General features: G+C 61.1%; 50 protein-coding genes, 1 tRNA gene and 3 pseudogenes (1 of these 54 running past the window's edge). 29 read left to right on the top strand and 25 right to left on the bottom strand.

The features are described from left to right. The 7 genes in view from JL39_RS23155 to JL39_RS23125 are tightly spaced (at most 18 nt apart) and all read left to right on the top strand, a layout consistent with a single transcriptional unit that may run on beyond the window. Positions 1 to 591 carry the final stretch of an ABC transporter substrate-binding protein gene (locus tag JL39_RS23155; RefSeq protein WP_081952963.1) on the top strand. Its footprint begins 1,017 nt before the window's first position, so 591 of the gene's 1,608 nt are visible here — the last part of the coding sequence; its start codon lies beyond the left edge, outside the window; it ends in the stop codon at positions 589 to 591. After that, positions 591 to 1,760, top strand: coding sequence for an acetylornithine deacetylase (argE, locus tag JL39_RS23150; protein WP_037156392.1), 1,170 nt, complete (start codon positions 591 to 593; stop codon positions 1,758 to 1,760). Before JL39_RS23155 ends, argE begins: the two co-directional genes overlap by 1 nt. A 9-nt stretch (positions 1,761 to 1,769) precedes the next feature. Next, the gene (locus tag JL39_RS23145) at positions 1,770 to 2,741 is read left to right on the top strand and encodes an ABC transporter permease (protein ID WP_037156390.1); all 972 of its coding nucleotides are present in this window, start codon (positions 1,770 to 1,772) and stop codon (positions 2,739 to 2,741) included. Then, a complete protein-coding gene (locus JL39_RS23140; RefSeq protein WP_037156388.1) occupies positions 2,738 to 3,682 on the top strand; it encodes an ABC transporter permease in 945 nt (314 codons plus the stop codon). Before JL39_RS23145 ends, JL39_RS23140 begins: the two co-directional genes overlap by 4 nt. Beyond that, positions 3,679 to 4,659 carry an ABC transporter ATP-binding protein gene (locus JL39_RS23135; protein WP_037156386.1) on the top strand — a complete coding sequence of 327 codons (981 nt, stop codon included), beginning with the start codon at positions 3,679 to 3,681 and terminating at the stop codon, positions 4,657 to 4,659. The genes JL39_RS23140 and JL39_RS23135 overlap by 4 nt, the downstream gene beginning before the upstream one ends. Then, entirely contained in the window at positions 4,656 to 5,663 is a 1,008-nt protein-coding gene (locus JL39_RS23130) for an ABC transporter ATP-binding protein (RefSeq protein WP_037156383.1), read from the top strand. The genes JL39_RS23135 and JL39_RS23130 overlap by 4 nt, the downstream gene beginning before the upstream one ends. A gap of 18 nt (positions 5,664 to 5,681) precedes the next feature. Next, positions 5,682 to 7,088, top strand: a complete 1,407-nt coding sequence (locus tag JL39_RS23125) for a M20 family metallopeptidase (protein ID WP_037156381.1) — start codon at positions 5,682 to 5,684, stop codon at positions 7,086 to 7,088. Here JL39_RS23125 and JL39_RS23120 read toward each other — a convergent pair. The 4 genes from JL39_RS23120 to JL39_RS23110 all read right to left on the bottom strand — a co-directional run bounded on the left by JL39_RS23120 (position 7,085) and on the right by JL39_RS23110 (position 9,142). Then, entirely contained in the window at positions 7,085 to 7,828 is a 744-nt protein-coding gene (locus tag JL39_RS23120; protein WP_037156379.1) for a GGDEF domain-containing protein, read from the bottom strand. The two genes, JL39_RS23125 and JL39_RS23120, sit on opposite strands and share 4 nt — an antisense overlap. Before the next feature lie 167 nt (positions 7,829 to 7,995). Next, positions 7,996 to 8,202, bottom strand: coding sequence for a hypothetical protein (locus JL39_RS31785; RefSeq protein WP_152601244.1), 207 nt, complete (start codon positions 8,200 to 8,202; stop codon positions 7,996 to 7,998). Positions 8,203 to 8,298: 96 nt separating this feature from the next. After that, the gene (locus JL39_RS31995) at positions 8,299 to 8,469 is read right to left on the bottom strand and encodes a hypothetical protein (RefSeq protein ID WP_161784793.1); all 171 of its coding nucleotides are present in this window, start codon (positions 8,467 to 8,469) and stop codon (positions 8,299 to 8,301) included. 163 nt (positions 8,470 to 8,632) lie between these two features. Continuing rightward, complete coding sequence (locus JL39_RS23110; RefSeq protein WP_052183107.1) at positions 8,633 to 9,142, bottom strand: MarR family transcriptional regulator; 510 nt, start codon at positions 9,140 to 9,142, stop codon at positions 8,633 to 8,635. A 233-nt stretch (positions 9,143 to 9,375) separates the two neighbouring features. Between JL39_RS23110 and JL39_RS23105 the strand changes: the two genes are divergently transcribed. Further along, on the top strand, positions 9,376 to 11,322 hold the full coding sequence (locus JL39_RS23105) for an FAD-binding monooxygenase (RefSeq protein ID WP_037156375.1): 1,947 nt from the start codon (positions 9,376 to 9,378) through the stop codon (positions 11,320 to 11,322). A gap of 82 nt (positions 11,323 to 11,404) precedes the next feature. Here the strand turns inward: JL39_RS23105 and JL39_RS23100 are convergent, their stop codons facing one another. Together JL39_RS23100 and JL39_RS23095 are read right to left on the bottom strand one after the other, a co-directional pair. Beyond that, positions 11,405 to 12,268, bottom strand: a complete 864-nt coding sequence (locus tag JL39_RS23100; RefSeq protein ID WP_320443043.1) for a DUF1109 domain-containing protein — start codon at positions 12,266 to 12,268, stop codon at positions 11,405 to 11,407. Further along, positions 12,237 to 12,734, bottom strand: a complete 498-nt coding sequence (locus tag JL39_RS23095) for a hypothetical protein (protein ID WP_037156371.1) — start codon at positions 12,732 to 12,734, stop codon at positions 12,237 to 12,239. The genes JL39_RS23100 and JL39_RS23095 overlap by 32 nt, the downstream gene beginning before the upstream one ends. A gap of 250 nt (positions 12,735 to 12,984) precedes the next feature. Between JL39_RS23095 and JL39_RS23085 the strand changes: the two genes are divergently transcribed. From JL39_RS23085 to JL39_RS23050, 8 genes are all read left to right on the top strand, one after another. Continuing rightward, positions 12,985 to 14,313, top strand: coding sequence for a hypothetical protein (locus JL39_RS23085; protein ID WP_037156367.1), 1,329 nt, complete (start codon positions 12,985 to 12,987; stop codon positions 14,311 to 14,313). A 29-nt stretch (positions 14,314 to 14,342) separates the two neighbouring features. Next, a complete protein-coding gene (locus JL39_RS23080) occupies positions 14,343 to 14,825 on the top strand; it encodes a hypothetical protein (RefSeq protein WP_037156365.1) in 483 nt (160 codons plus the stop codon). 47 nt (positions 14,826 to 14,872) lie between these two features. Continuing rightward, positions 14,873 to 15,676, top strand: coding sequence for a dienelactone hydrolase family protein (locus JL39_RS23075; RefSeq protein WP_081952962.1), 804 nt, complete (start codon positions 14,873 to 14,875; stop codon positions 15,674 to 15,676). A 65-nt stretch (positions 15,677 to 15,741) separates the two neighbouring features. Next, a complete protein-coding gene (locus tag JL39_RS23070) occupies positions 15,742 to 17,379 on the top strand; it encodes a thiamine pyrophosphate-binding protein (RefSeq protein WP_037156363.1) in 1,638 nt (545 codons plus the stop codon). Continuing rightward, complete coding sequence (locus tag JL39_RS23065) at positions 17,363 to 18,505, top strand: OpgC domain-containing protein (protein ID WP_037156362.1); 1,143 nt, start codon at positions 17,363 to 17,365, stop codon at positions 18,503 to 18,505. Before JL39_RS23070 ends, JL39_RS23065 begins: the two co-directional genes overlap by 17 nt. A 305-nt stretch (positions 18,506 to 18,810) precedes the next feature. Further along, complete coding sequence (gene selD / locus JL39_RS23060) at positions 18,811 to 19,860, top strand: selenide, water dikinase SelD (protein WP_037157210.1); 1,050 nt, start codon at positions 18,811 to 18,813, stop codon at positions 19,858 to 19,860. Between the two features lie 65 nt (positions 19,861 to 19,925). Continuing rightward, positions 19,926 to 20,270, top strand: a complete 345-nt coding sequence (locus JL39_RS23055) for a hypothetical protein (protein WP_052183106.1) — start codon at positions 19,926 to 19,928, stop codon at positions 20,268 to 20,270. A gap of 112 nt (positions 20,271 to 20,382) precedes the next feature. Beyond that, positions 20,383 to 21,453: a transglutaminase family protein gene (locus JL39_RS23050; RefSeq protein ID WP_052183075.1), complete on the top strand. Its 1,071-nt coding sequence runs from the start codon at positions 20,383 to 20,385 to the stop codon at positions 21,451 to 21,453. Between the two features lie 46 nt (positions 21,454 to 21,499). Here JL39_RS23050 and JL39_RS23045 read toward each other — a convergent pair whose 3' ends face one another. From JL39_RS23045 to fdnG, 9 genes and pseudogenes are all read right to left on the bottom strand, one after another. Further along, positions 21,500 to 21,883, bottom strand: a complete 384-nt coding sequence (locus tag JL39_RS23045) for a hypothetical protein (RefSeq protein WP_037156361.1) — start codon at positions 21,881 to 21,883, stop codon at positions 21,500 to 21,502. Positions 21,884 to 21,897: 14 nt separating this feature from the next. Further along, positions 21,898 to 21,993, bottom strand: a tRNA-Sec gene (locus JL39_RS31780). 66 nt (positions 21,994 to 22,059) lie between these two features. Further along, positions 22,060 to 23,934, bottom strand: a pseudogene (selB, locus tag JL39_RS23040) (selenocysteine-specific translation elongation factor); the annotation flags it as partial. Beyond that, complete coding sequence (locus JL39_RS23035; protein WP_037156357.1) at positions 23,931 to 24,725, bottom strand: tetratricopeptide repeat protein; 795 nt, start codon at positions 24,723 to 24,725, stop codon at positions 23,931 to 23,933. The gene JL39_RS23035 and the pseudogene selB, both read right to left, overlap by 4 nt. Beyond that, positions 24,712 to 26,112 carry an L-seryl-tRNA(Sec) selenium transferase gene (selA, locus tag JL39_RS23030; RefSeq protein WP_037156355.1) on the bottom strand — a complete coding sequence of 467 codons (1,401 nt, stop codon included), beginning with the start codon at positions 26,110 to 26,112 and terminating at the stop codon, positions 24,712 to 24,714. The genes JL39_RS23035 and selA overlap by 14 nt, the downstream gene beginning before the upstream one ends. Before the next feature lie 4 nt (positions 26,113 to 26,116). Then, positions 26,117 to 27,037, bottom strand: coding sequence for a formate dehydrogenase accessory protein FdhE (fdhE, locus tag JL39_RS23025; RefSeq protein WP_037156354.1), 921 nt, complete (start codon positions 27,035 to 27,037; stop codon positions 26,117 to 26,119). A 90-nt stretch (positions 27,038 to 27,127) separates the two neighbouring features. Further along, a complete protein-coding gene (locus JL39_RS23020; RefSeq protein ID WP_037156353.1) occupies positions 27,128 to 27,814 on the bottom strand; it encodes a formate dehydrogenase subunit gamma in 687 nt (228 codons plus the stop codon). Continuing rightward, on the bottom strand, positions 27,814 to 28,785 hold the full coding sequence (gene fdxH, locus JL39_RS23015) for a formate dehydrogenase subunit beta (RefSeq protein WP_152601243.1): 972 nt from the start codon (positions 28,783 to 28,785) through the stop codon (positions 27,814 to 27,816). Before fdxH ends, JL39_RS23020 begins: the two co-directional genes overlap by 1 nt. Then, a pseudogene (fdnG, locus tag JL39_RS23010) lies at positions 28,782 to 31,870 on the bottom strand (formate dehydrogenase-N subunit alpha). The gene fdxH and the pseudogene fdnG overlap by 4 nt, the downstream one beginning before the upstream one ends. 535 nt (positions 31,871 to 32,405) lie before the next feature. Here fdnG and JL39_RS22995 point away from each other — a divergent pair. From JL39_RS22995 to JL39_RS22980, 4 genes are all read left to right on the top strand, one after another. Next, complete coding sequence (locus tag JL39_RS22995) at positions 32,406 to 33,077, top strand: response regulator transcription factor (RefSeq protein WP_037156347.1); 672 nt, start codon at positions 32,406 to 32,408, stop codon at positions 33,075 to 33,077. After that, a complete protein-coding gene (locus tag JL39_RS22990; protein WP_037156345.1) occupies positions 33,077 to 34,414 on the top strand; it encodes a HAMP domain-containing sensor histidine kinase in 1,338 nt (445 codons plus the stop codon). Before JL39_RS22995 ends, JL39_RS22990 begins: the two co-directional genes overlap by 1 nt. A gap of 149 nt (positions 34,415 to 34,563) precedes the next feature. Then, the gene (locus JL39_RS22985; protein ID WP_152601242.1) at positions 34,564 to 35,361 is read left to right on the top strand and encodes a DUF3313 domain-containing protein; all 798 of its coding nucleotides are present in this window, start codon (positions 34,564 to 34,566) and stop codon (positions 35,359 to 35,361) included. After that, positions 35,322 to 35,672: a hypothetical protein gene (locus JL39_RS22980; protein ID WP_037156341.1), complete on the top strand. Its 351-nt coding sequence runs from the start codon at positions 35,322 to 35,324 to the stop codon at positions 35,670 to 35,672. Before JL39_RS22985 ends, JL39_RS22980 begins: the two co-directional genes overlap by 40 nt. Here JL39_RS22980 and JL39_RS22975 read toward each other — a convergent pair. Continuing rightward, the gene (locus tag JL39_RS22975) at positions 35,669 to 36,295 is read right to left on the bottom strand and encodes a TetR/AcrR family transcriptional regulator (protein ID WP_081952960.1); all 627 of its coding nucleotides are present in this window, start codon (positions 36,293 to 36,295) and stop codon (positions 35,669 to 35,671) included. The two genes, JL39_RS22980 and JL39_RS22975, sit on opposite strands and share 4 nt — an antisense overlap. A 398-nt stretch (positions 36,296 to 36,693) precedes the next feature. Between JL39_RS22975 and JL39_RS22970 the strand changes: the two genes are divergently transcribed. From JL39_RS22970 to JL39_RS22950, 5 genes are read left to right on the top strand one after another with little or no spacing between them, the layout of a single operon-like run. Continuing rightward, a complete protein-coding gene (locus JL39_RS22970) occupies positions 36,694 to 37,815 on the top strand; it encodes a thiolase family protein (RefSeq protein WP_037156339.1) in 1,122 nt (373 codons plus the stop codon). Positions 37,816 to 37,817: 2 nt separating this feature from the next. Further along, positions 37,818 to 40,115 carry a 3-hydroxyacyl-CoA dehydrogenase/enoyl-CoA hydratase family protein gene (locus JL39_RS22965; RefSeq protein ID WP_037156337.1) on the top strand — a complete coding sequence of 766 codons (2,298 nt, stop codon included), beginning with the start codon at positions 37,818 to 37,820 and terminating at the stop codon, positions 40,113 to 40,115. A gap of 24 nt (positions 40,116 to 40,139) precedes the next feature. Next, positions 40,140 to 41,903, top strand: a complete 1,764-nt coding sequence (locus JL39_RS22960; protein ID WP_037156335.1) for an acyl-CoA dehydrogenase C-terminal domain-containing protein — start codon at positions 40,140 to 40,142, stop codon at positions 41,901 to 41,903. Between the two features lie 28 nt (positions 41,904 to 41,931). Continuing rightward, on the top strand, positions 41,932 to 43,581 hold the full coding sequence (locus tag JL39_RS22955) for a long-chain-fatty-acid--CoA ligase (RefSeq protein WP_037156334.1): 1,650 nt from the start codon (positions 41,932 to 41,934) through the stop codon (positions 43,579 to 43,581). Between the two features lie 13 nt (positions 43,582 to 43,594). Beyond that, the gene (locus JL39_RS22950; RefSeq protein WP_037156332.1) at positions 43,595 to 44,050 is read left to right on the top strand and encodes a MaoC family dehydratase; all 456 of its coding nucleotides are present in this window, start codon (positions 43,595 to 43,597) and stop codon (positions 44,048 to 44,050) included. Positions 44,051 to 44,062: 12 nt separating this feature from the next. Here the strand turns inward: JL39_RS22950 and JL39_RS22945 are convergent, their stop codons facing one another. Beyond that, complete coding sequence (locus JL39_RS22945) at positions 44,063 to 44,956, bottom strand: LysR family transcriptional regulator (protein WP_037156331.1); 894 nt, start codon at positions 44,954 to 44,956, stop codon at positions 44,063 to 44,065. Positions 44,957 to 45,057: 101 nt separating this feature from the next. Here JL39_RS22945 and JL39_RS22940 point away from each other — a divergent pair, with 101 nt between their 5' ends. Both JL39_RS22940 and JL39_RS22935 read left to right on the top strand, forming a co-directional pair. Then, positions 45,058 to 45,798, top strand: coding sequence for an SDR family oxidoreductase (locus JL39_RS22940; protein ID WP_037156330.1), 741 nt, complete (start codon positions 45,058 to 45,060; stop codon positions 45,796 to 45,798). Between the two features lie 24 nt (positions 45,799 to 45,822). After that, positions 45,823 to 46,041, top strand: coding sequence for a 4-oxalocrotonate tautomerase family protein (locus JL39_RS22935; RefSeq protein ID WP_037156329.1), 219 nt, complete (start codon positions 45,823 to 45,825; stop codon positions 46,039 to 46,041). A gap of 119 nt (positions 46,042 to 46,160) precedes the next feature. Here JL39_RS22935 and ugpC read toward each other — a convergent pair whose 3' ends face one another. The 6 genes from ugpC to JL39_RS22905 are packed head-to-tail and all read right to left on the bottom strand — an operon-like array spanning position 46,161 to position 53,849. Beyond that, positions 46,161 to 47,270, bottom strand: coding sequence for a sn-glycerol-3-phosphate ABC transporter ATP-binding protein UgpC (ugpC, locus tag JL39_RS22930; RefSeq protein WP_037156328.1), 1,110 nt, complete (start codon positions 47,268 to 47,270; stop codon positions 46,161 to 46,163). Continuing rightward, positions 47,267 to 48,760: a sulfatase-like hydrolase/transferase gene (locus JL39_RS22925; RefSeq protein WP_200883998.1), complete on the bottom strand. Its 1,494-nt coding sequence runs from the start codon at positions 48,758 to 48,760 to the stop codon at positions 47,267 to 47,269. The genes ugpC and JL39_RS22925 overlap by 4 nt, the downstream gene beginning before the upstream one ends. 53 nt (positions 48,761 to 48,813) lie before the next feature. Further along, positions 48,814 to 50,106 carry an extracellular solute-binding protein gene (locus tag JL39_RS22920; protein WP_037156326.1) on the bottom strand — a complete coding sequence of 431 codons (1,293 nt, stop codon included), beginning with the start codon at positions 50,104 to 50,106 and terminating at the stop codon, positions 48,814 to 48,816. Between the two features lie 53 nt (positions 50,107 to 50,159). Further along, positions 50,160 to 51,020 (bottom strand): carbohydrate ABC transporter permease, encoded by an 861-nt coding sequence (locus JL39_RS22915; RefSeq protein WP_052183074.1) that lies wholly within the window; start codon positions 51,018 to 51,020, stop codon positions 50,160 to 50,162. 5 nt (positions 51,021 to 51,025) lie between these two features. Then, a complete protein-coding gene (locus JL39_RS22910) occupies positions 51,026 to 51,973 on the bottom strand; it encodes a sugar ABC transporter permease (protein ID WP_037156324.1) in 948 nt (315 codons plus the stop codon). A 28-nt stretch (positions 51,974 to 52,001) separates the two neighbouring features. Then, the gene (locus JL39_RS22905) at positions 52,002 to 53,849 is read right to left on the bottom strand and encodes a sugar-binding domain-containing protein (protein ID WP_200883997.1); all 1,848 of its coding nucleotides are present in this window, start codon (positions 53,847 to 53,849) and stop codon (positions 52,002 to 52,004) included. Between the two features lie 134 nt (positions 53,850 to 53,983). Here JL39_RS22905 and JL39_RS22900 point away from each other — a divergent pair, with 134 nt between their 5' ends. After that, complete coding sequence (locus JL39_RS22900) at positions 53,984 to 55,024, top strand: LacI family DNA-binding transcriptional regulator (protein ID WP_152601241.1); 1,041 nt, start codon at positions 53,984 to 53,986, stop codon at positions 55,022 to 55,024. A 459-nt stretch (positions 55,025 to 55,483) separates the two neighbouring features. Here JL39_RS22900 and JL39_RS22895 read toward each other — a convergent pair whose 3' ends face one another. Next, the gene (locus JL39_RS22895; RefSeq protein WP_037156321.1) at positions 55,484 to 56,491 is read right to left on the bottom strand and encodes a zinc-dependent alcohol dehydrogenase family protein; all 1,008 of its coding nucleotides are present in this window, start codon (positions 56,489 to 56,491) and stop codon (positions 55,484 to 55,486) included. Between the two features lie 102 nt (positions 56,492 to 56,593). Between JL39_RS22895 and JL39_RS22890 the strand changes: the two genes are divergently transcribed. Further along, positions 56,594 to 57,457: a LysR family transcriptional regulator gene (locus JL39_RS22890; RefSeq protein WP_037157195.1), complete on the top strand. Its 864-nt coding sequence runs from the start codon at positions 56,594 to 56,596 to the stop codon at positions 57,455 to 57,457. 24 nt (positions 57,458 to 57,481) lie between these two features. On the opposite strand, the pseudogene JL39_RS32310 reads toward JL39_RS22890, so the two are convergent. Further along, positions 57,482 to 57,671 (bottom strand): annotated as a pseudogene (locus tag JL39_RS32310) (hypothetical protein); the annotation flags it as partial.

The following is a 57,671-nucleotide window of genomic DNA, read 5'->3' as shown; positions in this document are numbered from 1 at the left end:
ATCAACGGCTTCGATCCGGAACTCGGTGCACCGGTCAAGCCGGATGTCGACAAGGCCAAGGAACTGATGAAGGAAGCCGGCTACGAGAACGGCTTTTCCGTCACGCTCGACTGCACCAACGACCGCTTTATGAACGACGAAGCGACCTGCCTAGCGGTCGCCGCCTCCCTCGCCCGCATCAACATCAAGGTGGAACCTCGCGCCCAGGCCACCAGCCGCTGGGCGACCCAAGTGAACCCGCCGGAATACAATACCAGCCTTGCAATGCTGGGCTATTCGCCGGCGACCTATGACGCCCATATCTTCCTGACCTCGATTGCCGCCACCCGTGATTCGAAGAGCGGCCTCGGCGCCTTCAATATCGGCGGTTATTCCAATCCCGAGGTCGACAAGCTGATCGCCGCCATTGGTAAGGAAACCGACCAGGAGAAGCGCACCGATCTCATCCAGCAGGCTTTCAAGCTCATCAAGGCCGATGTCGGCTTCATTCCGCTTCACCAGCTCAACATTCTCTGGGGCGTGAAGGACAATGTCACCGTTGTGCAGCCAGCCGACCTCGCCTATCCGCTGCGCTATTTCACGGTGAAGTAATGACGATTGCCCCCGGCATCACGAAACAGGACATCACGAAACAGCTTGCAAGTCTCGTGTCCTTTCCGACGGTCAGCGCCGTCTCCAATCTCGACCTGATCAAATACGTGGAAGACCAGGCCGCCCCCTTCGGAGGACGCGTCCGGCGCTTTCCGAATGCCGAAGGCAACAAGGCGAACGTCCTTATTTCGATTGGCCCCGAAGCGCCTGGCGGCATCATCTTCAGCGGCCATACCGACGTCGTGCCGACAGAAGGTCAGGCATGGTCCGGCGATCCCTGGACGCTGAGGGAAGCGAACGGCCGGCTGATCGGCCGCGGCGCGACCGATATGAAGGGCTTCCTGGCCTGCTGTCTCGCTGCGGCACCTGGCATGGCCCAAAAGAAACTCAAGAAGCCTATCCATCTCGCCTTCTCCTATGACGAGGAAGTCGGCTGCACCGGTGTTGGCTCGATGGCCGAATGGGTGGGGCAAAGCGACTTGAAGCCGCGGCTCGCCGTCATCGGCGAAGCGACCAGCATGGACATGATCGCCGCGCACAAGGGCGGCCTGATTGGCTGGTGCCGCGTCAAGGGCAAGCCCGGTCACTCCTCCCAGCCGGACCGCTACGTCAACGCCGTCATGGCAGCCGGCGACATGATCGCCGAGATCAACCGCATCCGCGAGGACATGCGCAACGGCCCGCAGTTCGAGGGCCTCGATCCACCCTATTCGACGATTTCCGTCAACGTCATCAAGGGGGGCCTGCACGGCAATATTGTCGCCGAGAACTGCGATTTTTTCTGGGAGATGCGCATCATCCCCGGCGAGAGCGAAATGGCGGTGTTCGAGCGCATGCAGCGTTTCGCGGTAGAAAAGCTGAATCCCGCCATGCAGGCTATCGACCCAGCCTCCGGTGTCTTCTTCGATGTGCAGGCACGCATTCCCGGCCTGAAGCCGAACGACGATCCGATACTCGACGCAGAGCTCCTGAAGCTTCTCGGACGCTCGGAGCCGCGCTATGTTTCCTACGGCACGGAAGCGGGCATTTTCCAGATCGCCGGTGTTCCGTCGGTCGTCATTGGCCCGGGCGATATCGCCGATGCTCATCAGCCGGACGAGTCGATTGCGATTTCCGAGATGGAGAAATGCATCGCCTTTCTTGACCAGCTTGGTGACACTTGCTGCTGAGGATTTGAAGTGCTGAACTACGCCGCATCCCGGATCGTGCAGACGGTCATCGTTCTACTCGTGATCAGCTTCATCGCCTTCCTGCTGGTCGCCAATATCGGCGACCCGCTGGCGGCACTCCTCTCGGCCGATGCGACCGTGACGGAGCGGATGGAACTGATCGCCAGGCTCGGCCTCGACCAGCCGATCGGCACGCGCTTCGTGCATTTTCTTGGCAACCTGCTGCAGGGCGATTTCGGCCTCTCCTACCGGACTCAGGACCCGGTGGCGAAACTTATCATCGAGCGCATGCCGGCGACGATAGAACTCGCTTTCGTCAGCCTGCTCATCACCATCCTCGTTGGCGTGCCAGCCGGCATCTATTGCGGCGTGCATCCGAACTCGCTGTTCGGCCGCTTCATCATGCTGATCTCGACGGCCGGCATCACGCTTCCGAACTTCGTCGTCGGCCTGCTGCTGATCGCCGTCTTTTCCGTGCAAATGGGTCTGTTGCCGTCATTTGGGCGCGGCACGGTCGTCGATCTCGGCTTCTGGACAACGGGCCTGCTCTCCGTTTCCGGCTGGCGAGCGATCATCCTGCCGGCAGCGACGCTTTCCACCTTCCAAGTCGCGTTTATCATCCGAATGCTGCGCACCCAGCTCATGGAAGTCGGCCAAAGCGAGCATATCCGCTTCGCCCGCGCCCGCGGTCTGTCGGAAGCGCGCATCTGGTATGTCTACGCCATCAAGAACACGCTTCTGCCGGTCATCACCATGCTTGGCCTGCAGCTTGGCAACATCATCGCCTTTTCGGTGGTGACGGAAAACGTCTTCGCCTGGCCGGGCCTCGGTTCGCTCTTCCTGCAATCGATCCAGGCGGCGGATATTCCGGTCATCGCCATCTATCTGATCTTCGTCGGCCTGGTCTTCATGGTCATCAATCTGGTCGTAGAACTGCTCTACCCGCTGATCGATGCCCGCGTGTTGAGGAGGCAATCATGACCCCTGTCGTCAACACCCCTTCGGTTCCGACAGTCCGCCGCAGCCGCCTGTCGAAACTTCTGCGCGCCATGCGCAAGGCACCCGGGCCGACCTCCTGCGCCCTCGTCATCTTCGCGCTGCTCGTCTATGCCTTCATGACGCCGCTGGTATCGCAGAATCCCTTCGAATTCGCCGGCATGTCGGTGATGGACAGCTTCATTCCGCCCATGTGGATGGTAGACGGTATGCCGGATTTCCCACTCGGCACTGACGACCAGGGTCGCAACCTCCTGACCGCCATGGCCTATGGCATGCGGACTTCGATCATCGTCGGCTTCCTGTCCGTCATCATCGGTCTCGTGCTTGGCGGCAGTCTCGGCCTGATAGCCGGCTTCGTCGGTGGCAAGGTGGATGCTTTCATCATGCGCTTCGCCGACGTTCAGCTCGCCTATCCAGCCTTGCTGCTCGCGATGATCATCGACGGGGCAGCTCGCGCCGCGCTTGGACAGGAGCGGAGCGTCATGACGGCGATCGCCATCGTCGTGCTCTCGATCGGCATCGCCTTCTGGGTCCAGTATGCGCGCACGATCCGTTCATCCGTGATGATCGAACGAGACCAGGATTATGTCTCGGCCGCCCGCATCACCGGCCGCAGCAGCCTGTCGATCATCATCCTGCACATCCTGCCGAACGTCATGGCACCGGTTCTGGTCATCGCAACCATCAATCTTGGCATCGCCATCATCACCGAGGCAACGCTCTCCTTCCTCGGCATCGGAATCCCGGTCACCTCGCCGTCTCTCGGCACGCTGATCCGCAATGGCAACAATTTTCTGCAATCCGGCGAATGGTGGATCTCCGTCTGGCCCTGCCTCGTGCTCGTCGCCTTCGTCGTGTCGGTCAACATCCTCGGCGACCACCTGCGTGACGTTTATAATCCGCGACTAAGGGGACGCTCGTGACGACACCGCTTCTCGACGTCCGCGACCTGACGGTCACCATCAACCGCGACGGCCGTCTGATCACAGCGCTCGACAAGGTCTCCTTCTCCGTGGATCCGGGAGAGGTGCTCGGCATCGTCGGCGAATCCGGTGCCGGCAAATCGATAACGGGGGCTGCGATCATCGACCTTCTCGTGCCGCCCCTGAAACGCACCGGCGGCACCATTACGCTTGCCGGGGAGCGTCTCGACCAGTTGTCACCGAAGGCGATGCGTCGCGTGCGCGGCGGCAGGATCGGCTTCATCTTCCAGGACCCTATGACCAGCCTCAACCCGGTCATCACTATCGGCCGGCAGCTCTGCGATACAATCGAGGCGCATCTGAAGATCGGCGGCGATCGGGCGAAGAAAAAGGCGCTCGAATGGATCGAACGAGTCGGCCTGCCGAACCCTGACACGCAATTCAAGCGTTATCCGCACCAGCTTTCCGGCGGCATGCGGCAACGTATTGTCATTGCGCTGGCACTTTGCGCCAATCCGGCGCTCGTGATCGCCGACGAACCGACGACCGCGCTTGATGTATCGGTCCAGGCCCATATCCTGCAGTTGATGCGCGACCTGCATCGCGAAAGCAAGACGAGCATGATGCTGATCACCCATGACCTCGGCGTCATCGCCAAGATGGCCGACCGCGTCGCTGTGCTTTACGCCGGCCGCGTTGCCGAGATCAGCCCTGTCGGCGAACTCTTCAACGCGCCGAAACACCCCTATACCCACGGACTGATCCGCGCGACGCCGATGCCATCGGCCAATGGCGAGGTGCGGCTCGATCAGATTCCCGGCGCCATGCCGGGGCTCGGCGCGGTTCCGCCCGGCTGCGCCTTCAATCCGCGTTGTTTCAAGGCCGAAGGCGATTGTCGCGCGACCATTCCGCCGCTCTATCATGAGGAAAGCTCCGCCTTTTCCTGTTTCCATCCGCTGGAAAGGGTGACCGCATGAGCGCTTCCGGTTTCCTCATCCTCAACCACGTCAGCAAGGTCTATCGCCGCAACCAGAGCCTTATCGAGCGCCTGAAGAAGAACGAGACCGGCGGCACCAAGGCCGTCAGCGACGTCAGCCTCACCGTCCGCCATGGCGAAACCATGGGCCTGGTCGGCGAAAGCGGCTGCGGCAAGTCCACGCTGGCCCGCCTCGTCTCCGGCCTCATGGAGCCGACCTCCGGCGAGATCGCCTTCCGCAGGGATGCAGCCGGCAAGACGCCGCGCCTCCAGATGATCTTTCAGGACCCCTATTCGTCACTGAACGGCCGCTGGACGATCGAGGATATCATCGCCGAACCGATCCGCGTCCATAAGCTGCGCCGGGGCCGGGCGGCGATCCGCGCCCGCGTCGACGAATTGCTCGTTCAGGTCGGCCTGTCGCCGGCGGATGCCGAAAAATACCCTCAGGAATTTTCCGGCGGACAGCGGCAGCGCATCTGCATCGCCCGCGCGCTTGCCGGCGAACCGGAATTCCTGATCCTCGACGAGCCGACCTCGGCGCTAGACGTGTCAGTCCAGGCGCAGATTCTCAACCTTTTGCGCGACCTGCAGAAGAACTTGGCACTCACCAGCCTGTTCATCACCCACAACCTCTCGGTCGTGCGGATCATGGCCGATAGGATCGGCGTCATGTATCTCGGTGAACTGGTGGAGGAGGCACCGTCGGAAGAGCTGTTCCTCAGGCCTCGCCATCCCTATACGCGCCTCTTGATCGATGCCGCCCCGGATATGGATACCGGCGACCGCACGCTACATCCGATTGCTGGCGAACTGCCCAACCCGGCCTTTCCGCCCTCCGGATGCCGTTTTCACACGCGTTGTCCCTTCACGAAGGATATCTGTCGCAGCACGGCGCCGCCGAAGAAAACGACCGGAGCCGACAGCATGTTCCGCTGCCATTTCGATCTCGATCTGCCGAACGGGCAGGCGATCCTGCCGATCGCCAAAGCCAGAACCGCCTGAAATCCCGAGGATGCCCCAATGACGACTGCCCCTTCCCGCCAGGCGACGATCGACAAGGCTGTGGGTTATCTCGACGACGGCTCCTTCGAAGCGGCGCTCCGCAAGCGCGTCGCGATCCCGTCGGCAAGTCGTGTCGCGGCCAACAGGCTGGACCTTTGGCGCTATGTAACTGGGGACATGCAGCCATTCTTCGAACGCCTCGGCTTCGCGACGAAGATCTACCAGAACGACCTGGCTCCAGGCCCCTTCCTGATCGCCGAGCGGGTTGAGAACCCCAACTACACCACCATCCTGCAATACGGCCATGGCGACGTTGTCGCCGGTTTGGATGGTCAGTGGGAGGAAGGTCTATCCCCCTTCGAGATGGCGAAAAAAAACGGCGCCTGGTATGGCCGCGGCACGGCCGATAACAAGGGTCAGCACACGGTTAACCTCGCCGCGATCGAGGCTCTGCTGGCAGTCAAAGGCTCGCTTGGCTTCAATCTCAAATATCTGATTGAGATGGGAGAAGAGTCCGGTTCGCTCGGTCTGGAAGAGATGTGCGCTGCCCACAAGGACGAGCTCAAGGCCGACGTCTTCATCGCTTCCGATGGTCCTCGCCTGGCACTGGAACGGCCGACGATCTTTCTCGGCGCCCGCGGCGGCATGTCCTTTCATCTGGAGATCAATGCGCGCGAAAGCTTTCAGCATTCTGGCAACTGGGGCGGCATACTCTCCAATCCCGGCATAGAACTCTGCCATGCGATTACGGCGCTGGTGGGTCGGACGGGTAGGATCAAGGTCCGCGAGATGACACCTGGGAACATCCCGGAAAACGTCCGCGCGGCGCTGAAGGATTGCAAGATCACCCCGGCCGCCGACGATCCGCCGATCGAGCCGTGGTGGGGCGAGCCGGGCCTCACGCCGGAGGAAAAAGTCTTCGCCTGGAGTTCCTTCGAGGTCATGGAGATGGAATGCGGCAACCTCGCCCAGCCGCTTTACGCCATCCCGCCCAAAGCCCGCGCCCGCGTGCAGCTCCGCTTTCCGGTCGGCGTCGATCCGGATGAGGTCGTTCCGGCCGTTCGCAAGGCTTTGATCGATGCCGGTTACGACCGCGTCGTCGTCAAGGATCCCACCGACGCGATCTTCCTCGCCAGCCGCCTCGATCCCGACCATCCCTGGGTCAGACGTATCGTCGCCTCGATCGAGAAGACGTTGGGCGCTCCGCCGGCCATCCTGCCCAATCTCGGCGGTTCACTGCCGAACAACATCTTCTCCGATTTGCTCGGCCTGCCGACCATCTGGATTCCGCATTCCTATCCCGGCTGCCTGCAACATGCTCCAAACGAGCACCTGCCGGTCAGCATCGTTCGCGAGGGGCTTGCCATGATGGCCGGTCTTTATTGGGATATCGGTGAAACAGCCGCTGACCGGCAGGCCGGTTAGATTGACAAAACGACCCGGTTTCGGCCGCTCGTTTTCGCCTTGTAGAGATTTGCGTCCGCAGCCTTGAGGCATTCCTGAGGATCAAAGCCAGGAACGCAATAAAATGCTCCGATGCTCGCCGATACGGAGATAATTGATCCGGAGGCTGAACGAAAATCCATGCAGTCGATCAATCCGCGAATTTCCTCACATCTTCGCAACATCGCTTCAGCCGTCAAATCACTCTGAAAAAGCGCAAACTCCTCTCCTCCAAGGCGGCCTGCAATGTCGAATTCTCCTTGATAGGCCGCAAGTATTTGTCCTGTCCGACGGAGAGCTTCGTCGCCCGTTGCATGTCCATGCCCATCATTGATCGACTTGAAATAATCGAGATCCAGGAACAGTAGGCCACCAGCCACGCCTTTGCGGCTGAAGGTTTCCAATTCTTCAAGGAATGCATTTCTGTTGAGAAGCCCGGTTAACCCATCCCGGCGTGATTGTAGGCGAAGCTCTTCATATGCGATCGCCAGCTTCTGGAGTGCCTCCGAGGCTGCCACTTCTGCGCGCCGAAGTTTTTCAGCCTGTCGGAAATGCACGGCCGAAGCTGGAATGGAGATAACCAGCGGGCAAACGATGGTCATTATGAGACCGGCTCCGGCCACCTCTCCACCGAGCATCGGAACGATGCTGAATGAGAGAATGAGGGAGGCAAGCAGCGACAGCAGACCGGTCAGCAATGACTTGGCGAGGACGATGCGCATCGAAAGAGCCGCGAGGAATGAATATCGGGGCCTCTCTTAAGCTTGCTGACTTTAACATAGGCTGAACCAATCCCGAAACATCCTAGGTTTTGACATGTCTTTAGGCGTCCTGAAGCGTCAGATAAGCGGTCGGCCAATGACAATATGGCTCGCCATGTGCCCAAACATCATTCGTCGCCCTGCCTGACGAATCCTTTTAGGATCTTGACGGACTCGCGATAAGTCATCAGTCGATGCAACGTTGCCGCTGACGGGTGGTCAGCAGTATACTCAACATCGGCAAGTTCGGGAAAGCGCCGCTCCAGGTCGTGGATCAGCGACTTATAAATCATGATCTGTTCGTGAGTGAATTGAGCATCAGGTGCACGAGACATTCTTTTGGTCCTTTTCTTACGGGACCTTACTTGCACGGCATCTAAATTGCTTTGAGGGAAATCAACGCTCGAAGCGCCGTACCGGCACATCCGACATCATAGGCGTGTCAGGATTTCGCCCGAAAGGACGACCTGAAAGTTTCCATCCGAAAGCGGTTCCACCAGATAGCCATCGGAGGTGTAGTAAACGAAGCGGGTGACGGTGCCAGTTTCTCTGCTCTCCCGATGCCCATCGCCGCGGCTCCGGATGGCCTTGAATACTGACACAGAGTTTCCCCTTTCATCCAGGCAATCGATACGCGCGCGCTCTTCACCGGACATTCTTACCGCCCCATCCATGACGTTCTGCAACAATATGAACGGCGAGCAAGGCAGGCAAGGGATTTGGTCGCAGGTTCGAGTGCACGCCAAACATCAAGGGCTAGGCTCACTACCCATCCCGATCGCTTTCCATCCTGCCAGCGGTCTTCGCAGCATCCGCCGAAGCCTCCCGGAACGGCGCCCGGCTGAGTTCGTTACCGGCAGCGATCGCCTTGCGTAAAAGCCGCAGGAGTTCCTCCGACTCGTCTGCATTCAGGCCTCGCAGCATCATGCGCTGCGCCGCCTCAACCGCCGGCATGATACCGGAAAGCGTTTCCCGCCCCGCCTCCGTGATCTCCAGTTCGCGCGCACGCCTGTCCCTTTTGCTCGCACGGCGCTCGATGAAGCCCTTCTGCACCAGTCGATCCACGACGCCGGTAATGGTCGTCCGGTCGTAGGCTATCAACCCGGCGAGCGTCACCTGATCAATGCCCGGATTCGCGCTGATCGCAGCCAGCGCCGCGTATTGAACGGGTGTCAGGTCATAGCCGGCGGCCTCTGCTTCCGCATGGAAGACGGCAACGGCAATCTGCTGGAACCGGCGGGCCAAGTGCCCCGGCATGTCATTGTTGTCTTTCACCGATCTCTCCATGACCGATCCTCGCCTTGACAGCATACATATAATCAGCATACTGATTAATTATCGCGACGACCCAGGCTCGTCGTTCTCACATCGTCGCAACAACTTAAACCACGAGGCGGTTCAACCGTCGATACTGGCAGCCAGCAAACCGAAGCCTATGGCAGCCGCGGGGTACGGTTGCAGCCAGGATGAGACGGATACCCAGCAAGACACGCGGAGGAGATACATCCATGCAATTTCACCTCAACGGGTTCCGGACCGGAGATCCGGCAATTTCGGAGCCATCCGGCCAGCACACGACGTCATCCGGTTCGGATCCGCTTCCCGAAGAAGTCGATGTTCTGGTTATCGGCTGTGGGCCGGCCGGATTGACGCTCGCCGCCCAACTGGCAGCCTTTCCCGACATCAAGACCTGCATCGTCGATCAGAAATCCGGTCCCCTGCAACTCGGGCAAGCCGACGGCATTGCCTGCCGCACTCTGGAAATGTTCGAGGCCTTCGGCTTTGCCGAGCGCGTGCTGAAGGAAGCCTATTGGGTCAACGAGACGTCATTCTGGAAACCGGACGATGCCGAACGGGAAAAGATCGTTCGCCACGGCAGGATTCAGGACGTCGAGGACGGTCTCTCCGAGTTTCCCCATGTGATCCTGAATCAGGCGCGTGTGCATGATTTCTATCTGGATGTCATGCGCAGATCGCCGAGCCGGCTGGAGCCGCACTACGCGCGGCGCCTCCTCGACCTTCAGATTGATCCGCCGTCAGCCTCCCGCGATCAGCCTCCCGGCCATCCCGTGACGGCCAGGCTCGAGCGACTCGATCCTTCGCACGAAGGGCGGGTGGAGACCATCAGGGCCCGCTACGTGGTCGGCTGTGACGGCGCGCGCAGCGTCGTCAGGAAGTCACTCGGGCGGGAACTCAAGGGCGATTCGGCCAATCAGGCCTGGGGGGTCATGGATGTGCTGGCCGTCACAGACTTTCCCGATATTCGCCTCAAGGCGCTGATCCAATCCGCCAATGAAGGCAGCATCGTGCTCATTCCGCGGGAAGGCGGCTATCTGGTCCGCATCTACGTCGAGCTCGACAAACTCAACGAAAACGAACGGGTGGCCAATCGAAACATCACCGTCGACCACCTGATTGCCGCAGCACAGCGGATTCTAAAGCCCTATACGCTCGAGGTGCAGGAAGTCGCGTGGTGGTCCGTCTATGAGATAGGCCAGCGGCTCTGCGACAAGTTCGATGACGTGCCGGAAGGGGAAATCGAGACGCGTCTGCCTCATGTGTTCATCGCCGGCGACGCCTGCCATACCCACAGTCCCAAGGCAGGCCAGGGTATGAACGTCTCCATGCAGGACGCGCTCAATCTGGGCTGGAAGCTTGCAGCCGTCCTTCAGGGTCGCTGCTCGCCCGAACTTCTGCACAGCTACTCGGCGGAACGACAGGCTATCGCCAAAGAACTGATCGATTTCGACCGCGAATGGGCCAAGATGTTGAGTGCCCCCCTGAAATCCTCACCGGATGGTGAAGGCGTCGATCCGGCGGAGGTCCAGGAATACTTCGTCAGGCACGGACGTTATACGGCGGGAACGGCGACCCATTACCGCCCGTCCATCCTCACGGGCGAATCGACCCATCAATATCTGGCGAAGGGGTTTACGATCGGCACACGCTTTCATTCCGCGCCGGTCATTCGCCTCGCGGATGCCAAGCCGGTTCAGCTCGGCCACGCCGCGAAGGCGGACGGCCGCTGGCGCCTCTATGCTTTCGCCGGCACCGGAGATCCCATTGCCGCCGGCTCCGGCATTTGGTCCCTATGCGAGTTCCTCGCCGACGCGCACGAATCCCCCGTCGGGAAATATACGCCGGCTGGCGCGGATATCGATGCCGTTATCGATGTCCGCGCGGTCTTTCAGCAGGGCCATCGCGAACTCGCCGTGGAGGCCATGCATTCCCTTCTCCTTCCGGCAAAGGGGCGCCTGGGGCTTCGCGATTACGAGAAGATGTTCTGCCCTGACCTGAAAAGCGGCAATGACATCTTCGACATGCGCGGTATCGATCGGGAACAGGGATGTTTGCTAGTTGTGCGGCCGGACCAATACGTCGCGCATGTTCTCCCTCTCGGCGCGCATATCGAACTTGCCGCCTTCTTCGACGGCTTCATGATGCAGAAGAACTGAACGAAGTCTCAATGGGAGTGCCTACACCGACGTACGAAATGGTTCCGAGATCGGCAGAACCAACGGCACCAACGGCCCTCTCCTACCAGCGAAGCCAGCGCCGCCCTGAAATATAACCTAAGGAGGTCATGATAGCGATTGCTATCATATACCAACTCCCCACAAACAGGGGGCTGTCATCAGGACAATGCCAGGCATAAATGGCAGCCCCGATCCCTCCCGCTGCCAAACCCGCGACTGCTCCGGCGAGACCTGGGTTTTCCGGGGCGCCATGCTTCAACGCCCAAAAGAATGCCATGAAGGGTGCCAGCGACAGAAGCGGGATGAAGATCAGGCAGACGTTTGGATAACGTCCGATCATGCTCGCCTTCCAGGCATCCATGGGCAGAACGAACAGTTCGACAAGGATACCGGCCACAAGCAGGATAAGTGGCAGGAAAAATGCAAGCACGTGCGCCTTGATGTCAACGCCAGGTCTGCCGATCCTGAAGACCAGGTTGCACCCGACTATCGCAAGGATCAACGTCAAGGCGATCTTGAAATCGACGCGGCTCGTTTGAAGCGCCTCCACCATATTCGCGCGAATCCCGACGGTCGAGACGAGAACAATCGCGGACACCGAAGCTCCGATCACCAGCGCCGCCATCAACGCTCGCCCAAGGCGAACGCGGACTGGAGCATCCTGCGCCAGGAGATTGATCAAATCATCGGTATTCAATCCATTCACTCCACTCTGCCTCGTTATCAACGAACGACTTGATGCGCTCACAGCGGTCAAGATCCGCACCAGCTTCTTCTCACAACGCCGCAGCCAATCAGCAACAATGTAGCCAATCAGCGCCACAAGAGCCATGGCCCGATTGGGCGCGCGGATATCGTCATTCGATATATCCCTCTGCAGAACAATGCTCCGGCTATTGCTGGCAATGCTGAAGTGCAATTTCAAGCCTGAGACGTCTGATCATCTGCTGATACTCTTCGAGCCGACGCGTTGCCTGCCGCGCTTCGGCAGAGCCTGCCGGCCAAACCTGCCAGAGGATCAGCTCGAACCGCAGGTCCCTGGCCGGACTGGGTCGAAACCGCCCCCATAGCTGAATGATGCGGCTTCCGCGATGACACCGCAAAACGGCAGCCCCTTGGAAATCCTCCACGGGATCGAGGGCATGGGAAGGATTGAGGAGTAAAGCCTTTCCGCCATCCGCTCCAAGAAGGACAAGTTTTCTCGCGGAATGACCGTCACCGGTGCCGGCAGGATCGCGCAGCCGCGCCTCCAAGGTCGTTCCGACGGGCAGCAGGATGGACAGTTCCGGCGTGATCATCTCATCCCATACCACGTCGTGCCCGCCGGAACGATGTTGCGTGTCGTCAACTCGGCGAAACGGAAAGTGCTCATCATTCTTCCTGACATCCATCCGATCGGCTCCTGTTGTTGATGCATGCGGCCGGGAAGTCCGTTGAGCCTAGTTCGCCCAGGATAACCGCTTCGTTACATCCGCCTTCAAATTTTCCCTGGAGGGCCCGGCCGCGATCGCCCCAGCAGAAAAATCATCGCCTGATGTAACGAACTCGGTGGCCAACCCGTAAAGGCCGTTATCGGTGCCAATCCGACAGCCGTTGCTTCCGGAAATCTTCCCGTCCGCCGGCTTCCCCAAGGAGTCTGACATGAATCGCGATGCCTATGATCTGATCACCAGCAGCGACAGCGCCGAAGCCCGGCGAGCTTTCGAGCAAGCTGTCTATGGTCTTGCAACGCACCGTCCGAGTACGGGCGCATCGCTGCAGGCAACGCTTGCCGCCGATCCCGATCATGTTGCCGCACACGCGCTTACCGGTTTTGCAAACCTCATCCTTGCTCGCTCGGAACTGGCCGCCAGCGCCGAAGCAGCGCTCGCCGAGGCCCGAGCAGCACTGACGAGGAAGAACGGTGGAACGGCAGACGAACAGGTACTTGTGAAGGCCTTGGCTGCAGCTAGCGGGGGCTCATTTTCCGGCGCCATCGACACGCTTGATCGCGGCTTTGCCGACCGCCCGGCGACTTTTCTTCCTTTCAAGCTCTCACACGCCCTTCGCTTCATGCTCGGTGATGCCGCTGGAATGCTGACGGCGAGTTCACGAGCGGTAGATGGCCTTGATTCAGCAAGCCTTTCCGCCGGTTTCGTATTCGGCTGTTATGCCTTTTCACTGGAAGAAACCGGTCGCTATGAGGAGGCCATGAAAGCGGGACAGAAAGCGGTGGTCTTGCAGCCGGATGATTCCTGGGGCCTGCATGCGGTTTCGCATGTCTTCGAGATGCGCGGACAGACCCGGGAGGGCGTCGATTGGCTCGAGAACAGTCGAAGCGCCTGGTCACGTTGCAACAATTTCTCCTTTCACATGGCCTGGCATCTCGCTTTGCTGCACCTCGAACGCGGCGACCATGAGCGTGTCCTTCAGCTCTACGACGATGAAGTGCGTCCCCAGCAGACGGATGATTTCAGGGATATGGCAAATGCTGTCTCGCTCCTGTGGCGATTGAACCAGATGGGTGTCCATGTGGGATCGCGCTGGCATGACCTCGCCGGCATCGCCCGGGCAAGGCGGCGGGACACGACCCTCATCTTCGCAGCTCTCCACAATCTCGCGGCACTGGTCGCGATCGGAGATCGGGCTGGCGCAGCCGAACTCGTCACGGAGATAGAGGAGAAAGCCATGGGTATCGGCGACCAGGCACGGGTCGCAGCCGAAATCGGCGTTCCGATGGCACGCATGCTTGCGGGACTCGGCGCCCCGGCGGACAGGCAGATGCTCGATCGGGTGATTGTCAATCTGCCAAAGATCGGCGGCAGCAACGCACAACGCGATTTCTTCGTCCTCGCGCTTGCAAAGGCGGTCGGCAGCCGTGGCGACAACGCAGGCATCTCCCGAATCCGTCATATGCGCAGGCATCTGAAAGCGGAGGACCGCCTGATCCGCTCGATCGAACAATCTGCCGGCATGAAGCTGTCGGCCTGACCTCAACGCAACATATGAGGGTGAATGAAATGACCATGATGGAAATGCAGAAACCGAGCATATTCCCGACAATCGAGCCCGGCCTTGGAAAAGCTATCATCGTATCCGGCCTTGCCGCGGACATTGCCTGGGAAATATGGGCGCGCCTGATTACGCCTTTGCTCGTCGGCGGTCCCCTGGAGCCCGCGGCACTTGTGCAAACGGTCTTCGGCTTCAACAATCTGCTTCTGGCCGAGGTGATCCATGCCACGGTCGGCATCGTGTTTTATCCGATCGGCTATCTTTTCATCGCCCGGCCTCTGCAACGAATCGTTTTCCCGCGGTTGCCTTTGCTCGTGACCGGCATCGGCTTCGGCGCCGGGCTATGGGTGTTTGCGCTCTTCGTGATGGCCCATCTTGTCGCCGGACTGCCAGCTTTTCTTGGTTTCATTCCGCTGACCTGGGCTTCGCTCGCCGGGCATATCATCTTCGGCGTCACCGTCGCCTATACCATTCGGGCGTTTGGAAGGTGACGGGACGATTGCTCGATCTTTGCGCATCGATCTCGAGGGGGAGGCCGATGTTCCGGCGCTTACTCGCGGTAGCCCTCTGTCTCGGCGCAGATCCGGGGCTTGCCGGCTCCTATTGCGGCGGAGATGTCGCATGCACGGTGGACGGCGGCAACTACCGCATCGAACTGCCGCAAGATGGCGACGTAAGGGGCGCCTACGTTTACTTCCACGGCTTCAAGAGTTCTGCGGAATTGCAGATGCGACAGCGCGCTCTCGTGGATACGACGCTTGCTCATCATCTTGCCTATGTCGCCGTCGATGGGCTTGCCGGCGGCTGGTCGTATCCAGGCGCACCACGGCGCGACCGCGACGAAAGGCGCTTCATCGGAAATGTTTTGAACGACCTCCAGAACCGACATGGCTTCGCGCCGGAAAAAGTGATCGTCGGCGGCTTCTCCGTCGGAGCTTCCATGGCGTGGTACACCGCCTGTGAACAGGGAGGCCGGGTGGCCGCTATGGTAACGTTTTCCGGTGTGTTCTGGGACCCTCTGCCCAAGGCAGCGGACTGTACCGGCAATCTGCCGCCGATGATCCACTTCCACGGAACGGCGGATAGAACATTTCCGTTAGCCGGCAGGGCAATCGGCAAGACTTTTCATCAGGGCGACGCACTCAAGAGTGTCGCCATTTACCGTGAGAGGGCGCGATGCGACCTGCCCGCCGCTCACAAGAGCACGATCGACGGTATCGTCTGCGACGACGTTCCCGGTTGTTTGCGCGGCGAGAGCATTCTTTGCATTCATGACGGCGGGCATGAGGCCCGACCCGACCTTCTGGATGCCGGGCTGACCGCCCTCGGCTACCCGAAATGAGCAACCTGCTCCGGGAAAGGCAAACAGTTTCGGGGCGAGGCCAATCCATTAAGCGTGAGATAGAGATGTCCGATAATCAGGCGAAAGGTGGTAGCACGAGGGTGGCGGACACCATCGCCCGCACCTTGCATAATCATGGCGTCAGGCACGCTTTCGGCATGCCGGGCGGAGAGGTTGTGACGCTGATAGACGGATTGCAGAAAGCCGGCATCGCGTTCCATCTTGCTCGCCACGAAACGGCGGCTGCGATCATGGCCTCCGGGGCGAGCGTGATTTCCGGCAAACCGCAGATGCTGGTGACGACGATCGGCCCGGGTCTTGCCAATGCGGTCAACGGCATTGCCGACTCCAACCAGGAGCGTGTCCCGTTGATCGTGATCTCCGGCATCGTCGATCGTGCCACGCGGGCTCGCTACACACATCAGGTCATCAATCACGCCCAATTGCTGCAGCCTCTGGTGAAGGCATCCTTCGAGGTCGAGCCGGAAAGCGCCGCCTCGACGGTCGCCCGCGCCATTGCGCTCGCAATGGTCGACCCCATGGGGCCGGTCCACCTGGATCTTTCTCCGGCCGTCGCGGAAATGGAAGCATTGGAATCGCCTCTGGTTGCACCTCCTCAGGTGCTGCGGCCGATGGTGACGACAACTGATCCTTCCATCATGGCGCTTTCAGACCGCTTCAAACGCGCCGAACGCCCCTTGATCGTCGCCGGCTTTGAAGCTGCCCGCAGTGGTGCGGGCACCGCCGTGCTTGCCTTGGCGGAGGCAACCGGGGCGCCGGTGATCACGACCTACAAGGCAAAGGGACTGATACCGGAAAATCACCACCTTTCGCTTGGTGGCGCAGGGCTCTCGCCACGGGCCGATGCCATTCTGTTACCGCTTGTGGCGAGCGCCGATCTCGTGCTTGCCATTGGCTATGATCCGATCGAGATGCGACTCGGCTGGCTGGATTTCGTCAAGGATGCGACCAAGCTCGTGGAGATTACCGGAACGGCGCCCGATCATGCCATGCACCATGCCGGTACACGCGTGGTGGCGGATATCGCGTCGTTCGTTGGCATGCTGGCGCATTCCGCGACGCGGCGGAGGACATGGGTACGGGACGAACCGGCTTTCGCCAAAGCAAAGCTTCGTAGTCTCTTTGCAGCAAGGGACGACTGGGGTCCTCATGCGATCATTGAAACGCTGCAATCCGAAATCCAGGATGACACCGTCGTCACCGTCGACAGCGGCGCCCATCGCATCCTGCTCTCCCAGCAATGGGTGGCGCGTCGGCCGCTGACGCTGCTGCAATCGGTGGGTTTCTGCACCATGGCGGCGGCACTGCCACTCGCGATCGGAGCGAAGGTTGCTGATCCGGATCGTCGCGTGTTTGCGGTCATGGGCGACGGCGGGCTTGAGATGGGAATAGGAGAGCTCGCGACCCTGCGCGACCTCGGTCAGCCGATCACCATCGTGCTTTTCCAGGATCAGAGCCTTGCGCTCATCGCCTTGAAACAGGCCGCAGCAGGTTTGGCCCCCGCGGGCGTAGCTCTGGGGCTTGAGGATTTTGCCGCAGTAACAAAAGGCTTCGGCGGATACGGTATCAATGTGGAGACTATCGATGACTTCCGTAAAGAGCTTACGGCGGCAAGAACCCGCGCAGGCTTCACCCTCATTTGCTGCCGCTTCGCCGCAAGCGCATATGAGGACGCCTTCTAAGATCGCTTCTGCCGGTACGGCAGCGCCTCCGGTCAAGCGTGAGCGCGACCTGCGGCTGGATTTCTTCCGCGGCGTCGGCATGCTGATCATCCTGACAGCCCATATCCCCTACGATGGCTGGGCATTGTGGATTCCTGCCCGCTTCGGCTTTTCCGACGCAACCGAGATGTTCGTCTTCCAGTCTGGAATGGCCTCCGCGATCGCTTTCGGCACCACCTTTGATCGGGCCGGGACCATGGCTCTCATGGCAAGGGTCGCGCGACGCCTGTGGCAGATCTATTGGGCGCATATTTCGGTTTTCGTCACCGTTGTCGCATTGATGGCAATAGCGGGAACGCGCCCGGATGGCGTTTCCTATCTGGGCAGCCTGAATTTGCTGCCCTTCATCCAGGATCCGGGTTCCCTTCTGGCGGCGCTGCTGACCCTGCGCTACGTGCCGAACTACTTCGACATCCTGCCGATGTATATGGTCGTTCTGGCGCTCCTGCCGGTAATGCTGCTGGCAAGTCGTATCAACAAGATCCTTCCATTCGTGCTGATGATCGGGCTTTGGCTGGCATCGCAGTTTGGCTACGCCAGCCTTTCTGCCGAACCGTGGTCCGACCGTCCCTGGTTCTTCGATCCGTTTGGCTGGCAACTCATCTTCTTCACCGGCTTTTTTCTGATGCGTGGCACATTGCCCGCACCCGGTTATGATCGACGCCTCATGGTTCTAGCCGCTGCGATCGTCCTCATTACGATGCCTTTCGCCTGGGTACATTTTTTGGAGATGCATCCTTTCTTCCGCAGCGTTGCGGACTTCATCACCCCTCTCACCGACAAGACCCGCTTCGGCATTCTGCGGTTCATACACTTCCTGGCGCTCTGCTACATTGCAGTTCACATCGTTGGTGAACGAGGATCACGGCTGCACGGTCCGACCGTGCGTATTCTCGTCGTCGTCGGCCAGCAGTCACTTGCCGTTTTCGTCACCGGCATGGTCATCGCACAAGTAATCGGGATTGTTCTTGATCAGACAGGTCGCACGGTCTTCACAGAAGCCGCCGCGAACCTGTTCGGCTTCAGCCTTCTGATCGCAACCGCCTATCTGGTTCGGTGGTTCAAGAATTCCCCCTGGAAGTCGTAAAAGCCGCATGTCCCCTTACCCATCCCGAAGTCTGACGCAACATCGCGCGCTGTACGACTCTGGCAGTGGCCGGCATCCAGCCGCTTTCGGCAATCATGACGTCGGTTTGAGCCGTTCAGCGCTGACGGTAAGCCCGGAGGAGGCGACAGCCGATGGCCCGGAACTGGCATAACCCGTTGCCAAGAATGTTACGGTCTTCTCCCCTATGGCGCGAAAGAACACAGGCGCATTTTTCGCATACTTGCATTCATGTCTTCGAAATGCTGAATGTTGCCGAGGTCCTCAAGCAATCCACCGGAGGTTCCATGGACACGCCTGCGATCCGTCTGACAGAACTCGCCCACGGTGGAGGTTGCGGCTGCAAGCTCGCACCTTCGGTCCTGCAAAGCTTGCTTTCTGCCCAACCGACAGTCCAACCTTTTGCTCAGCTCCTCGTAGGGAACGAGATGGCTGATGACGCGGCTGTGTGGCAGGTTGACGACAACACCTGTGTGATTGCCACGACCGATTTCTTCATGCCGATGGTCGATGACCCGCGCGATTTCGGTCGGATCGCAGCGACCAACGCCATTTCCGACGTTTACGCAATGGGTGGCAAACCGATTCTGGCATTGGCGATCCTTGGCATGCCGATCAACAAGCTTGCTCCGGAGATCATTGCGAAGGTCCTGGAGGGGGGCGCTTCGGTCTGCGCCGAAGCGGGTATCCCTGTCGCGGGTGGTCATTCCATCGATTCCATTGAGCCGATTTACGGGCTTGCAGTCATTGGCATCTGCCGCCCGGATCAGGTTCGCCGCAATGGTGGAGTAAGACCTGGAGACGCCTTGATCCTGACCAAGGGTATCGGCATCGGCATCTACTCGGCGGCAATCAAGAAGAACGCTCTGCCGCCCGGCAGCTATGAGGAAATGATCGGTTCCACAACACTCCTCAACCGCATCGGCGCGGACCTCGCCACCGACCCTGACGTCCACGCAATCACGGATGTGACCGGTTTCGGCATCCTTGGCCACGGGCTTGAAATGGCGCGTGCTTCCAACCTGTCCTTGGTCCTGAAGCTTTCCTCAATTCCTTTCCTGTCGCAGGCGAAGGCGCTCGCAGAACAGGGTTTCATCACAGGTGCCTCCGGCCGCAACTGGACAAGTTACGGCGTCGATGTCGCACTTCCCGAGGGCCTGCCCGATTGGCAACGCCTGCTGCTTGCCGACCCGCAGACCTCAGGCGGTCTTCTGGTCGCGTGCGCGCCGGAAAAGGCTGAGGCACTGGTCGACAAGATCCGCCTCGACGGTTATCCGCTTGCGAGCATTATCGGAACCGCGGAAGCGGGTGCGGCCGGGATCAAGGTCGTTCCCTGATCGCGATCGCTGCCGGGAACAAGCGGACCCGAACGTCGTTGGTGAACGATGAAAAGGAGATCGCCATGCGAAACCCGACAATCGTCCCCTTTCCCACGCTTGCTATAGTCGCTTTCTGCCTGCTGAGTTCCATGTCAGAGCCGGCATCGGCGCAGATTACAAATGAAAAGGCCAATTGCGCCACGGCTGCCGGCAAGGCGGAGCCGGCAACGGCACCCGACCGCGAGAGCGCCGACGGCACCGCGCCCGGCAACAGCGGATCGACTGGCTGGACCGGCGGCACGGGCGGCGCGTATATCGGCACGAATCCTCAAGGAGCGACCAGCGGTTCGACGACTTGGCAGCCGCCGACGGCGCGCGGCCTCGATCTTGCCATGGCTCCCGAAACCCCGGCACCGGCGGATTGCTGAATCCGGTCACGATTGCCGTGATGATTGTCAATTCTGTTGCAAGCAGCGAACATGGCTGCAATGCTTTTAAGGGAGTGAGTGATCGCGCCACGATCAAACGGGAGTTTGGATCATGCTGAACCGCCGCCGATTTCTGACAAACGCAGCGGCTGCCACCCTGGCGACCGCCTGGATCACACGAGGAGCGGCGGAGGCCCGTGCCGAGGGAACCACCCGGACCGACGCCGGTTGGCGCACTTTCGAGGTTTCCACCAAGATCGACCTCCAGCGGACCGACGGCCCGGCGCAACTCTGGCTGCCGGTCATCCAGTCCGCGGGTGATTACCAGAAGGCGGAGACGCCGCGTTGGGAATCGAATAGCAGCGACATCCGCATCGAGAAGGATCCTGCCTCCAATGCCGACATCCTTCATGTCACTTGGAGCGGCGAACCGCAGCGCACGATCGACGTGATCCAGCGCGTCGCCACCCGCAATCGCGGTACGAGGGACCGGGTTTCCGCAACGGCGGAGGAACTCGAACACGAATTGCGCGGTACGCCCAGCATGCCGGTGGACGGCATCGTTAAGACGACCGCGATGCGCATCGTCGAGGGGCGCGACCGCCCCGAAGACCGCGCCCGGGCGATCTATGACTGGGTGATCGACAATACCTTCCGCGATGCCAATATCGATGGCTGCGGCGTCGGCAATGTCAAGGACATGCTGGAAAGCGGCTATTTCGGCGGCAAGTGCGCCGACATTTCCAGCCTGTTCGTGGCGCTGGCACGTGCCGCCGGCCTGCCCGCCCGCGACGTGTTCGGCATCCGGGTCGCCGATTCGACAGATTTCAAGAGCCTCGGCCGTTCCGGCGACGTTACCAAAGCGCAGCACTGTCGCGCCGAAGTCTATCTCGACGCCCATGGCTGGGTCGCGGTCGATCCGGCGGACGTCCGCAAGGTCGTGCTCGAGGAAAACCTGCCGCTCGACAATGCCTCCGTCCGGGCTTTCCGCGAAAAGGCCTATGGCAACTGGGAAATGAACTGGGTGGGATACAACACGGCCCGGGATTTCGTTCTGCCCGGAGGAGACCTGCAGCAGGGCTTCCTGATGTACCCTGCCGCGATCACCTCGCGTGGCGAACTGGATTGCCTCAGCCCGAAGACCTTCGCCTATTCCATCACCTCGAAAGAGGTGACAGCCTGAATATCGGATTGGCGATCGCGCGCGACGTGAACCACCAGCGGCCGGCTCAGTGCGGCTGGATTTCCTCGATCGTCAGCCTCAACCCATCAGCGTTGAAGAACTCTCCATCACGGATCAGGGATCGGTCCTCGTTGAGCTTGCGGACCAGCGAGGAAAGCCTCGGTTTGGCCTCCCGGTCCTCCACGAGACCTTCTCGGCCGGCCCGATAGAAGACGGCACCCGACCATTCGACGCCGGCGCTGCCGAAAAGCTGCACCATGTCCGGCCAGCGCAGCTCGTCTCCGACGACGTGAAGATAGGCCGAACGCAGCAGATCGACGCTGGTCTCTCCGACCCGCACCAGTACGAAGAGCATGGTGAAAGACCCTACCTCTCCGTAAGTCGCGACCACCCAATCGTCGAAGTCGGTTTCCTGGGACTTGAGGATCACGAACGGCCTCCTGATGGCGGAAGAGAATGGGAGTCGAACCCACCCAAGACAGCCTCGCTGCCCCACCCGGATTTGAAGTCCGGACGCCCCACCGGGGACGAATCTCTTCCTTCAACTGCCTCAGGAGCAGGCCCGCCATAAAGGTCGAGCCTGTGCGGATTGACGCGACGAATATCACCGCGCCGAAGCGTCACCCCTTGACGATCGAAGAACTCGAGGATTTCGATCGCGACCTTTCTACCGTTGTTGACGCGGTCGCGGAAGAGACCTGCGGAAAATTCCCCCCGCTCTACATTGGCCGCGACATCCTTGATGATCTCGACCATTTCTGCCGTCGCCTGACGGGTGAAAAAGTGGTCATGCCGGATCTCGTCGACGCGGCCAAGCCGCACGCAGAGCTTCAGGACGCGACGGACCTCCCGTTCGTCGACGCCAAGCATTTCGGAGAAATCGCGCACGCGAGGCGGACGGAACCTTTCCTCCCCTTCAAGATGCGGAAGGATCTGGGCATAGAGTGCCTCTTCTTTTTCGCTCAGTCGGACTTCATGCCCGGGCAGCCGCACGAACGCGCCTTCCAGCACCAGGCGTCCCAGTGCCTGCTCGGCCCGGAGCGTCACCAGAAAGGCCGGCGCCGGAAGCCGTGGCGTCACCTGCAGCCGCAGGCGCTCGCGGCCGATCCCCTGCAGATCGGGATTCTCCGCATGGAAAGCGGTCAGTACCCGCTGAATATCATCGGAAAAGCCAGCACGTTTGTTCGCCGAGAGCGCATAACGTGCCGAAGCGCTTTCGATGACCTCGGCCGCCGCGAACCTGATCGCAGCCTGCAATTCCTCTTCCGACAAAGCCCTGTCGCGGGCAAAGACATCGAGTTCGACCAGAAAAGGCGGGACGTCGAGCAAAGCCGCAAGCGCACCACCTGCATGAGGCAGGGAGGCCGCTTTGAGGAAACCCAGTCGCTCGGGAGACCGCCGCTTGCGCAAGGGAGCCCTGAGATCGACAAGCCGCCCGCCGCCGATCGTGCGCTGGGCCGAAACATCCCGCAGTATAAAGCGGTCGCCGACAGCCGCGGCGATCGGACGGTCAAGGACGAGTTGGACCCTGCCACTCCCGCCCGGCGGCACCGGATTTTCGAGCGGCACGATGCGGACGCCAGCCTCGGCGCTGCCGTGATGGAAACGGGCGGAAAACCATTCGCCGATCGGCTTCGGCTCGCTTTCAAGCACCGAAAGCTCCGCATCGATGCGATCGGCCGGCGCATGCAGATAGGGATCAACGGCCATGTCGCCGCGGGTGATGGCATCCTTGGAAATCTCTTCTCCCGCTAGATTGAGAGCGCAGCGCTGTCCGGCAAAGCCGCGCTCGGCTTGCTGGCTCTGGGCATGAAGAGATCGTATGCGCGCAGCAAGGCCCGATGGTGACACCACAACCTGATCACCGATGCCGACGGAACCCGAAAGCACGGTCCCGGTCACCACGGTGCCGGCCCCCGAAAGCGTGAAACAGCGATCAACGGCGAGCCGGAAGCGACCACCGGCACTCGATGCGATCGTCGCCCCTTCGGCCTCCGCCAGCCGTTCCTTCAACAGCTCAATTCCCTGTCCGGTCGTTGCGGAAACGGGAAATATCTCGGCCTCCCTGAGGCTCGTCGGAGTAAGCATTCCCCGTATTTCCGCCGTCAGGCCCTCAAGGCGGGCGGGATCGGCAAGGTCTGCCTTGGTGATCGCGACGAGCCCGCGAGAGATGCCGAGCAAATCGAGGATTGCCAGATGTTCGAGCGTCTGCGGCTTGATGCCGTCGTCGGCCGCAACGACCAGCAAGGCATAGTCGATACCGCCGGCACCGGCGAGCATGGTATGGATGAAACGTTCATGGCCGGGTACATCGACGAAGCCGGTAACGGCTTCCCCTGCGAACCGGGCATAGGCGAAGCCGAGATCGATGGTGATACCCCGCGCCTTCTCTTCCTTGAGGCGATCGGTGTCGACGCCGGTCAATGCCTTGACGAGCGTTGTCTTGCCATGGTCGATATGCCCCGCCGTGCCGACGATCATGACGCCTCCTTCGAAAGCGGCTCTGAGGCACGGCGTTCCGCTTCCTGGATTTCCGTTGGCGAAAGCCCGTCGCGAGCCGGCCCGATGAAGGGCTTTGCCAACGCGCTGCCCGCGTTCGTCGCCCGGATCAGCCAGGCCAGGGCTTCGACACCGTCGCGCGCAGTCCCGGCTCCCATGTGCCAAGCGGCCCCCAGCATCGCCTGCGCATCGGCATCGCCCCTTTCCGCCCCCTTCCGCCACCAATGGACGGCCTTTTCGGGATCGCGCTCGACGCCCAGCGCATTATGATAGAGCATGCCGAGCCGCGTCATCGAAGACGCGATGCCGGCTTCCGCGGCGCTTTCCGCCCAGCGCCGCGCTTCGGCCGGGTCGGCGGTCATGACCTCGCCTTCCAGCAGCATCCAGCTCAGCATGTCCTGGGCCGGCGCATCACCTCTTTCCGCCGCGCGCCGGTAGTATTCGGCTGCGATGCCATAATCGGCATCGGTGCCGGTGAGCCCTTGCATGTGGAAGGCTGCGTAGTTGCGCTCTCCGACCGGATCGCCGGCATCGGCGGCCAATTCCAGCCATTTGAGCGCCAGTTCACGATCCCTGGGCACACCGAGCCCTTCGGCGAAACAGGCGCCGATATTGTTCTGCGCACGCGCCACGCCGGCACGCGCCAAAGGCTCCCAGATCCGCAACGCCGTTTCATAGTCGCCTGATTTGGCCGCCGCCAGCGCCTCGGCCATCGGATCGGCCTCAGGCGCCGTCTCGGACTTGCGGCCTCGAATACGATCAAGCCACCGCATGGCCAGTGCCCTCGGACAGGCTTTCCAGGAGCGCCGCGTCATCGGACAGGCAGCGCAGGTCGAGGATCAGCGCGCCGTCCTGCAGCCGTCCCAGGATCGGGCGGGAGAGAGACCGAAACAAGGCCGCCAGCGCCTCAAGCGCACTTCCGCTGGACGCCGTGATCCTGAGTCCTGCGCTCGGGATCGTATCCACCGGAAGCGCGCCCGAACCGATCTGGCTCGCACAACGGCAGACCTCCACCGCGTAACCCTTGCGTGCCAAAAGCGCTTCGACTTGTGGAGCCAGCCGCTCCGCCTGCGACCGCACCTCCGGTTCCCGCCGCGACAACATGCGAAGCGTCGGCAGGCGAGAGGCCAGTCGATCCGGATCTCGGTAAAGCTTCAAGGTCGCCGCCGTGGCCGCGATACGGATCTTGTCGACACGTAGCGCCCGCTTCAGCGGGTTGCGGTTGATCTCGGCGATCAGGTCGCTACGGCCGACGATGAACCCCGCCTGCGGACCGCCGAGCAGCTTGTCGCCCGAGAACGTGACCAGATCGGCACCCTCGGCGACCGCCTCGCGCACCGTCGGCTCCTTGCCGAGACCGTAGCGGGACAGGTCGACCAATGTGCCCGAACCCAGGTCGTTGAGGAGCGGCACTCCCGCCTCATGGGCGATAGCCGCAAGCTCGGCGCCCGGGACTTCCTTGGTGAACCCTTCGATCCGGTAATTCGACGTATGCACCTTGAGGATCAGGGCCGTTTCGGGACCGATCGCCTTGATATAATCCTTCGCATGGGTGCGGTTGGTCGTGCCGACCTCGACGAGGTCGACGCCGGCGCGCTCCATGATGTCCGGCATGCGGAAAGCGCCGCCGATCTCGATCAGTTCGCCACGCGAGACGAGCGCCTGACGTCCTGCGCCGACAGAGTTGAGGGCGATCAGAACGGCTGCGGCGTTATTGTTGACGATGGTCGCGTCTTCTGCACCCGTCAATTCGCAGAGCAGTGCCCGCAGATGACTGTCGCGTTCACCGCGCCTGCCGGTATCGAGGTCGAATTCCAATGCTGCCGCTTCCCGCATGGCGTCGATCGCAGCCGCAATCGCCTCCTCGGCAAGTAGCGCCCGACCGAGATTGGTGTGCAGCACGGTACCGGTCAGGTTGAAGAGCGGGCGAAGGTTGGAGCGGTCTCGATAGTCGAGGCGGCTCGCCAAAGAGGCGAGGATGCCGTCTTCATCGGGCAATGAACCGCCACCGCGCACGGCAATGCGGATTTCGCCGAGCACCGTGCGCAGCTCGTCCGTCACCACGGTCCGACCATGCCGCTCGACAAGCGGCGAAGCGGCCGGCGCTTTCAGCATCTGATCGACGGAGGGCAAGGCTCGCAGATCGGCAGGTCCCGACATCGGATCAGTAGCCCATCAGGAATGGATCGAAACCTGCTCGCTTGTATTCGGTGTCCTTCATCAGCAGGTCGAGTCCGAGGCTTGCGACATCGTCAGCGACGACCTCGAGCGAAGGATTCCTGTTCTGGTAGAGAATCTTTACCCAGCTGTTGCAGCTGTCGCAGACCTCCGCCTTGATGGTCGCCTCTTCATCGCCGGTTTCGACGGCCCGGTAGCCAATGCCTTTGGTGGAGCCGCAGGCAAGGCATTTGATGCGGACCTCGTTCCACATCGTGGTGCAGAAGGAACAGCAGGCATAGCGCGCACCTTCCGCTCCATGGAAACCGATGACCATGGAAGCGACAGGTTTGCCGCCGCAGGCGGGACAGACGCCGATGCCGATCGGCACGAGCCTGCTTCCATCAAGGCCGGCGGCGAGGCGCGCCGCGTGGATCTGGATCGCCGCAGCAATGTAAAGATGATGGGCCAGGCTTTCGACCGGCAGGTTGTCCGCCACGACATTGCCGATCATCCAGCTGAATGTCTCATGGTCGGCAGCGCGAACCTGCGCAAGCGCTTCTGCGGCGACAGGAGGCTTCTCCAATCCTTCCATCCGTTCCAGGAATTGCTGAAGCACCTGCCGGCAATCCGGTGACGAGACCATCGCCAAACGATCGATCGCTGGCATGGCATTCGCACGCGCTCGCTCGACCTGATCGGCAGGGATCAGCTCAAGCGGAGACAGGGTGGATGCTAGCTCGCTCTGGATCTGTGCGATTCCTGCCAGGAATTTGAGATAGGGAGCGAGTCGACTGCCTTCGGCGAGAACCTCGAAACGATTGGCGCGCTCCTTGAAGAGGCGCACCGGGTTGGGCATCAAGGCAAACGGAGCCTTAGAAACACCACCGATCATCGAGGGATCGGGCTGTACTGGGGATACGGACATTTCACCTCGCGGGCCGACCGGCCACAGCTCTTGTTCTGTCACGCATATTGCCGAAAACCGCGTCACACTTTTCGAAATGCGCTTCCATGACTATTCTGCAGGATCAATTCGCCCGCGTCCAGCCAGTTCCCTGAGCCACTTGCGGTGGTGGCGCCAGGCCCATCCGCCAGTGACCGAACCGCGCGTCATCGCACGAATGGTTCCGCGGGTCCAAATCGCCGCATAGACATGGACAATGAACACGCAGATGATGAGCACGGCCGACACAGCATGGATCAGGACAGCGAAGCGCTTCGTCTCGATCGGCGTGTAATCATAAAAGTATTGATCCCAGATAAGGATGCCGGTGGCGATCAACGCGATGATGAGCAAGGCCATCGCCCAGAAGATCACTTTCTGGCCGGCATTGTATTTGCCCATCTCGGGAAGACGCTCCTCGTGTCCGCCGATCACGTCACGGATACCCGTGAACCACCCCATGTCCGCCTTGGTGAAGAGATTGGCCTTCCAGAGCTGGAAGAAGAAGATGTAGAAGCTGACGAAGAGCACCACGCCGATCCACGGATGCAGCATGCGGGTGTTCTGCCCCCCGCCGAAAAGCCCAGTAAGGAAGAACAGCGACGGGTGGAACAGGGCCATTCCCGAGAGCAGAAGCAGGATCAGGCTGCAGGCCGTGATCCAGTGGTTGACGCGCTTGCCCGGCCCATAACGATCGACGGTGACCGGCGGTCCGCGATGGATGGCATCATCGGATTCAACATCCCACGGTTCGCTCATCAGGCTTCCTCCCTATGGCCCTCGGCGCTATCGACGAGCTTTTCCGCATTCTCCTCGTCTTCGGGCTGCACGCGATTGGCCCGGCCGAAGACGCCATGGAGAATCGCGCCGGCAGCCACAAGCCCCATTGCGGCAAGACCTGTGTATTTGGTCACGCCTTTCCAGGCCTGCACTACGCCGGAAATCTTGGGATCGTCCGGCAGATCGGCATAGATATGCGGCTTGTCATTGTGGTGCAGGACATACATCACGTGCGTGCCGCCAACCCCTGGCGGATCGTAGAGCCCGGCATTCGCGTAACCACGGGATTTGAGGTCGGCGATGCGGTCGTCCGCGTGCTTCTTCATATCCTCCTTTGTGCCGAACACGATCGCCTGGGTCGGACAGGCCTTGGCACAGGCCGGCCCCTGACCTACCGCGACACGGTCGGAACAGAGGGTGCATTTGTAGGCACGGTGATCCACCTTGGAGATACGCGGAATGTTGAAGGGACAGCCCTTGATGCAATAGCCGCAGCCTATGCAGTTCTCGTGGACGAAATCCACGATGCCATTTGAATACTGCACGATCGCACCCGGCGCCGGACAGGCCTTGAGACAACCGGGATCCGCGCAATGCATGCAGCCGTCTTTGCGGATGAGCCATTCGAGATTGTCGGTCTCGGGATTAACCCATTCCGTGAAGCGCATGAGCGTGAACATGTCCTCGGTGAGATCATGGGGGTTCGTATAGTACCCCACGTTTGCACCGATTTCCGGATGCGTATCGTTCCACTCCACGCAGGCGGACTGGCAGGCCTTGCAACCGATGCACTTGGAGACATCGATCAGCTTGGCGACTGGTGTGAGCTGCCGCTCAGGCGGCGGCAGTTCGCTGGTAGCCGAGCGGCGGATGAGATCCCGCTCGGTGAGGTTGCTTTCCATCGGCTGGACCGGCGGATTGCTGACAGCGGTGCGAGGACTGTCCATCATACTGTAGCCTCCTGCGGTGCCGTCGATGGCTCGATATTGACGAGAAACGCCTTGTATTCCGGCGTCTCGATGTTGGCGTCACCGACGAAGGGCGCCAGCGAGTTCGGACCGAAGCCCTTCTTCGCTGAACCGGTGAAACCCCAATGAAGCGGGATACCCACCACATGAACCGGCTTGCCGTCGCACATGAGCGGCCGGATGCGCTTCGTCACCACCGCCTTTGCCTTGACCGAACCGCGTTTCGACCAGACCCGGACCCAACCGCCATTCTCGATGTTCTTCTCCTTGGCGAGTTCCTCGGAGATTTCGACGAAGAATTCCGGCTGCAGTGCCGAGTTCACGCGGTTGTGCTTGGTCCAGTAATGGAAGTGCTCCGTGAGCCGGTAGGAGGTCGCCGCATAAGGAAACTCGTCCGAAAGCCCCATCTGCGCCACGTCCGTCTCAAACACACGGCTGACGGGATTGCCCCGCATTTCCGGATTGAAGACGTTGGCGACCGGAGACTCGAAAGGCTCCATATGCGCCGGGAACGGACCATCGCGCATCATTCCGCGCGTGAACAGACGCGCGGTTCCCTCCTGGTTCATGATGAAGGGACCGACGTCCTCCGGCTTGGCCGTCGGCGCGATGTCGGGGATATCGTAGCCCGTCCATTTCGAACCGTCCCATTCGAGCAGCTTGCGGCTCGGATCCCACGGCCTGCCCTGCAGATCGGCCGAAGCGCGATTGTAGAGCGTGCGGCGGTTGAGAGGCCAGGCAAAAGACCAGCCGAGATAGGCGCCTGTGTCGTCCGGATCGTGGTTGTCGCGCCGGGCCATGTTGTTGCCCTGCTCGTTGAAGTTGCCGGAATAGATCCAGCAGCCACACATCGTCGATCCGTCGTCGCGCAATTGCGAGAAGTTCAACACCTGCTTGCCGGCGGCAACCTGGACCTTCGTCGGATCGGTCGGGTCCATGAGGTCGGTCAGCGCACGGCCGTTGATTTCCTTCGCCAGTTCCTCCGCCGTCGGCTCGTTCGGATCAGCATAATCCCAAGACATGTTCAGGATCGCATCGGGGAAGGCACCCCCTTCCTTGCGATACAACTCCCGCATCCTCAGGAATATCTGGGCGATGATGTAGGTGTCGTGCTGTGCTTCACCGGGGGGAGTTCCGCCCGCCCAGTGCCATTGCAGCCACCGGCCCGAATTGGTGAGCGAACCGTCTTCTTCGGCAAAGCAGGTCGTGGGCAGCTGGAAGACCTCGGTCTGGATCGAGACCGTATCGACGGGATTAAAGTCGCCGTGGTTTTCCCAGAACCGCGCCGTCTCGGTTTCAAGCGGGTCCATGGTGATGAGCCATTTGAGCTTTGACAGCGCCTCCGTGTTCTTGTCCCGGTTGGGGAAGGCAAGAAGCGGGTTGAAACCTTGGCAGATGTAGCCGTTGACCTTGCCTTGATACATCAACTCGAACATGCGGAGCACGTCATAGGACGGCACGTCGAGCTTGGGGATGTAGTTGAAGGCCCAGTCGTTATCGGCGCGCGCAGCATCGCCCCACATGGCCTTCTGGAAGGAGACCATGAACTTCCTGTAGTTCTGCCAATAGCTCGTCTGGCCGGGACGCAAGGGCTTGAACTGACGGGTCGACATATAGGTCGTGAAATCCACGTCCTTTTCACTCGGCATCGTCAGATAGCCGGTGAGCAGATGCGACATCAGGCCGAGGTCGGTCAAACCCTGGATGTTGGAGTGGCCACGAAGCGCATTCATGCCGCCGCCACGCACCCCGATATTGCCGAGGATGAGCTGCAACATGGCCATGGCTCGGATATTCTGCGAGCCATAGGAGTGCTGCGTCCAGCCGAGTGCATACATCGACGTCATTGTCTTCGTCGGAGATGAGCATTCCGAGATCATCTCGGCGACCTTCAGGAACTTGTCCTTCGGCGTGCCGCAGATCCGTTCGACCATTTCCGGCGTGTAGGGGGCCAGATGCTCCTTCAGCAGATTCCAGACGCAACGCGGGTTCTGAAGCGTCGGGTCGGTCGTGACGAAGCCGTCATCACCGAGCACATAATCCCAGGTCGACTTGTCGTAGTCGCGCTTTTCCGGATCATAGCCCGTGAAGAGGCCATCCTTGTAGCCGAAACCGTCCTTGACGATGTAGGAGGCGTTGGTGAACGCCTTCATGTATTCCCACTGCACCTTGTCGTTGTCGATGCAGTATTTCATCACTCCGTTCAGGAAGGCGATATCGGTTCCCTGTCGGATGGGGGCATAGTAGTCCGAAACCGACGCCGTACGGGTATAGCGCGGATCGACCACGATCAGCTTGGCGCCGCGATTGGCCTTGGCCTCGGTCACCCATTTGAAGCCGCAGGGATGCGCTTCGGCCGCATTGCCGCCCATGACGACGACGAGGTCGGTATTCTTGATGTCGGTCCAGGAGTTGGTCATTGCTCCACGGCCAAAAGTTGGGGCGAGACTCGCCACCGTAGGGCCGTGTCAGACGCGTGCCTGATTATCGAAACCGACTATTCCCAGCCCCTTGGCGAACTTGAAGGTCGCCCAGGCCGTTTCATTGGTGGTCGCCGACGCAGCCAGCATGCCGACGGTCGTCCAGCGATTGACCGGAACACCCGCGGCATTCGTCGCTACGAAATTGGCGTCGCGGTCATCCTTCATCAGGCGCGCAATGCGATCGAACGCCTCATCCCAGGAGATGCGCTCGAACTTGTCCGAACCCGGCTTGCGGTGCACGGGTATTTGAGGCGGGTCGGGGACTTCACGAAATCCTTGAGCGCCGCCCCCTTGGGACAGAGCGTACCGCGGTTGGTCGGATGATCGGCATCGCCTTCGATATGGACAATGTCGGCAGCCTCACCCTTGCGAAGGTCGCCCTTCGAATAAATGATGACGCCGCAGGCGACGGAACAGTACGGACAGGTGTTGCGCGTTTCGGCGGTCGTCGTCAGCTTGAAAGGCCGGACATGCGCGACTTCGGCGGCTTCAGCCTCGCCAAAACCCATCGCACCGAGAGACGTTGCCGCAACACCTGCTCCAGCCAGCTTCAGAAAGCTGCGCCGCGAGAGGTCGACATTCATGGGTAGCCTCCTCCATTCGAGATATGACCAGTTGAAACTGTATGTTCAGGTATTATGAAGTCAAGTCACGATTATAGCTTATAAAATTTGATCGGTCTTCACTCGATTCTATCCCGGGAGACGTTGATCGCCGAAGTGGCCGGACCCGTCGTAAAGACTGGGATGCATCGCGGGCCGGCTTTCGAAATAGCAACGGGCACGGACAAGATCGCGGAGGGATGGAAACGCTATCACATGAGCGCTTTGATCGAACTCCATTTCATGAGCAGGATGGCGAGCGGCCCTCCCAAAAGCGCGCCCAATATAATGGCTGACAGGAAATACCTGGCCACGAAGCACAGAACAGGTTCGAGATAGCTCACTGTTTTTCCAGACCATATAATTCGCTATTGCGAGCCGCCGACGTTCGATGGGCGGATGTCTTGTTTGGTAAGCTTCGACAATTGCGGCTGCATTACCTGACTGCCTTTCAAGCTCCGTAATGCCGCTGCAACCTTTGCAGCCGACAAGAGGCAGGACGAGAGGCTAAGGGGCGATGAGAATTCTGCTGATAGAGGACGAGAAGGAGCTGGCAAATGCGCTGTCGGTGGCACTGACCAAGCACGGCATCCTCACCGACCATACAATGCATCTCGCAGACGCCGCCGAACTGACGCGGCAGCACCCCTATGATGCAATCCTGCTGGACCGGCGCCTGCCCGACGGCGAAGGGCTGACGCTCATTCCGAAATTGCGGCGATCGGGAACCGACACACCGATCATCGTGCTGACGGCAAGGAATGAACCATTGGAACGCGTCGAGGGATTGGAGATCGGCGCAGACGACTACCTCGGCAAGCCTTTTCTTGTCGAAGAGCTTTTGGCGCGTTTGCGTGCGGTCCTTCGAAGGCCGTCCAATCTCGCAGAGCCCGGCATCGCCGCCGGTCGGATGACGATTGATCCCCTGCATCTGAATGTCACGATAGACTCGATGCCGCTCGATCTTCCAAGGCGCGAGCTCCTGGTTCTGGTGACGCTCGCCAAGCGGAAGGACAAAACGGTCCTTCGACCGACGCTTGAGGCCGCAGTCTACAATTATGAGGAAGAAATCCAATCCAATGCACTCGATGCACATATTTCCCGATTGCGGAAGCGACTGCTGGATGCCGGTGCCGGTGTGACGATCCACAACATCCGAGGCGTCGGCTATCTGCTGAAGGAAGAATAATGCGCGCGGCAAACAGGCCTAACCCATCCTTATGGTGGAAGCTGAGTTGGCAGCTCAATCTCGTCATCATCGCCGTGATCGCCGCAGTGATCATCGGTCTTTGCATCTGGGCCACCACCATCATGTCGCCGAACATCGCCATGGAGGAAACGATTGGCTCGGTGATAGCCGGAGCTGCGGCACGCGATGGACAGGGACATCTGGAGCTGCGGGAAACGCTGGAGCTCAAGGCGCTGAAGGAGCAGAACGGCCAGCTATGGTATGTCGCGGCCACCACGGATGGCGCTTTCGTATCCTATGGCGCCATCCCCCCTGCCTATGCCGAACTCGCCCGCCTGGTTCATCTGTTCGATGACGCGGACATACGGGGGTCCGCAATGACAAACGAGATCGCCACTGTCGAAACCGCCGAAGCGGCAGTGGGTGAAGTTAGAATTCTGTTTGGCGGCGTCGCGGACAAGGGCTGGCCCGTCCTCGCCCTTCTGAGCAGGGCCTACCCGATCTACATTTCGTTGCTCGCGCTTGCCCTGCCTGCGATCTTTCTTGCCGTTCCTCGAATTGTGGGCCGCGCCCTTGCGCGTGTGAGCGACGTCGCTCGAAAGGCATCGCAGATCGAGCCGCGTCGGCCGGGAACACGCCTTCCGGTGGATGGCATCCCAAAGGAGGTCACTCCGCTGGTGATCGCATTCAACGATGCGCTTGAACGGCTTGAGAGTGAATTCAGGAAACGCCAACGCTTCCTGATCGATGCGGCACATGAGCTCAGGACGCCGATCGCCATCATGCAGACGCGGATCGATGGAATGTCCGAAGGCCAGGAACGCAGGCGGTTGTTGCAAGACGTGGCGCGCCTAGCTGAGACTGCTGAGCAGCTCCTCGATTTCGAGCGTAACGACCAGGCGATGGATCTCGATGAAACGATCGATCTCGTCGAAATTGCCCGGACGGTAGTAGCGGACCTCGCTCCGCTAGCGATCGCTGCTGGCTACCAGATTTCCTTTCAGAGCGACGTGGAGAGCGTCAAACGCAAGGGCAATTGCTCGGCCTTGCAAAGAGCGGTCAGCAACCTCGTCCGCAATGCGATCGACCACGGGGGCAATGCCGGGATGATCACGATTTCGGTTTCGACCGACGGATGTATCGACGTGACCGATGAAGGGCCTGGCATACCGGCTGAACATCAGGAACTCGTTTTCGAACCGTTCTATCGCGTCACCCCCAAGAGCACAGGCGCGGGCCTTGGTCTGAGCCTGGTGAAGCAGGTCGTTGCCAATCACGGGGGCCGGGTCAGCATGAAAAGCAGCTCTGCGGGAACGCAGGTCGCAATGCAGCTTTGAGTTCGTAATGCTGCGGCAATTCTTCGCTCGCACTGTCCTCCCAGTATCACCGACGGAGGCCAGAGAGCGTGCACAGCAACCCCCATCCATTTCGCCGATTTTTCCACAACCCGCCGAGACCGTCTTTATTCGCGTGTCTGGCACTGCTCATGGCCATGGTGATCAGCGGATGCACTTCGGTGCCCATAAAGGAGACCGGAACGCTGACCTCCTACAGCAATCTCGGCCCTCCCAAGGGAACGATTGCCAAGAAGCGGCTCTATGTCGATGGGCAACAGCTCGCCCGGGTGAAGACGGTTCGGATCGTGCCGACAACCTTCTCCTTCGGCGCCGCGGTGCGGATCAAATCGGAGACCGATCGCGCATTGGTGTCGAACGCTCTCGACCGGGCGCTTTGTGTATCGCTGAGCGATAAATATCAAATGGTCTCAGCCGGTGAACCAGCCGATCTGACGGTCCGCTCGGTCGTCGCTGACATTGTTCCAACCAACAAGGCGATGGCGGGCGCTGCGACTGTCGTCAGTGTCGGGACAGGCTTCATCCTGCCCGTCAGCGTGCCACGCCTGCCTTTCGGCCTCGGAGGACTGGCCGTCGAAGCTGAAGCGGTGGATAGCAATGGCATCCAGAGCGCGGCGATGTTGTGGGCGCGCGGAGCGAATTCGATTCAGGACAATCCTCGCGTTTCCGAGGTCGGGGACGCCTATGGTCTGGCAACGAAGTTTGCGGGCGACTTTTCACGAGTGCTGATCGCCGGCAAGGAACCGAAGGGATTGGACATCTCGCTTCCGTCAAGGCAACGCATGCAGTCCTGGTTTGGCGGCAAGCCTAAATATGCCGCTTGCGATGCCTTCGGCCGGGCACCCGGCCTGATCGGAGCCGTGGCCTCCAAGTATGGTGCACCGCCGCAATGGACCGACAAGAAGCCCAGACCGATCGCGACACATTGACCGATCATACACGCGGGCATGCTGCAGCGGGCTTTCTGGCGCACAACGACGGCCCGCGCAGCGCCATGATCGAAGCAAGCGGCACCTTGTCTGGCGTGATTTCGCAGGCGGTGGTGCTTTTGGCGATCCGCTTCGCAATCTCGGATAAGGGGCCGACATACCGCACCACAGCTTCTTTCAGGGTCATGGCAGACCGGATCCAGATCATCGAAACGCAAGCGACCGTTGTTCTGGACACGATCACCGGCACAGCAATGGAAGAGGCGTGCGGGCGGAATTCTCCAGCCTCGCTTCGCGCAGCTTTCCTTTAGTCACCGTCATGGTGGAAGATTCGGACGATCTGGCGGCCGATCTGCTCCGGTGTCATCCGGCCTGGCCTGTACCAGCCGCTAACATTGTTGAGTAGCGTGAGCAGCAAGAGGCGATAGATGCCGCGATCGAGTGCCGGATCGAGCGGTAGGTCCGCGATCAGATCGCGGAAAATCAACTCGAAGGCATCGCGCTTTTCGACCAACCGCCCACGGATCTCCGGCGGCGCGGAGGCGAAGTCGTTCATCAGTGGCATGGTGAGCGAATTCGGATCGAGCTGAATCTCCAGCATCGTAACGCAAGCCGCTTCCAGCCGCTCCCAGGGATCGGAGAGCTTTGAAACGGCGGCAAGAATGCGATCTCCGGCCACTTGCAGCGCAATATCGTGGATGCGGACGAACAACGCTTCCTTTGACTTGATGTAATGATAGAGCGAGCCGCCGAGCAGCCCCACCCGCTCGCCGATATCGCGAACCGAGGTCGCGGCATATCCGCGCTCGGCAAAGAGGGCCGCAGCGGCTTCCAGGATGTCACGATGCCGCTGGCTCAAACCGCTTTCCACCAAAGCATCGGCCAACCCGCTCCGCGGCGCCGCTGCTGCTTCCCGGCTGCTCTCGTCGGTCATTACTCTCTCATTATCCTACTGCAGGCATAGCTCTCGTCACGCTCTTAGCGCAGACACGCGCTTTTCCCAAATGTCGCTCGAAGCTCTCCACAGGGCTCCGCCGCAGTCACGCCGATTTTCGCACTTGCGAACTGTAACAATCGTTTGATACAGATGTCACCGTCAGCTGGAGGAGGAGAGATTGAGCGACACCCGAGCCGGCCCTGCTATGCCGCCGACGTCGACGAGCAGGCGGGGACTAACCCCCCATTTAGCGATCAACGAGCAGAACTGCGTGCTTCAGACCTGCGACATCACGGGGATCCGTCGCAGAATATCACCAAGGTCCCGCCCGAAGGCGGCGGCGACCCGAACTATCCCAACATGTGACGCCCGTTCCGGACAGGAAGAAGAAGACCATGACCGCAATCTATATCGTCGACTACCTGCGCAGCCCCTTTGCGCCCGCCTATCGCGGCGCGCTTGCCGGCGTTCGCCCGGATGATCTCGCAGCCGCCGTCATCAAGGCGCTGGTCGGCCGCTCGGGCATCGACCCGGCCGAAATCGAGGACGTGAACCTCGGCTGCGCCTTTGCCGAGGGAGAACAGGGCCTCAACATCGCCCGCTGCGCAGCGCTGATCGCCGGACTTCCTCAATCTGTCGGCGGCTCCACCGTCAACCGCTGGTGCGGTTCTTCCATGCAGGCGATCCAGATGGCCGCCGGCGCAATCGCCATGGGCGCGGGCGACGCCTTCGTCGCGGGCGGCGTTGAAAACATGAGCCGCGTGCCGATGATGGGCTTCAACCCCATGCCGAACCCGGCCTGGAGCGACGCCCAGCGCATCGCCTTCCTCAACATGGGGCTGACCGCCGAAAACCTCGCCGACCGCTACGGCGTCTCGCGCGAGGAGCAGGACACCTATTCGCTGGAAAGCCAGAAGAAGGCGCTCGCCGCCCGCGCCGATGGCCGGTTGGCCGCGGAGATCGCTCCCATCGGCGATGTCACCGCCGATGGCTGCCCGCGCGACACCGATGCCGAAAAGCTCGCGGGCCTCAAGACCGCCTTCAAGGCCGGCGGCTCGGTCACGGCCGGCAATTCCTCGCCGCTCACCGACGGCGCATCCGCCACGCTGGTCTGCTCGGAAGACTTCGTGAAGCGCCATAACCTTGAGCCCCTCGCCCGCATATCGGGATATGCCGTCGCCGGCTGCGCGCCTGAAATCATGGGCATCGGCCCGGTGGAAGCCAGCCGCAAGGCGCTGAAGCGCGCCGGCATTTCCGCCGCCAACCTCGACGTGATCGAGATGAACGAGGCCTTCGCCGTGCAGGTTCTTTCCTGCTGCCGTGACCTCGACATCGATCCCACCCGCCTCAACCGCGACGGCGGCGCGATCGCGCTCGGTCATCCGCTCGGCGCCACCGGCGCCCGTCTGGTCGGCAAGGCCTCGCTGCTTTTGAAGCGCGACGGCGGACGCTACGGCCTCGCCACCCAGTGCATCGGTGGCGGCCAGGGCATCGCCATGGTTCTGGAGGCCGCGTGATCATGACCACGATCAGGAAAGCCGCCGTCATCGGCGCGGGCGTCATGGGTTCGGGCATCGCCGCCCATCTCGCCAATGCAGGGCTCGACGTGGTGCTGCTCGACATGGAGAAGAAGTTCGCCGATGGTGGCGTCGCCCGCCAGCTCAAGGCCAACGGCTTCATGGACCCGGCATTCGCGGCCCGCATCACCACTGGCTCGACGAAGGACGACCTTGCGCTGATCACCGACGCCGACTGGATCGTCGAGGCTGTCGCGGAAAAGCTGGAGATCAAGCAGACGCTCTACCGCGCCATCGACGGCGTCAGGAGGAAGGGTTCCATCGTCTCTTCCAACACTTCGACCATTCCGCTGCATTCGCTGGTCGATGGACTGCCGGAGGGTTTCGCCGCCGACTTCCTCATCACTCATTTCTTCAATCCGCCGCGCATCATGCGGCTGCTGGAGCTCGTCTCCGGCAAGGCGACGAAGCCCGAGGTCACGGCGACGATCCGCGACTTCGCCGATCGCGGGCTCGGCAAGAGCGTCGTCATCTGCAAGGACACGCCCGGCTTCATCGGCAACCGCGTCGGCAATTACTGGATGGTGGTGGCGCAGAACGAGGCCATCGAACTCGGCCTCGACGTCGAGGAAGCCGACGCCATCATCGGCAGGCCGTTCGGCATTCCGTCGACCGGCATCTTCGGCCTGCTGGACCTCGTCGGCATCGACCTGATGCCGACGATCCTGCGCAGCCTGCAGAACGCGACGCCTGAAGGCGATGCAGTGAAGGATTATGACGCCGAACCGGCGCTGATCGCCCGCATGATCGCGGAAAACCGCCTCGGCCGCAAAAGCGGTGCGGGCTTCGTGCGCCTTTCGCCCGACCGCAAGTCGCGCGATGTGACCGATCTCAAGACCGGTGACTACCGGCCGCAGAAGGCGGTTTCCTCCGAAAGCCTCGATGCCTCGGGCGGCGATCCGCGCGCTCTGATGGAGCATCCCGGCCTCGGCGGTCGCTATGCCTCGGTCGTCATGGAAAAATCGCTCGCCTATGCCGCCTTGCTGGTGCCGGAGATCGCCGATACGCCGGATGCCGTGGATGAGGCCATGCGCACCGGCTACGGCTGGAAGCAGGGTCCGTTCGAGCTGATCGACCGGCTCGGCGCCGGCTGGCTGAAGGCGCGGCTCGAAGCGCGCGGCGTTACTGTCCCCGCCTACCTCTCGCTCGCAGCCGAAAAGGGCGGCTTCTATTCGGTCGTCGATGGCAAGCGCGCCAACCTGCTGCCTGGCGGCACGGTTGAGCCCATTGCCAAGGGTGACGGCGTGCTGCTCATTTCCGACCTCAAGCTCGCCGGCAAGCCGGTCGAGGACTGGGGCGCGGCGAGCCTCCGGGATCTTGGCGACGGGGTCGCCTGCCTCGAATTCCGCACCAAGATGAACACCTATAATCCCGCTTTGCTCGACGCCATCAACAAGGCGGTCGAGCGCACGGCAAAGGATTTCAAGGCGCTGGTGATCGGCAGCGATTCCCCGGTGTTCAGCGCAGGCGCCGACCTGCGGGTGTTCCTCGACACGGTGGAAAAGGGCGGTCGCGAGGCGTTGGGCGCCTTCATCGACCATGGCCACCGCACCTTCAAGGCGGTGAAATACGCCCCCTTCCCGGTGGTCGGTGCGGCAGCCGGGCTGGCGCTCGGCGGCGGCTGCGAGATCCTGCTCCACTGCGACGCCATCCAGGCCCATGCGGAGCTTTCCATCGGCCTCGTCGAGACCCGCATCGGCGTGGTGCCGGGCTGGGGCGGCTGCAAGGAGATGATGCTGCGCTTCTCGGCCTCCACCGCCGCCCTGCGCGGGCCGGTCGCTCCGGCGATTGCCGCGTTCAACCTGATCGCGCCGGCCAGGGTTTCGACAAGCGCCTTCGACGCCCGCAATCTTGGCTTCCTCAGGGCATCCGACGGCATTACCATGAACCGCAGCCGGCTGATCGCCGACGCCAAGGCGAAGGCGCTGGCGCTCGCTGAAAACTATGTGACGCCGGAGCCGCCGGTGATCGCCATGGCCGGCTCGTCGGGAGCATCCGCCATCGGCAACATTCTCGACAGCGAGACGATGGCCGGACGCGCCACCGCCCATGACCGCGTCGTCGGGCTTGCGCTCGCCAACGTCCTGACCGGCGGCCCTTCCGCCGATCCGCTGAAACCGCTCACGGAAGACGATGTGATCGCGCTGGAGCGCGAGGCCTTCATCGACCTGCTCGCAACGCCTGCAAGCGTCGACCGCGTCAAGCACATGCTGGCGACCGGCAAGCCGCTGCGCAACTGAACAAGAAGAGGCAAGGAAGAACCCATGGCTGGCTATATCCCCCCCGTTGACGACGTGACGTTCCTGCTCGGCGAGGTCTTCGACTTCGACGCCCGGATGGCGGCATTGCCCGGTTACGAAGAGGTCAACACCGAACTGGCGACAAGCGTTCTGGAAGAAGGCGGCAAGTTCTGCGCCGAGATCCTCGAACCCCTCAACCGCCCCGGCGACGAGGAAGGCTGCAAGCTGGAAAACGGGCTGGTGACGACGCCGAAGGGCATCGCGGCGGCCTACAAGTCCTTCGTCGAGGCCGGCTGGGGCGGGCTTTCCGGCGACCCGGACTTCGGCGGACAAGGTCTGCCGCGCGTGCTGCAGATCCTCTTGGACGAGATGCTGTCGTCGGCCAACCTCTCCTTCGGCCTGTTCCCGGGGCTGACGCGCGGCGCGGTGGAGGCGATTTCCCACCATGCAAGCGACGAGCTGAAGCAGACATATCTGCCGAAGATGATCTCGGGCGAATGGACGGGCGCCATGGCGCTCACCGAATCCTCAGCCGGCACCGACCTCGGCCTGCTCACCACCCGCGCCGAGCCGGTGGGGGACGGCTCCTACGCCATCAAGGGCACGAAGATCTTCATCTCCTCCGGCGACCAGGATTTCGGCGGCAACATCGTGCATCTGGTGCTGGCCCGCCTGCCCGACGCACCGAAGGGCGTGAAGGGCATCAGCCTGTTCCTGTCGCCCAAGTTCCTCGTCAACGAGGACGGCTCGCTCGGTGAGCGCAACCGCATGTCGGTCGGCTCGCTGGAACACAAGATGGGCATCCATGCCCAGCCGACCTGCGTGATGAATTATGACGGCGCCATCGGCTGGCTGGTGGGAGAACCGGGCCGCGGCCTCAACGCCATGTTCACGATGATGAACGCCGAACGCCTGTTCGTCGGCATTCAGGGGCTGGGCATCGGCGAAGCCGCCAACCAGAAGGCCGTCGCCTACGCCCGCGAACGCCTGCAGGGCCGGTCCGCAGACGGCGCGCGTGGTCCCGTGCCGATCATCGAACATGCCGACGTGCGCAAGATGCTGCTGACCGGCCGGTCGCTGACCGAGGCCGGACGCGCGCTCGCCATCTGGACCGCTTTGCAGATGGACATCGCCGCTCGCCATCCCGATCAGGACACCCGCCGCAAGGCCGACGGTCTCGTCGCGCTCCTGACGCCGGTGGTGAAGGCCGCCTTCACCGATTTCGGCTTCGAGATCGCCGTCCAGTCGCAGCAGGTGTTCGGCGGCCACGGCTATATCCGCGAATGGGGCATGGAGCAGTATGTGCGCGATGCCCGCATCGCCCAGATCTATGAGGGCACCAACGGCGTTCAGGCCATGGACCTCGTCGGCCGCAAGCTGCCGATGGAAAACGGCGCTGTGGCGCGCGGCTTCTTCGCGCTGGTGCGCAGCGATCTCTCGGCAACGAAGGGTCCGGCCGAACTGGAAACGGTGAAGGCCTCGGTCATCGAGGCTCTTGCCCGGCTCGAAAAACTGACGGAAGACTTGCTGGCCAAAGGTGCCGATCCGGTGGAGGCCGGAGCGAGCGCCACCGACTACCTGCGTTTCTTCGCGCTGGTGAGCTTCGGCTGGCTCTGGGTGCGCATGGCCGCAAAGGCAACTAACGGAGAGACAACTCCCGTCAAGCAGCGCAAGCTGGCGCTTGCCCGATTCTTTGCCGCCCGCCTGCTGCCTCAGACCGTGGCGCTCGACGCAGCCATCCGCGCCGGCGCATCTGACATCATGGCGCTCGACGCCGACCTGTTCTGATTGAACCGTTCCCTGGGAGGAGAAGACCATGCTTGGCATGATGATGAATGCACCGCTGCTCGTGTCATCGATCCTGCGTCACGCAGCGACCTATCACGGCGGCACGGAAGTGGTCTCGAAGACCGTTGAAGGCCCCGTCCATCGCTACACCTACGCCGATCTTTCGAAGCGCAGCCAGAAGCTCGCCAACGCTCTGCAGAAGCTCGGCCTGCAGCATGGCGACCGGGTGGGCACGCTTGCCTGGAACGGCTACCGGCATATGGAGCTTTACTACGGCGTTTCCGGATCGGGCTTCGTTTGCCACACGATCAATCCGCGCCTCTTCCGCGAGCAGATCGGCTACATCATCGAACATGCCGGCGACAGCGTGCTCTTCTCCGACCTCACCTTCCTGCCGATCCTCGAAGCGCTGGCCGACCGACTGGCGCCGCTGACGGCCGTGGTCATCATGACCGATGAGGCGCATATGCCGAAGTCGGAGGTTCTACCGAACCTCGTCTGCTACGAAACGCTGATCGCGGCTGAATCCGACGAATTCGACTGGCCGGAGTTCGACGAGAATACGGCGTCGGGCCTGTGCTACACCTCCGGCACCACCGGCGACCCGAAGGGCGTGCTTTACAGTCACCGCTCCAGCGTGCTGCATGCCATGGCGATCAGCTTTCCCGATGTCTTGAATCTCTCCGCCACGGATGCCGTGGTACCTGTCGTGCCGATGTTCCATGTCAATGCCTGGGGCCTGCCCTTTGCCGCCCCGATGGTCGGCGCAAAGCTGGTCATGCCCGGCCCGAACCTCGACGGTGCTAGCCTGCACTCACTGTTCGAAAGCGAGGGCATCACCTTTACCGCCGGCGTGCCGACGGTCTGGCTCGGTCTGCTCGACTGGATGGACGCCCACGGCCAGAGCTTCTCGACGCTGAAGCGCGTCGCCATTGGCGGTTCCGCCTCGCCGCCGATCATGATCAGCCGCTTTCACAACATGGGGGTCACGGTTCGTCATGCCTGGGGCATGACGGAAACAAGCCCGATCGGGCTTGCGGCAACGCTTCTTCCGAAGCACCAGTCGCTTTCGGCGGAGCAGAGGCTCATGCTCGAATCCAAGCAGGGCCGTCCGCTGTTCGGCATGGAGTTCCGCGTCGACGGCAGCGACGGCAAGCCGGTGGCGCGCGACGGCAAGGCCTTCGGCGCCATGCTGGTGCGCGGCCCCTGGATCGCCGCCGGATACTACAACACGCCGGAGAGCCCGGCGCATGCCGTCGAAGGCTGGTTCGACACCGGTGACGTCGTCACCATGGACGCTGACGGCTTCGTGCAGATCGTCGACCGGACCAAGGACGTGGTGAAATCCGGGGGCGAGTGGATCAGCTCGATCGAGCTCGAAAACATCGCGCAGGCCCATCCGGCGATCAAGGAAGCGGCCGTGGTCGCCGCGCCCGACGCCCGCTGGGGCGAGCGTCCGGTCCTCGTGGTGGTGGTGAAGCCCGGCCAGACCTTCACCCGCCACGACATGCTCGACGTCTATACCGGCAAGATCGCCAAGTGGAGCATTCCCGACGACGTGATCGTGGTCGAGGAACTGCCGCATACGGCGACCGGCAAGCTGCTCAAGACCGCGATCCGCCAGATCGTTCTCGACGAATACGCCAGGCGCTCCCCGGACGGGACGCTGGCCGGCTGAGGAGAAAAGCGAAATGACCGACGATGCGCAGACGGTGAAGCTCTATCTCAACGACCTCGAACTCGGACAGCGTTTCACCAGCCCTTCCCATGTGATGGAACTTGACGAAATCCGTGAATTCGCCGGACGCTACGATCCGCAGTTCTTCCATCTCGACGAGGAACTGGCGCGCAACAGCCTGTTCGGCAAGCTTGCGGCCAGCGGCTGGCATACGGCCGCGATCACCATGCGGCTCTTGGTGCAGAGCCTGCCGCTTGCCGGCGGGCTGATCGGCGCGGGCGGGGAAATCTCCTGGCCGCGCGCCACATGGCCCGGCGACCGTATCCATGTCGAAAGCGAGGTGGTGAGTATCGCGCCTTCGCGCTCGCGGCCCGAGCGCGGGCTCGTCACCTTCCGCAGCGAGACGATCAACCAGAAGGGCGAGATCGTACAAGTCTTCACGCCGAGAATCGTAGCGTGGCGGAAATGAACCTGGCTGAGCTTAAAGCCCTGCTTCGGCGAACACCTTGACAATCCAGTCGATGAAGACGCGCACCCGCGGCGAAAGCTGGCGGTTCTGCGGGTAGAGCGCCGAAAGCAGTGTCGGCGGTGGCGGAAAGCTGGCGAGAACCTCGACCAAGGCGCCCTCGTCGATATCCAGCTGCAGGCGGTAGCGCGGTGCCTGCATGAGGCCATAGCCCCGTCGCGCGAGATCGATCAGCGTGTCGGAATTGTTGACCGTCAACCGGGCCGGCAGGGTGACATAACGCACTTCGCCCCCAACCATGAATTCCAATGGCATGATCTGCCCGGTGCGAGACGAGATGAAACCGACCGCTGCATGCCCGGCCAGCGCATCGGGCGACTGCGGCATGCCGTGCCTTTCGATATAAGCCGGGCTGGCGCAGGTGATTTCGCTGATCGTGCCCAGCCGCCGCATGATCAACCCGCTGTCGGCCACCTCGCCGGCGCGGATGACGCAATCGACTCCTTCGCGCACAAGATCCACCAATCGGTCGCCCTGGCCGATCTGCAGTTCGAGCAGCGGATAACGGTCGAGGAATTCGTGGAGCCGCGGCAGCAGAAACGTACGGGTGAGAAATCCGTGCGCATCGACCCTGAGCAGGCCGCGCGGCTGGGCATCTCGAAAAATGTTCTCCGCCTCGTCGACTTCGGCAAGGATCGCCAGACACCGCTCGTAAAAGGCGCGGCCATCCAGCGTCGTCGTAACGTGGCGGGTCGTCCGCTCGAGAAGCCGCACGCCGATATCATCCTCCAGTTGCTTGATCGACTCGGTCACGGTTGAGCGGGCAAGGCCGAGATCGGAAGCGGCAGCGGAAAAGCTACGCCGTTCCACAATTCGGGTGAAGAGCTGCATGCGGTCGAGACGATCCATGGCTTTGTTCACCACACACGAATTCTCATGTCAATTCGCTCACAATTGTTCTCGATTGGTGTCAGCAATATCTCTTGCTCATCAACGAAGGAGAATTTGCCATGACTACCAACGGACAACGCGTCGCGATCGTCACCGGCGCATCGAAGGGCATCGGCCGAGCCATTGCGCTCCGGCTCGCAAGAGACGGCATCGCCGTCGTGGTGAACTACGCGACAAGCCGCAAGGCTGCCGACGCGGTCGTCACCGAGATCGAAAGGAGCGGCGGCAAGGCGGTTGCCGTACAGGCGGATATCGGTAGTCCGACCGCTGCCGCCGATCTGTTCGACGCCGCGGAGAAAAGCTTCGGCGGTGTCGACATCCTCGTCAACAACGCTGGCATGATGAAGCTCGCGCCGCTTGCCGACATGGATGACGCAACCTTCGAGCAGCATATTGCCGTCAACCTGACCGGCACGTTCCGCAGCATTCGCGAAGCGGGCCGCCGGCTCCGCGACGACGGCCGCATCATCAACTTTTCCTCCAGCGTCGTTGGCGTTTATGGGCCGGCCTACGGCGCCTATGCCGCCAGCAAGGCCGGCGTCGAAGCCATGACCCATGTCGCCTCCAAGGAACTCGGCCGGCGCAAGATCACCGTCAACACGGTCGCACCGGGCCCCGTGGAAACCGATATGTTCATGACGGGCAAGTCCGACGAATTGGTGCAGAACATCACCCGGACAATTCCGCTCGGCCGTCTCGGCCAACCGGATGACATCGCCTCGGTCGTCGCCTTCCTCGCCAGCCCGCAAAGCGGCTGGATAAACGGTCAGGTGATCCGCGCCAATGGCGGCATGATTTAATACCTCAGGAACCAGGAGAACCCCATGCCATTCGTGAACATCAAGACACCGGAAGGCGCCCTTAGCCGCGCACAGAAAGAAGAGATCGTGCATCGCGCAACGGACATGCTCGTCGAATATTTCAGCGAGGCAGCGCGACCGCATACGATGGTCCTGATCGAGGAAGTCAAGGACGGTGGATACGGCCGCGCCGACGAAATCTTCATCCTGCCGGACATTTATCGCAGCAAGGAAAACAGTTAAGCGGCCGGATGCCGGTATGGCGAAACGATCCTCTATTTCACGGCGGGTTGACGACCGTTGGAATAGCGAAACTTTGCCATGCCTGCTTTCCGCCTGTGCGGCGTCTCTCCGGCTCCTGTCTAAGCACTTGCCTCAACGCCGCCAGGACGAGCCAGCGCCAAGCCCGATTGATCGAAGGCGTGAAGATCGGCCGGATCGGCGGTCAGGTGCAGGACCTCCCCTTTCTTCAAATCCCGTGTACGCTCGAACTTGACGGTTACGGAAATATCGTCGGACAGCCGCAGATAGGCAATCGTCACCTCTCCCAGATGTTCGACCAGATCGACCGGTCCGGAAATCAGCGCCTGCTCGGCCGTGCCGATCCGCATATGCTCGGGCCGGATGCCGAGGATGCCTCGCTCGCAGCCTGTCCGGCCACCGGCCGCGAAGCGAACGAGCGGAAGAGGCTTGCCACTGCGCGCAATGCGCGCGACATCGCCCTCGAACACCAGATCGACCGGCAGGAAGTTCATGGCCGGCGAGCCGATGAAGCCGGCCACGAACACGTTCCGGGGGCTGTCGTAGAGCTCGACGGGCCGGCCGACCTGTTCGATGCGGCCGCCGTTCAGGACGACGATCCGGTCGGCCAGCGTCATCGCCTCGACCTGGTCGTGGGTGACATAGATCATCGTCGTGTCCGGGAGCCGTTCTTTCAACCTGGCGATCTCGATACGGGTGGCGACCCTCAGCGCAGCATCGAGATTGGACAGGGGTTCGTCGAACAGAAAGACCTCGGCCTCGCGCACGATGGCGCGGCCGATCGCGACGCGCTGGCGCTGGCCACCGGAGAGCTGGCGCGGGCGGCGCTTGAGATAGGGTTCAAGCTGCAACATCTCCGCGGCGAGCCGGACGCGGCGGTCGATCTCCGCCTTGTCGACATGAGCGATCTTCAGACTGAACGCAAGATTGTCGTAGACATCCATATGCGGATAGAGCGCATACGACTGGAAGACCATGGCGATGCCGCGCTGGGAAGGAGGTACGTCGTTGGCGCGCACGTCTCCGATCATAAGGTCGCCCGAGTTGATACCTTCGAGGCCCGCGATCATCCGCAGCAGCGTCGACTTTCCGCAACCCGACGGTCCAACGAAGACGACGAACTCTCCCCGTTCGATATCGAGGTCGATGCTGCTGATCACCTCCAGCGAGCCGTACGACTTGCGGATATCCTTGAGGCTGATTGCGGTCATTGTCCTGCTCCTGCATTCTCGCCCAGCCAGTACCAGCCGTGCCTGGCGACCTTGGGGATGTATTTGGCGCGCGGGAGGCTGTCCTCCGTGCGTATCGCCCAGGCGAGGAGGGCCTCGAGCATCTCCGCCTTTGTGGCGGCATGGCTCGGGTCGCCGTAAAGATCGTGAAGCTCGCCAGGGTCCCGGCTGAGATCGAATAGCTCGGCCCGGCCCATCACATCGAAAGTCAGCTTGAAGTCGCCCCTGCGGACCATCTTCAGGTTCCCGCTCTGTGTCGCGGCATTCAGTTCGTCGAGCTTTCGGCCCTCATAGGGAAAATGGAGTTCCGGCCGTTCGCCCGGCTCGTAAGGCAGGTCGCCTATTCCCAGCTCGGAATAGATGCTGTCGAATTCGCGCTTCGGATATTCGGCCCCCGTCAGCATCGGCCAGAGGCTGCGGCCCTGGACGCCGGCAGGAATCGGCGAACCGATCATCTCGCAGATGGTCGGGAAGATATCGACAAGCGAGACGAAGTCGGTTCCGTTCTCCTGCGCGACGATGCCGGGTCCGCTGAACAACATCGGCACGCGGATCAGGCATTCCGGCAGGCCCGCACCCTTCCGTTGCAGACCGTAGTCGCCGGCATAGTCGCCATGATCGGAGACGAAGATCAGGACCGTATCGTCGGCGAGACCCTTCGCATCGAGATGATCGAGAAAACGGGCTATCTGATCGTCCAGCATACGGATCATCCCGGCATAGACCGCACGATAACGCCGCCATTCGGCATCATAACCGGGGCGCTTTTCCTCGAAGAGATCGGCGAGCCATCGCCACTGACCTCCGCGTGTAATGGCGGTTTCGCGCGAACCGCAACGGCCGGGCATCTGCTCGGGCGGGAACATGGAAAAGTAGGGTTCCGGCGCCTGATACGGATTGTGGGGTTCCGGCAAGGAAAGCCAAAGGAAAAAGGGCTTTTCCCTATTGTCGTCGACGCAACGTATGGCGTCGTCGACAACGCGGGAGCAAAGCTGGGTTGCCAGCGGGAACGGCGTCGGCTCAGCCGAGACATGATGGTCGAGATCGAAGAGCCATTTGTCGAACTCCTTCGCAAGCGGCATTGCACCGTTCGTGGGCCCGTCCGTGTGGCTATAGGGACCGCCATAGAAATCGAAATCCTCAGCAGCGAGATAACTATGGTTCTTGCCGGCCAGATTGACCGTATAGCCGGCCGCGCGGAGAACCTGCGGCAGATCGAAGGCATAGGTGACATTCTCTTGCGGCGACCAGTTCTGCTTGACACGCGTCGCCTTGGGAAAACGCCCGGTCATCAGGCTGGTGCGGGCGGGCGTGCAGGTAGGCATCGGTGTGTAGGCGCGGCGGAAGCGCATGCCCGACCGGCCGAGCGCCTCGACACGCGGCATGGTATCGACGGGAAAACCTTCAGAGGCGAAGAAGTCAGCCCGTTGCTGATCTGTCATGATCAGCACGATATTGGGTTTGCTATTCACGGACATGCTCCATTGATTAGGCGACGGCGGACGCGTCGCCCGCCGTCATCACGTCATCTGAGGATAGAAACCGCCTGCGAGAAGAACTCATCTGCAGCGTCCTTGGGCGTCGTCTGGGCAAAACCGATCGACTCGTTGAGGCGCTTCAGGAGTGATTCCAGTTCCCCATGGCCGGCGATCCATCCCGGCGTCTTCTTCGACGCATGAGCCCGCAGGCCCTTCAGATAGTCGAGAACCATTCCGCTCGTCTTGTCGACGGACTTCGACAGAATATCGGAAGCCTTGTCAGAGGCGGGACCGCCGAGCGTCAGCCCCAGGATTTCGATTGCTTCCTCGTCGTTCAGCAGGAAATCGATGAGCTTTGCTGCCTTGTCGACATTCTTCGAACGCGCCGGCACGGCCCAGAAGTCGAGCGCGCGGATGAGATGGCCATTGTCGGGGCCTTCCGCCGGGCTTGGGCAGGCGTGAATGCCGAGTTCCTGCTTCATCAGCGCCTGGAAGAAGACGAGTTGCTGGCACCAGCCGGTCTGCATAGCCGCCATGTCGCGCACCATGGGCGCGTTCTGAAAGCCGGTGCTTTCCGAGGTAATGGCAGGCGGCGGAGCGCCCTGCTCATCACGCATGGATTGCCAGAAGGCAAACCAGTCGGCGAGGTCCTGCTGTTCGAAGCCAAGCGCGTTTTCGGCATACAGCGACTTGCCGCGCTGGGTTACGAACAATTCGAGAAATGCCAGCACACCGCCGCTGTCATTAGTACCGTAGTGTTGATTGCCGCCGGCCTTCCCGAGCGCGATGGAAATTTCGCGGAAGCCGTCCCACGTCAGATTGTCGAGCTTGCCGGTAACACCAGCCTTGTCCAGCTTTTCCTTGTTGTAGAAAAGCGCGAACGCGATCTGATTGTTGCCGATTGCATTGGTCTTGCCGTTCATCGTCCCGATATCGACAACACCGGGATAGAGCTTGGAGATGTCGATGGTCGAGCCGATATAAGGAGCAAGATCGGCAAGCAGCCCGCGCTTGATATAGCTGTAGAGATAGGTCATCGAATGCCGGTGCATGTCCGGCGCCCCTCCGCCCGCATATTGCACCGGCAAGCGGTCCCAGAACTCGTTGAAAGGCGCGAATTCGACCGTAGTCGGGATGTCGGGATTTTTCTCGGTAAACAGCTTGAGCGCTTTCTGCATGCGCTCATGAGTATCCTGCCCCCCATACCAGGACCCCTTCACCCCGCCATTCGCGGCAAGAGCCTGCTCGCCGAGCCCCAGCCAAAGGGCGGCCGTGCCGCCGACGCTGACTTTCAGCAATTGCCGCCGGTCGAGGGAAAGGCCGGATTTCCTTGAACTCATTTCACTCCTCCTCATTATTTCATTCCTCCTCATAATCACGCGTTCCGCCGGACCTAGCCCTTGAGGCCAGTCGTCGCGATGCCCTCAGCGAGCTGCCGCTGGAACAGCATGAACAGCACGAAGAGCGGCAGCAGGGTTATCACCGACATCGCAAAGAGCATGCCCCAGGCGGATTCGCCGCTCGTCGCATCGATGAACAGATTGAGAGCCAGCGGCGCCGTGTAGTTCTCGGCCGAGCTCAAGTAGATGAGCTGCGAAAAGAAGTCGTTCCAGGTCCAGAGGAACGAGAAGATGGCAACGAGGACCAGAGCTGGCCGACAGACGGGAAAGATGATGTACCAGAAGATCTGGTACTTGTTGCAGCCGTCCATTTCAGCCGCATGGTCCAGATCGCGTGGAATGCCGCGAATGAACTGGACCAGCAGAAAGATGAAGAAGGCGTCGACCGCGAAGAACTTCGGCAAAACCAGAGGCAGAACCGTATTGACGGCGCCGACGCTCTGGAACGCGATATATTGCGGCAGGATGGTGACATGCATCGGCAGCATCAGGGTCACCAGCATGATCGCGAAGGCCGTCTTGGAAAAGGGAAACTGCAGCCTGGCGAAGGCATAGGCAGCGAGCGAACAGGAAAAGAGGTTCCCGAGGATTGCAAGCAGGCAGATGAACGCCGAATTCAGCATGAAGACGCCGAACGGCATTCCAAGCTTGGCCCAGCCTTCGATATAATTCTGGAGGGTGAAGTGGTTGAGATCGAAGCCCGCGTCGCTGAAGATGATGCTTTCCGGTTTGAAAGAGCTCGATACCAGCCAGAGCAGCGGATAACTCATCAACAGTGCAACAGCGGCGAGCAGGCCGACGCGGAGGATGCGGCGGATCGGAACAGCGGTGTTGATATCCGTGATCGTACTCATCTCTGTCAGCTCTCGTAATGGACCCAGAAGCGCGAGGCGTAGAAGGAGATCGCGGTGAAGACGGCGATGATCGCGAGCAGCACCCAGGCCATTGCCATCGCGTACCCCATACGGAAGTTCCGGAAGCCCTCGACGTAGAGGTAGAGCGTATAGAAAAGCGTCGAGTCGATCGGTCCGCCGGTGCCGTCGCTGATCACGAATGCCGGTACGAAGGCCTGGAAGGCGTTGATCGTCTGCATCACGAGATTGAAAAGGATCAGCGGGCTCAGAAGCGGCAACGTGATACGGAAAAACCTCTGCACGGGGCTTGCACCGTCCATGATGGAGGCATCGACGATCTCCTTCGGGATCTGGCGCACACCCGCAAGAAAGATCACCATGGGCGCACCGAACTGCCAGACGTGGAGAATAATGAGTGTCCACAGCGCGTAGCGCGGATCACCGATCCAGCTGGTGGTCTGGAAACCAAGGCCGCCGAGCATCATGTTGACGAGCCCGTTGCCGCCGAAGATCTGGCGCCACAGCACGCCGACTGCGACGCTGCCGCCGAGCAGCGAGGGCAGATAGAAGATGCCGCGAAAGAGATTGGCGGTGGGTGTCTGTTGCGACAATGCGACCGCAATCACCAGCGCCATTGCGATGGAGAGTGGCACCGAGACGAGCACATAAGTCGTCGTCACCTCGAGGGATTTCAGATAGCGGGGATCGTGTGCGAAGAGACGCTCATAATTCTCCAGCCCGATCCACTGTGGCGGAGAAAGAAGGTCGTAATGGCTGAAGCTCAGGACGAAGGAGCCAACCATCGGAAGCGCGGTCAGAAAGATCAGCCCCAACAGCCACGGCAGAAGAAAGACGAACGCGGTGCGAGCCTCGCCACGGTGAGACGGCGCGAGTGCATCGACCGGCACCGGCTTGCGCCTGAAAAACAATCGGGATGTCTGTACCGTCTCCATCCTGTCGCCTCCCGCAACATCTATTCGGCTATTCGTGACCGGCGGCCTTGCGCGCCACGCGACGGGCGTTGTCGACCTTCTCCTGCGGCATGATGGCGGCAGGCATGGTGGTGATGTCACGAATGGTTTCCAGGGGAAGTTTCGGAACGCGGGCGGCGGTCAGCAGTCCGTTCGCCTCCTGCTCCGTATCCGTTACCTGCGTGTAGCAGTAGCCGGCCAGATTGGGGCTTGCGGCAATTGCCAGGAACAGGTCGCGCAGGCAAGCCTCGAACTCCTGGGGATCACTCACGGTGGAATAACCATGCCAGTTGTCCCCTTGCTTCGGGGTATAGCTCAGCCCGCCGAACTCGGTCAGCATGACCGGCTTGTCGCCGAGTTCCCGTCCCCCGAGAACAAGACGACGGCGCGCTGGCCCCATCCCCTTCAGCATGGCCTCCATGTCCTCCCGATTGTGGAAACGGCTGCTCAGCCCTTCGCCGTCGGGGGCATAGTCATGAACCGACCAGATGTCGCTTTCGACCAGTTCCCAACCGTCATTGGAAATCGCGGGGCGGCTCGGATCGAGCGCCTTGGTCATATGATAGAGCGCGGATGCAAAATGGGCCTGATCCTCGCGCGTGGCGATATGAGAGACGCCCCAGCTTTCATTCAACGGAACCCAGGCGACGATGCACGGGTGGCTCTTGTCGCGGCGGATCGCCTCCATCCACTCCTGAGACAAGCGCTCCATCATGGAACTGGAGAAGGCATAAGCGCTCGGCATCTCCTCCCAGACAAGCAGGCCCAGCACGTCGCACCAATAGAGGAAACGCGGATCTTCGATCTTCTGATGGACGCGGACGCCGTTGAAGCCCATGGATTTGATGAGTTCCACCTCCTTGCGCAGGGCGGCGGCATCGGGTGCAGCGAGATGCGATTCCGGCCAGTAATTCTGCCCGAGTACGAGGCGCAGGTAATAGGGATGCTCATTGAGCAGAAAGAGGTGATTGCAGACGCTCACGCTGCGCAGGCCGAGATAACTCTTCACCCGGTCCGGCATCTTTCCTTCGAGAGTGATCTCTGCGTCAACGAGGTTCGGCTTCTCCGGCGTCCAGAGAAGGTGATCGCGATAAGTCCCGTGCTCGATCTGCGGAATGGAGATATCGAAGCACAGTTCGCTATCGGCCAGCATGACGCTCTGTTCGGCGAGAGACTTTCCCTTCACGCCGAATTTCAACGTCAGCCGGGTCGGCTCGATCGGCGCGGCATTGAGCCGGACCTCGCAACGGACCCGGGCGTTGATGAGGTCGGGGACGAAATGGATATCGGTGAAATGCAGGGCCGGCACTATACTCAGCCAGACAGGCTGCCAAATCCCGCTGGTGCGGTGATACCAGATGGCGTGGGGGTCTTCGAGCCAGTCCTGCTTGCCGCGCGGGACCCGGACGTCCCGCGGCTGATCTTCCGCCCGGACGACGACCGTCTGCTCGCCTTCACCATTCAATACACCGGTGATGTCGGCGGAAAACGGCACATGGCCACCGCGATGGGTCGCAACGCATTGGCCATTGACCCAGACGCTTGCAGCATAATCGACAGCTCCGAAATGGAGAAACAGGCGCTCATCGCGTGCAAGCTTTCGGGTTTGGAAAGTGCGATGGTACCAGATCACCGGATGAAAGCCGGGAGCACCGATCCCGGAGAGTTTCGATTCCGGCGGATAGGGGACTGTGATGGCCTTGTCGAAGACATCGGCTCGTTTCCACCAGCCTTCCAGCATGCCGAGATCGGCGTCGTCAAAAGCAAAGCCCCACTGGCCGCAAAGATCGATCAAACCCTCCCGATGAAATTGCAGGTTGGGCGCGAACTCGGCCATGACAGGCGACTGAATCGTCACGATACATCCTCCTCCGGTTCCCGAAGGACAAACGAAACCCTCCGCGCAAACACTTGTCTGCGTCGTCCGTTCGCCCAGCGAGAAGATATGAAACCGCCTTCAGGAGCGGTTGCTAAATTTGTTTAGCAACCTGCTTGACGAAAATCCTGTTGTCAAGGAGGTTATGCAAAACAGGGGTTGGAATGAAAAAACGAATCAAAATGGTTGATGTAGCGCGGGCAGCGAATGTTTCGCGCACGACCGTATCACTCGTCCTGAACGGCATTCCGGGCGTGCGGATCGCGGAGGCGACGCGTCAGCGTGTGCTGCAGATCGCACGCGAACTGGGTTATTCGCCGGGTCCGCTGATTGAAAACCTTGATCCCGAGCGAAAGCGGCTCTTTGGCGTGTTGATCAACGAAATCTCTGCAGCTTATCCAATCGACTTGATCTATGGCCTGCAGAACTGGGCCGATGCGCAAGGGCTGCAGATTGTTCTTCAAGTGACCGACAGCGTCGCCGACCGTGAAATTGCGGCCCTTGAAAACTTTGCCCGTTTCGGGGTCGAGGGCGTCATCTATGCCAACACGTTCACGGCCATCGTTTCGCCGCCGGCCTCGCTCGGCAATTTTCGCCACGTCCTGGTCAATTGCCGCCGTGAAGACAGCAGTGGTTTTGCCATCCTGCCGGCTGAACGCCATGGCGGCATGCTTGCGACCGATCACCTGATCGAGATCGGCTGCAGGCGCATCGCCACGATCACCGGCGACCCCTGGCAGATCGCCAGTATTGAGCGCCTGGCCGGTTATCATCGTTCGCTCAACCGGGCCGGCCTGAATCTCGGCACCCAATTCGAGCGGGTCAGCGATTGGGGCCATGCCAGCGGCTATGCCGCAGCACGCGACCTGTTGGCGCTTTCAGAGCCGCCGGACGGCATTTTTTGCCACAACGACATCGTCGCACGCGGCGCCATGGCAGCGGCCCGCGATATGGGACGGAAGGTGCCGGAAGACCTCGCTATTATCGGCTATGACGACCGCGAGTTCTCGCGGGACCTGGGAATCTCCAGCGTGACACTGCCCTTTGCGGAAATGGGGGAGCGAGCCTTGGCCGAACTGGCAGGCAACGCTGACCTGGCAGACAAGACGGTGACCATCCAGGGCCGGCTCGTTGCGCGCATGAGCACCAACAAATGAACAGGTAGAAGATATCTACCTCTCCTGATCAATCGTATCTTTGATTACTCCGGCGAAGAAAGAGAGCATGGTGGGCGGCCCGCTTCGAGCATCAAATCTTCGGCAGGCAGTACGGATTAGGCTGATGTCGGCCGCCGCATAGCCGCATATACCGATACGGGAAACCAGCCATCCACCTAAAATCATCTCGCTCTAAAAGCCGGCTTCACAAACGCGAAAGAGCAGTCGTCGACGCGGCATCGCGCGCAATCGCACAATGTAGCCGAGACAGCCCGCGACCCAGCGGCATTTTTTTCCGGAGCTTAACCTCATTGAACAACGGGCATGGCTCTGCAGCGGTAAGGTTCACTTCGCCAGCGGCATCATTTTAATCAGCCGCAATCCGAAATGAAATGGGTCACGCCTCAATGCTCCTCATGTGGCTACTCCTTCGAACCATGACGCACGCCCTGGCGCGGATCAGGCCTCCACGATGGAAACGACGATCTTGCCCGCAGCCGTCCGATCGCTAATTGCGGCATGGGCCTCGGTCACAGTGTCGAACGAGAAGACCCGCGGATCAAGGCGCGGAACGAGCTTGCCGGCCTCGACCAGTGCCGCAGCGGCCTTGAGTATCTCGCCATGATGGGCGCGGCCAACACCATCGAGAAGCGGCGCAAGGGTGAAGACGCCCGAATAGGTTCCGGCCTTGAACGAAAGCGGTGCCAGGGCATGCGTGCCCCAGCCAAGGCTGCTCACCACATGGCCGAAACGCTTGACCGCCTGGAACGACGCATCCAGAATGGCGCCACCGCCGGTGTCGTACACCAGATCGAAACCTGCGCCGCCGGTATGGCGACCGACATAGTCCTCAATCGACTCGCTGGCATAGTCGATAGGCGTTGCACCCATCGAGCGGATAAAATCGGCCTTGGCCGCGCGGTCGGTCGCGAATACCGTCGCGCCGAGCGCGAGGCCGATCTGGACCGCGACATGGCCGACGCCACCGGCGCCGCCCTGCACGAGGAGCGTCTGTCCCGACCGGACCTTTGCGCGATCGACGAGGCCTTCCCAGGCCGTGATAGTGACGAGCGGCAAAGCGGCCGCCTCGCGCATGGTCAGATTGGCCGGCTTGATCGCCAGCAGGCTGGCGTCGACGGAGGCATACTCGGCCAGCGTGCCCTGAATGCCGCCGACACCGCCGATCATGCCATAAACCTCATCCCCGGGGCGGAAAGCCGTGACATCGGCAGCCACCGCCTCCACTACGCCGGCCAGGTCGAGGCCCAGCACGGCCGGCAACGGATGGCGGGCGTGGGCTGCGGCACCCGCTCTGATCTTGGCGTCCAGTGGATTGACGCCGCTGGCATGAATACGGACGAGAATCTCGCCGGCATTGACGGTCGGGCGAGCAACTTCGGCAAGGCGGAAGGGGCCGTCGTTTGTCTCAACGAACGCGGCCTTCATTCTCTGCGCAGGATTGGTCATGGGACATGTCTCCTTGTTGATTGCCCAGATATGTGCTCAACTCAATTGCATGACCATCATAAATATCGCACGAAAAGCATGCGAAAATGTATGGGTAACGCGATGCGCACTCTTGAATGGAACGATCTGCCCATCTTCCTCGCGATCGCTCGAGAGGGCACGCTTGGAGCGGCCGCCCGTCGCCTGAAACAAACGCAGCCGACCATGGGCCGGCGGCTCCGCGCGCTCGAAGAAGCGGTCGGGTTGGTGCTGTTCCAGCGCACCAGCGATGGTTTCGTCCTGACCGACGAAGGTGAGGCGATGTTTGCGCATGCAGTCCGCATGGAAGAAGAGGCGCTTTCCATGCAGCGCAAGCTGGCTGGCAGTGTCGGCGGGCTCGAAGGCTTGTTGCGCGTGTCATGCTCCGACTGGTTCGGCGCGACCATGCTCAGCCCCGTGCTTGCGGAGTTCGCTCAACTCCATCCGAAAGTCACCGTTGAACTACTGACCGATCCACGTCTCTACAGTCTCGCCCGCCGCGAAGCGGATATCGTCATGCGCATCGCGCCCTTCGACGAGCCGGAGGTGATTGCGCGCAAGCTGGTTACAATTCCCTACGGTCTCTATGCCAGGTCAGATCACCCGAATGCGCGAAGAGGCGACGGCGCGGGATGCCCGTTGATCCTGATGGACACCGCTTTCGGCGGTATGCCGGATGTCGCATGGGTGACGCGGGCTCTTCCGAACGCGACGATCGTGTGCCGAAGCAACAGTCGGGAGATCCAGGCACGACTTTGTGCCCTTGGCGCCGGGCTGGCGGTGCTGCCCCGCCCGCTGGGGGATGCGACCGCAGGCCTCCGACTGATCGATTTGGGTGAACAACCTCCATCCCGCGACACCTGGATCGGCTATCATCGGGATCTCAAGAGATTGCCGCGCCTGCGCGCCTTGCTCAATCTCATCCTCAAGAGGATCACCAGAGGGTAGCCTGCCGACGGCGCAAACTGAAATCTAGAAGCGAATCTCTGGGAATCGGATCATTTGTCCGGGGTCAAAATCGCCGCCGACGCGCACCACCATATCTGCAACAACAATATCCACCGAGCCGCTGCTTACCGTTTCAACGCGCGCGAACTTGATCTGCTTGTATAGCGCGGCGATCTGGGAGGAACTTGCGCGACAATCTAGATGGGACTTTTGT

The sequence above is a fragment of the Rhizobium sp. YS-1r genome, assembly GCF_000757525.1.
Taxonomy (GTDB): Bacteria; Pseudomonadota; Alphaproteobacteria; order Rhizobiales; family Rhizobiaceae; genus Neorhizobium; species Neorhizobium petrolearium.
The sequence above is the reverse complement of the archived record's forward strand: the minus strand, read 5'-3'. Positions and strand labels throughout refer to the sequence as shown.

Excerpts from the sequence above, each read along its gene's own strand:
- JL39_RS23125 (WP_037156381.1), top strand. The coding sequence starts at position 5,682 with ATGACGACTGCCCCTTCCCGCCAGGCGACGATCGACAAGGCTGTGGGT.
- JL39_RS22935 (WP_037156329.1), top strand. The coding sequence starts at position 45,823 with ATGCCATTCGTGAACATCAAGACACCGGAAGGCGCCCTTAGCCGCGCA.
- JL39_RS22915 (WP_052183074.1), bottom strand. The coding sequence starts at position 51,020 with ATGAGTACGATCACGGATATCAACACCGCTGTTCCGATCCGCCGCATC.
- JL39_RS23020 (WP_037156353.1), bottom strand. The coding sequence starts at position 27,814 with ATGAGCGAACCGTGGGATGTTGAATCCGATGATGCCATCCATCGCGGA.
- selA (WP_037156355.1), bottom strand. The coding sequence starts at position 26,112 with ATGTCGGGACCTGCCGATCTGCGAGCCTTGCCCTCCGTCGATCAGATG.
- JL39_RS22955 (WP_037156334.1), top strand. The coding sequence starts at position 41,932 with ATGCTTGGCATGATGATGAATGCACCGCTGCTCGTGTCATCGATCCTG.
- JL39_RS23055 (WP_052183106.1), top strand. The coding sequence starts at position 19,926 with ATGCGAAACCCGACAATCGTCCCCTTTCCCACGCTTGCTATAGTCGCT.
- JL39_RS22960 (WP_037156335.1), top strand. The coding sequence starts at position 40,140 with ATGGCTGGCTATATCCCCCCCGTTGACGACGTGACGTTCCTGCTCGGC.
- JL39_RS22975 (WP_081952960.1), bottom strand. The coding sequence starts at position 36,295 with ATGACCGACGAGAGCAGCCGGGAAGCAGCAGCGGCGCCGCGGAGCGGG.
- JL39_RS22970 (WP_037156339.1), top strand. The coding sequence starts at position 36,694 with ATGACCGCAATCTATATCGTCGACTACCTGCGCAGCCCCTTTGCGCCC.
- JL39_RS23085 (WP_037156367.1), top strand. The coding sequence starts at position 12,985 with ATGAATCGCGATGCCTATGATCTGATCACCAGCAGCGACAGCGCCGAA.
- JL39_RS22890 (WP_037157195.1), top strand. The coding sequence starts at position 56,594 with ATGCGCACTCTTGAATGGAACGATCTGCCCATCTTCCTCGCGATCGCT.
- JL39_RS23140 (WP_037156388.1), top strand. The coding sequence starts at position 2,738 with ATGACCCCTGTCGTCAACACCCCTTCGGTTCCGACAGTCCGCCGCAGC.
- JL39_RS23050 (WP_052183075.1), top strand. The coding sequence starts at position 20,383 with ATGCTGAACCGCCGCCGATTTCTGACAAACGCAGCGGCTGCCACCCTG.
- JL39_RS23080 (WP_037156365.1), top strand. The coding sequence starts at position 14,343 with ATGACCATGATGGAAATGCAGAAACCGAGCATATTCCCGACAATCGAG.
- JL39_RS23065 (WP_037156362.1), top strand. The coding sequence starts at position 17,363 with ATGAGGACGCCTTCTAAGATCGCTTCTGCCGGTACGGCAGCGCCTCCG.
- JL39_RS22990 (WP_037156345.1), top strand. The coding sequence starts at position 33,077 with ATGCGCGCGGCAAACAGGCCTAACCCATCCTTATGGTGGAAGCTGAGT.
- JL39_RS23095 (WP_037156371.1), bottom strand. The coding sequence starts at position 12,734 with ATGGATGTCAGGAAGAATGATGAGCACTTTCCGTTTCGCCGAGTTGAC.
- JL39_RS22980 (WP_037156341.1), top strand. The coding sequence starts at position 35,322 with ATGGACCGACAAGAAGCCCAGACCGATCGCGACACATTGACCGATCAT.
- JL39_RS23035 (WP_037156357.1), bottom strand. The coding sequence starts at position 24,725 with ATGCGGTGGCTTGATCGTATTCGAGGCCGCAAGTCCGAGACGGCGCCT.
- JL39_RS22940 (WP_037156330.1), top strand. The coding sequence starts at position 45,058 with ATGACTACCAACGGACAACGCGTCGCGATCGTCACCGGCGCATCGAAG.
- JL39_RS23105 (WP_037156375.1), top strand. The coding sequence starts at position 9,376 with ATGCAATTTCACCTCAACGGGTTCCGGACCGGAGATCCGGCAATTTCG.
- JL39_RS22910 (WP_037156324.1), bottom strand. The coding sequence starts at position 51,973 with ATGGAGACGGTACAGACATCCCGATTGTTTTTCAGGCGCAAGCCGGTG.
- JL39_RS31785 (WP_152601244.1), bottom strand. The coding sequence starts at position 8,202 with ATGTCTCGTGCACCTGATGCTCAATTCACTCACGAACAGATCATGATT.
- JL39_RS23075 (WP_081952962.1), top strand. The coding sequence starts at position 14,873 with ATGTTCCGGCGCTTACTCGCGGTAGCCCTCTGTCTCGGCGCAGATCCG.
- JL39_RS23120 (WP_037156379.1), bottom strand. The coding sequence starts at position 7,828 with ATGCGCATCGTCCTCGCCAAGTCATTGCTGACCGGTCTGCTGTCGCTG.
- JL39_RS22985 (WP_152601242.1), top strand. The coding sequence starts at position 34,564 with ATGGCCATGGTGATCAGCGGATGCACTTCGGTGCCCATAAAGGAGACC.
- selD (WP_037157210.1), top strand. The coding sequence starts at position 18,811 with ATGGACACGCCTGCGATCCGTCTGACAGAACTCGCCCACGGTGGAGGT.
- JL39_RS22945 (WP_037156331.1), bottom strand. The coding sequence starts at position 44,956 with ATGGATCGTCTCGACCGCATGCAGCTCTTCACCCGAATTGTGGAACGG.
- JL39_RS23070 (WP_037156363.1), top strand. The coding sequence starts at position 15,742 with ATGTCCGATAATCAGGCGAAAGGTGGTAGCACGAGGGTGGCGGACACC.
- JL39_RS22995 (WP_037156347.1), top strand. The coding sequence starts at position 32,406 with ATGAGAATTCTGCTGATAGAGGACGAGAAGGAGCTGGCAAATGCGCTG.
- JL39_RS22950 (WP_037156332.1), top strand. The coding sequence starts at position 43,595 with ATGACCGACGATGCGCAGACGGTGAAGCTCTATCTCAACGACCTCGAA.
- JL39_RS22965 (WP_037156337.1), top strand. The coding sequence starts at position 37,818 with ATGACCACGATCAGGAAAGCCGCCGTCATCGGCGCGGGCGTCATGGGT.
- ugpC (WP_037156328.1), bottom strand. The coding sequence starts at position 47,270 with ATGACCGCAATCAGCCTCAAGGATATCCGCAAGTCGTACGGCTCGCTG.
- argE (WP_037156392.1), top strand. The coding sequence starts at position 591 with ATGACGATTGCCCCCGGCATCACGAAACAGGACATCACGAAACAGCTT.
- JL39_RS22920 (WP_037156326.1), bottom strand. The coding sequence starts at position 50,106 with ATGAGTTCAAGGAAATCCGGCCTTTCCCTCGACCGGCGGCAATTGCTG.
- fdhE (WP_037156354.1), bottom strand. The coding sequence starts at position 27,037 with ATGTCCGTATCCCCAGTACAGCCCGATCCCTCGATGATCGGTGGTGTT.
- JL39_RS23130 (WP_037156383.1), top strand. The coding sequence starts at position 4,656 with ATGAGCGCTTCCGGTTTCCTCATCCTCAACCACGTCAGCAAGGTCTAT.
- JL39_RS22895 (WP_037156321.1), bottom strand. The coding sequence starts at position 56,491 with ATGACCAATCCTGCGCAGAGAATGAAGGCCGCGTTCGTTGAGACAAAC.
- fdxH (WP_152601243.1), bottom strand. The coding sequence starts at position 28,785 with ATGATGGACAGTCCTCGCACCGCTGTCAGCAATCCGCCGGTCCAGCCG.